A 57,671-nucleotide genomic window follows, 5' to 3' on the forward strand; every position below is an offset into this window, starting at 1 on the left:
GGCGTTCCTGCGCGGGCGCCGGCACACCGAGCCGCCGGACATCACCTCCCGCGTGTGCGGCATCTGCCCGGTCGCGTACCAGACGAGCGCCTGCCACGCGATCGAGGACGTCTGCGGCGTCACCGTCGACGAACGGCCGGCCGCCCTGCGGCGGCTCCTGTACTGCGGGGAGTGGATCGAGAGCCACACCCTGCACATCTACCTGCTGCACGCGCCGGACTTCCTCGGCCGCGACAGCGCGATCGACCTCTCCCGCACCCACCGGGCCGACGTGGAACGGGGGTTGCGGCTCAAGCAAGCCGGCAACTCCATCATGGAGTTCCTCGGCGGCCGTTCCATCCACCCGGTCAACGTGCGCGTCGGCGGCTTCCACCACGCGCCCGCGCGGGCCGACTTCCGCCCGCTGGCCGAGCGGCTGCGACGGGCCCGCGACGACGCGCTGGAGACCGTCGCCTGGGTGGCGGGCTTCGACTTCCCGGACGCCGAGTGCGAGGCCGACCTGCTCGCGCTGTCCGTGCCGGGGACGTACGCCATCGAGACGGGCGTGCCGACCGTCCTGCCGTACGGCGCCGGCCAGGCCCGCCGGACGTTCCCCCTCGCGGACTTCACCACGCACGTCGTCGAGGAACAGGTCCCGTACTCCACCGCGCTCCAGGCCCGGCTGGACGGCAGGCGCCACCTGACCGGCGCCCTGGCCCGGTACGCCGTCAGCGGTCATCTGCTCCCGCCCGCCGTCCGGGACGCGGCCCGGGCCGCCGGACTGGCGGACCCCGCCTCCGGCGAGGTCTGCCGCAACCCCTTCCGCAGCGTCGTCGTCCGAGCCGTCGAGGTCCTGTACGCGGTGGAGGAGGCACTGCGCCTGATCGACGCGTACGAGCGCCCGTCGCGCCCGGCCGTGGACGTCCCGCCCCGGGCCGGGACGGGCCACGGCGCCTCCGAGGCGCCGCGCGGCACCCTCTACCACCGCTACGTCCTCGACGCCGAAGGACTGGTGACCGACGCCCGCCTGATCCCGCCCACCTCCCAGAACCAGGGCGCCATCGAGGAGGACCTGCGCCGGATCGTGCAGGACCGGCTGCGGCGGGGCGACGCCACCGACGCGGAGCTGACGCGGCTGTGCGAACGGGCCATCCGCAACCACGACCCGTGCATCTCCTGTTCGGCCCACTTCCTGGACCTGACCGTCGAACGAGCGTGAGGACAGCCGTGTGAAGTACCTCGACGAATACCGCGACCCGGAGCTCGCCCGCCGGCTCCTGGACGAGCTCCACCGCACCGCCACCCGCCCCTGGCGGCTGATGGAGGTCTGCGGCGGCCAGACCCACACGCTGGTCCGCCAGGGCATCGACGAGCTTCTCCCCGCGGGCATGCGCATGATCCACGGGCCCGGCTGCCCGGTCTGTGTCACCCCGCTGGAGACCCTCGACAGAGCCATGGCCATCGCCGCCCGCCCCGGGGTGATCCTCACCAGCTTCGGCGACATGCTGCGCGTCCCCGGCTCCGACACCGACCTGCTCGCCCTACGGGCGCGCGGCGCGGACGTCCGCGTCGTCTACACGCCCATGGACGCCGTCCGGCTCGCCGAGGAGCACCCGGGCCGGGACGTCGTCTTCCTCGCCGTCGGTTTCGAGACCACGGCCCCCGCCAACGCCATGGCCGTGCTGCACGCCTCCCGCCTGGGACTGCGGAACTTCAGCGTGCTGGTCAGCCACGTGCTCGTGCCGCCCGCCATGACGGCGCTGCTGGACTCCCCCGAGTGCGGGGTCGAGGCGTTCCTGGCGGCCGGGCATGTCTGCGCGGTCATGGGGTGGACGGAGTACGAGCCGATCGTGGCCCGCCACCGGGTGCCCGTGGTCGTCACCGGCTTCGAACCGCTCGACCTGCTGGAGGGGATCCTGATGGCCACGCGGCAGCTGGAGGAGGGCCGGGCCGAGGTCGAGAACCAGTACGCGCGGGCCGTCCGCCGCGGCGGCAACGGCGCGGCGCGGGCGGCCGTCGCCCGCGTCTTCCAGGTCACCGACCGCTCCTGGCGCGGCATCGGCGACCTCCCGCGCAGCGGCCTGGAACTCCGCCCGGAGTTCGCCGCCTTCGACGCCGCGCGGCGGTTCGACGTCGACCGGCTGCGCCCGGCGGAGCACCCGGAGTGCGTCGCCGGCGGCATCCTCACCGGCGCGCTGCTGCCCACCGACTGCACGGCCTACGGAACGCGGTGCACGCCCCGCCATCCGCTGGGGGCGCCCATGGTGTCGGCCGAGGGCACCTGCGCGGCGTTCCACGCGGCCGGGCGCGTGGCGGCCGGCGTCACCGGTGTCGTCGGCGTCGGGGAAGGGAACGGTTCATGATCACGGAATGCCCGGTGACCCGCCCGGAGGGCGAGCGCGTCCTGCTCGGTCACGGTGCCGGCGGCCGGCTCACCGCCGAACTCCTGGAGGGCACGGTCCTGCCCGCCTTCGGGGGGCGGGCAGGTCCGCTGGAGGACGCCGCGCTGCTGCCGGGATCCGGCGACCTGGTGATGACGACGGACGGGTTCGTCGTCAGCCCGCTGTTCTTCCCCGGTGGCGACATCGGCTCCCTCGCCATCCACGGCACCGTCAACGACCTGGCCATGCGGGGCGCCGAACCGCTCGCCCTGTCGGTGGCCCTGATCGTCGAGGAGGGCCTGGAACTGGGGCTGTTGGAGGCCGTCCTGCGGTCGCTGGGCGAAGCGGCCCGGGGCGTCGGCGTCCCCGTGATCACGGGGGACACCAAGGTCGTGGGCCGGGGCGCGGCCGACCGGCTGTTCATCACCACGACCGGGATCGGCCGACGCCTCCCCGGGCTCTCCCCGTCCGCCGCCGGCGCCCGCCCGGGCGACGCCGTCCTGCTGTCGGGCCCGATCGGGCTGCACGGCACGGCGGTGCTCAGCACGCGGGAGGGCCTGGGCTTCGAGGCCGACATCGCCTCCGACACCCGTCCCCTGCACCGCCTGGTGGCCGCGCTCGCCCCGCTCGGCGACCGGCTGCGCGTCCTGCGCGACCCCACCCGCGGCGGACTGGCCGCCGCCCTCAACGAAGTCGCGCGCGACTCCGGGGTGGTGATCGACGTCGACGAGCGCGCCGTGCCGGTGCCGCCACCGGTGGCGGCGGCCTGCGACCTGCTCGGGCTGGACCCGCTGCACGTGGCCAACGAGGGCTGCATGACCGTCTTCGTCGCCCCCGACGCCGCCGACGCGGCCCTGGCCGCGCTGCGTTCCCTGCCGGAGGGCACCGGAGCCGTCCGCGTCGGGGACGTCCTCCCCGCCGACGGGCACCCGGGCCGCGTCGTCCTGCGCACCGCCGTGGGAGCCCGGCGCGTGATCGACATGCCGCTCGGCGAACAGCTGCCCCGCATCTGCTGACGCCGCGCCGCGAGGGACCATGGAGGTGGGCCCCGGGGGCGGACGCCCGGACCCTGGAACCGACTGGGGAAGTGAAGCGCGATGTTCTGGTACGGCCATGGCGTCGGGGGCTGGGGCGTCTTCGCGATGACGGTGGGGATGGTCCTGTTCCGGGCGCTGGTCATCGCCGTCGTGGTGCTGCTCTTCCGGGCGCTCGCCCGGCCGCCGCACGGCGGCCGGGGAGCCGACCGCCGGGAGGGCCCGGTATCCGGTCACGCCGAGCGGATCCTCGCGGAGCGGTACGCGCGCGGGGAGATCGACGAGGAGTACGCGCGGCGCCTGGCCACCTTGCGGGGCGCGCACCCGGGCCGTCCGGAGCGGTGACGCTCCGGCGCTGATCGCGCTGCCCCGCCTTCCCCGCCCGCACACCGGGCGCTGGCAGTACGCCTCCGGGAGTGGTGTCCTGGAGGTGCCGGGCATGCGTCGCCTGCGGGGTCGGGGTGTCCGACGGGTTCGCCACCACCGCCGACGGACCGAAGGGACCGGAAGATCATGTTGGAGCACCGCACGGTCGACGAGCTCATGACCCGGAACGTGGTGCGGGTCCGCCCGGACACCCCTTTCAAGGAGATCGTCAAGGAACTCGCCGAGAACGACGTGACGGCCGTGCCGGTCGTCGATCAGGGTGGCCGGGTGGTGGGCGTGGTCTCGGAGGCCGACCTGATGCGCAAGTCGGCCGACCAGCCCGACCCCTTCGGCCGCGTCCCGGTACCGAACCCCGAGGCGTGGGAGCGGGCCAAGGCCGAGGGCGCCCGGGCCGAGGAGCTGATGTCCGCTCCCCCGGTGTGCGCCCGGCCCGAGTGGAACGTGGTGGAGACCGCACGGCTGATGTCGGCGCAGAACGTCAAACGCCTGCCCGTCGTCGACGAGACGGACCGGCTCGTCGGCATCATCAGCCGGGCCGACGTCCTGCGCGTCTTCCTCCGAGAGGACTCCGCCATCCGGGAGGAGATCGAGCGGGACCTGCTCCAGCGGACGATGGGTGTGAGCCCCTCGGCCGTCCGCGTCGAGGTGTCCGAAGGGCAGGTCCGGCTGACCGGTGACGTCGAAGCCCGGAGCATGATCCCGGTCATCGAGCGGCTGTGCCGCTCCGTCGACGGCGTCGTCTCCGTCCACCAGCGCCTCGCCTACGCCTCCGACGACACCGGAGGCGGCTTCCCCCGGGGAGCCGGCGGTGCCTGACACGCCGCGTACCGTCGGCGACGTCATGACCCGGACGGTCGTGGCCGTCAGCGCGGAGACGCCCTACAAGGAGATCGCCGGGGCCCTCGCGCGGTGGAAGGTCAGCGCGCTGCCCGTACTGGCCGGCGAGGGCCGGGTCATCGGCGTCGTCTCGGAGGCGGACCTGCTGGTGAAAGAGGAGTACAAGGGCCGCGAGCCATCCGCCGTGGACCGGCCGGAGCGACTCGGCGACCCGGCCAAGGCGGCGGGCCGGACGGCGCAGGACCTGATGAGCGCACCCGCGATCACCGTGCACGCCGATGCGCCCGTCGCCGAGGCCGCCCGGGCGATGGCGCTGCGGGGCGTCAAACGCCTTCCGGTGGTCGACGCCGAGGGGAAGCTGGTGGGCGTCGTCAGCAGGGCCGACATCCTCAAGGTCTACCTCCGCGCCGACGAGGACATCGCCGCCGAGGTGCGCGACGAGGTCGTCGCCCGCCTCTTCCCCCACGAGCACCCGACGGTGGAGGTGCGCGTGGACGAGGGCGTCGTCACCCTGTCCGGACAACTGCCCGACGCCGGGATGGTGCCGCTCCTGGTCCGTCTGGTCCGGGCTGTGGAGGGCGTGGTCAACGTCGACCTCCGCCTCGTCGGGGTCGGGGGCTGAAGCGGCCGGCGTCTTCCGCCCACTGTTTCCGGGCGCGAACGGCGGCGCGGCGCCGGCACGGGCCGGTGGTCTCCGGTGCTCCGGACGGCGGGGCACCGCTCGGCGGCCCCGGGTGGAGCGGACCTGGTCACCGGAACGGCCGAACACGTCACCGACACGCACACGATCGAAGACCTGGTCACCCGGCCCGGCGCACGCCCCTGGACCGGAGGCCGACGCGACCTGTGGGTCCGGCTCCGGCCCGGCGAGGTGACCGGACGCACCATCCGCACAGGGTGAATGGCCGGGGGCCGACGCCTCAGAACCTCAGTGTCCTGGTCTCACCGGGTGCGACGGTAAGTGAGCGGCCCGGGAGGACGACCCTGATCGGCAGTTGCTCGGAGTCCGGCACGCCGATCGTCAGTTCTCCGCTCCGGACGCGCAGCCGGACCCCCCAGTGGCCCCGGTAGCGGAGGGTGAAGGAGAACTCCGACAGCTCCGGCAGTTCCACGGGGTCGAGCCACAGGGCGTCCTCGCGGGTCTCCAGCCCGGTCAGGCCGCGCTGGACCAGGTCGAGGGTGCCGCCCATCGCTCCGAGGTGGACGCCTTCCGACGTGGTGCCGCCCTGGAGGTCGGCGATGTCGCCCTCCAGCGCCTCGCGGACGTACCGCCAGGCGTCGGCGCGCCGGGCGCGGGCCAGGACCCAGCCGTGCACGACCTCGCTGAGGGTGGAGCCGTGGCTGGTGCGCCGCAGGTAGTAGTCGACGGTGCGCCGCCACAGCTCGTCGTCGAGCGGGTGGCCCAGGCGGTGGAAGAGGGCGGCGAGTTCGGCCGGGGAGAAGAGGTAGCCGAGCATCAGCACGTCCGCCTGCTTCGAGACCTGGTACCGGTTGACCGTGTCCCCCTCGGCCTCCAGGACGCGGTCCAGTCGGCGGATGTCGCCGTACCGCCGCCGGTAGCGCTCCCAGTCCAGTTCGGCCAGGTCGCCGTAGCCGTGGAACTGGCTGACGACGTCCCGGTGGGACGGGTCCTGGTGGAAGGGCACGTACAGGCGTCGGGAGACGTCCTCCCACAGCGGCGGCTCGCCGAGGTCGAGAACGCCGCGTTCGACGAGCTCCTGCCGGCGGCGGGCGGGCAGGCCGCGGACGAGGTCGAGGGCGCGGGCCAGGACCCAGGCGGCCGTGACGTTGGTGTACGCGTTGTCGTCGATGCCGGGCCGGTCCACGCCCGGGTAGGCGTCGTGGTACTCGTCCGGACCCATCACCCCGCGGACGCGGTAGCGGCCGGTCCCGGGGTCGGGGACGGCGGCGCTCGCCCAGAAGCGGGCGATGCCCAGCAGCATCTCCGCGCCCTTGCCGTACAGGTACTCCAGGTCGCCGGTGGCCTGGGCGTATTGCCAGACGTTGTAGGCGATCGCCGAGCCGACGTGGCGCTGGAGGCGGGTGTGGTCGGGCAGCCAGCGGCCGGAGCGCGGGTTCAGGTGCAGCCGCTGGCTCTCCTCGCGCCCGTCGCTCCCGCTCTGCCACGGGTACACGGCCCCCGCCAGCCCCTCGTCCCGAGCCGCCCGGACGGCCCGCGGCAGGCGCCGGTGACGGTAGTCCAGCAGTGCCCGGGAGACCTCGGGGAAATGGAGGTTCAGGTACGGCAGCACGAACAGCTCGTCCCAGAAGACGTGCCCCCGGTACGCCTCCCCGTGCAGCCCGCGCGCGGGAACGCCGACGTCCAGATCGGCCGTGTGCGGGGAGAGGGTCTGCAGCACATGGAAGAGGTGCAGGCGCAGCACCCGGCCCGCCTCGCCGGGCACATCGAACTCGGCCCGGCGCCACAGCTGCTCCCAGGCGGCGGTGTGCGAGCGCAGCAGCTCGGGGAAGTCCGGCGCGGCGGCGACCCGTTCCACGGCGGCGCCGAGGGGGTCGGCGATCGCCCGGTCCCGGGAGGTGTGCAGGGCGACGGTCTTGGTCAGCGCCACCGGCACGTCCGCCGGCAGCAGGAGGACGAAGCGGTGCCCGGCGTAGTGCCCGACCGCCGTGCGTTCGGCCGGCGCCGGCTCCGGCCCGTCGGCATCGGCCCGCTGGGCCATGCCGACACCGATGTCGGAGGTCTTGGTGCGGCAGTGCAGCCACACGATCCCCGGATCCGCCGTCCCTGTGCGCACGCCGGCCAGGTGACGGCGCTCCAGGGCCCGGTAGCGGTGGACATTGGCGTTGGTCACGTTCCCGTCCAGCCCGGCCTCCACCTCGGCCCGCCCGGGACGCCCCTCGGCCGTGAAGACCGTCCGCAGCGCGGCCAGATGCGGATCCCCCATGTGCACCAGCCGGCACTGTTCCACCCGCAGCGTCCCTCCGTCGTCCGTCCGGAGGCGGAAGGAGCGGGTGAGGGTGCCCCGCCGGATGTCGAGGGTCTGCCGGTAGTCCTCGGTGTGGCAGCGGTCGGGTGTGAACCAGGGCCCGGGCGCGTTGTCGGTGGGCAGCGGCCGGAAGCGCAGGGGCAGCCAGTCGGGCAGGTTCACCAGGTCCTCGTTCTCGACCTGCCGGCCCGCGACCGTCGAGACGAGGCGGTCGTAGCACCCGGCCACGTAGGTGCCCGGGCAGTGGACCAGCCCGCCCCGGCACTCGGGGGCCGCGCCGCGCGTCGCGAAGTAGCCGTTGCCGAGGGTGTGCAGCGCCTCGCGCAGGCGCTCCGCCGCCGGATCGTACCCCTCGTACTCCCAGGCCCACTCCCGCATCACCGGCCTCGCTTCCGTCGTGTCCCAGGGGGCGGCCTCTGCCTCGGTGGCCGGCTGCTCACCCGGAGCCGCACGCGCAGTCGGACACCTTCACTGCCGGCCTTCGGGCGCGTGACGCCACGGTGACCGGCGTCTGCCCCACGATGGTCACCTCTCCGCCGCTCTCTCGTACCGCCGGATCGTCGCGCGGCTCCTCGCCTCCAGCCTGGGTCCACCCGAGCGCCCCGGCCACCCGGACCTTCCTCGCCGTGCGCCGTAGGCCGACGCGGAGCGGTAGTAGCGCGGCATCATGCCACCTTGCGAGTGACCGACGATGTCGACCTGCCGGGTGTGCGTCGTCGCGAGGACCCCGTCGACGAACGTGGCGAGTTCACGGGCCGACCGGGCGTCCGGCCCGGTGTTCGCCGGTGCCGTGGGCGCCGTCGCCGTGGCGGTGACCGTCGTCGGCACCGGCCGGGAGGGCCGGACCGAGCACGGCGGTCGAGGCGACGATCAAACCGAGGGCAGGCGTGGTGATGCGCTGGAACACGGTTCTCCTGGTTCTCCACTTGGGCGGTGCCGGCTGAAGCGCAAGCCCAGACGGCAGCGTTCATACGCTTAACCCTTGAGAGGGATTCCGGTCTGCCGGAGTCGAGGTAAACCCACCGCCGGAACGCAGCGGCTGCCGGCCCGTTGACGGGAGGGCGTGAGGGTCCGCCCGGGTTCGCGCGGAGTGTCCGGACAACGGCGGTGGCGGGTATCCGGGCGAGGGGCGGCGGCCCACGGCCGCGCCTTCACCGCTACTTCGCCGTGGGCGCGATCGTGTGGCCCCCGCAGCGAGGGTCTCGCTCGCGTGCGAACAGGGCGCGCCCGAATGCCCCCGTTCCCCGGAACTGATCGGGCGGCATCCTCCATGATGGGGACCGCCCGGCGCAACGGATCAAGGAACGCGGGAGGTGCGCGCATGGTGGTGGAAGCCGGTACGCGGCAGGAGGAGCACGTCGTAGGGCGGGTGTGGACGGTGCGGCTGGACCCCTACGGCCGCCCTTCCGCCGGTGCGGTGAGAGTCTCCTGCTCGCGCCCGGCCTGCGCCGATCAGTGCTTCCCCGGCGGCACCGCTGACGGGCGCAAGGCCGCGGTCGGCCACGTCAACGCGCATCTCGCCCGCATCCGCGCGGGTGGAGGGCCGCGCGGTGAAGCGCGGTGTGCCTGCCGCGCGGCCGACTGCGCGTGGCACACCCCCGATCCCGCCGCCGGACGGTCCGGCGGTACGCGATCGGGGCCGGGGCCGACGCGGTGCGGCGGCCCGGTGGTGTTGACGGTGTACGCCGACCGTGCCGGACGGCTGTGGCGCATCGCGGAGATGTGCGCGCGCTGCGCGGCCGCCACCCCCGACTGCCGTGTCCTGGACACCGCCCCGCCCCCGGCCCGTACCGCCCCCGCCGGGGGGGAACAGGCGGCAGGGCAACCGGCGGAGCAGGGGAGAGCGGGCGGCACGCCACGGGAGGGTGTGGCAGCGGTCTTCTCCGACCAGGGCCCTGTCCCCGCCGGTGCGTCGCCGTCCGCGGCCTCCTCGCCGGCGCCGGTCCCTCGTGCCCGCCGGGGCGCCTCATCGGGTGGGGCGCCCCGGCGGGCGAAGCGGTGGGGGAAGATCGCCCAGCGGATCGTGCCCCCGGATCTCGAGCCCGACGTGCTGCGCCTGGAGCTCGTCGAGCTCGGGGACGCGTTCCGCGCCTACCAGCAGCGCGCCGAGCCCGACCTCGCCCTCCTCGCCGAACTCCATGAGCGCAAGGCCCGCGCCTTCGCCCTGTGGGCCGACGTGAGCGGCGACGACTCGCTGCGCCACGAGGCGCAACGCGCCGAGGCGGCCGTGCAGGCCACCCTCGAGATGCACGCCAACCGTTGCGGTCTGCCCGTCGACGGCGCGGGCGGCGACGGGCCGGCGGTGGAACGGCTGCTGACCCGCCCCCAGGCCGAGCACGCCCGCACGGTGCTGGACTACGTCGCCGCCCACGCCCCGCACCCGGGGGCCGAGGTGCGCCTGGCGGTGCTCATGCTCATCCTGCGGGCCGCGAAAGCCGGCACCGGGAACGTCACCGGCCAGGACCTCACCGGCTGGCTCGGGGACGATGCCGAGCGGGTGGTCCGGCAACTGGTCGAGGCCGACTGGCTGCGCCTGCCCGGCACCGTCGCCGAGCTGCTGGCCTCCCGCCCCGAAGACCCCACCGCCGTCACCGTCCCCGCGCTGCTGCCCGACCGGCCCCGCCCGTTCGACTTCGGCAAGACCACCCGCGCCAGGATCTCCGGCTGGGCCCAGAAGGTGGTGGGCGACCGGAAGCTCCGCAAGAAGAAGGCCACCGCCGTCACCCGGCTCCTTGCGCTGTACACCGTCGCCCACACCCGCCCCGACGGACGGCTCGGACGCGCCGAGGACGACGGGCTCGCCCTGGACCAGGTCGCCGCGTTCTGCTCCCTGCCCCCCGACCGGATCGGCGAACACACCGAACGACTCCTCGCCGCCGACTGGCTCACCGAGGCCGACACCACCGGAGACCGGCTGCGCGGACAGCTCGCCGAGCGAGCCCTGCCGCTGTCGGGGATGCTGTGAACCCGCGGCAGGAAGGGCTGAGTTGACGCCGCTCTCGGGCGGGAGAGTTCCCGCATCGCGGCGCTCTGCCGCTCCGCCGCCTTCGCGACGGCCGGGTCCGCCCGGCGCGGCGGCGCCTTCCGGTGCGCGGTGAGCACGTGGTGGTACCCGGCCAAGGCGTTCTCCCGGGTACGCACCGGGCCCTGTCGGGCACGGCCGCGGGCATCGGATCGGAGTCGCCCGGCTCGGGCACCGGCACTGCGCCGGGTGGCAGGATCCGCGGGGCGCGGACGCCTGTGCGAGCGGCCGACGTGTCGGCGGCGGCAGAGGCGCCTCGCCCTCGTGACGGCCGCGCGGCGACGCCCTGCGTCCCGGCCGGCCGAGCGACCCGCTCGGCTGCCGGACGCCGGACGCGGGCGAGGAACCGGCGGCGGCACGGCGACTCCCCGGTGAGTTCACTCGCTGGCCGCTGTCGGTCGGCCGCTCGACGGCGGCCAGGCCGCCCCGGCGGACCCGACACGGCGCAAGGCCCGCCTGGCGCCCGGCCCGGGCCGGAACCGGCGGACGTGTTGCGCGCCGTCGGCGAGCTCGCGTCCGCCGTCGGAGGGGCCGGCTCACGGCCCGTCGTCCGTCGGCGCCGGGGCGGGAGTGATGCGCAGGGCCGCCACCAGGTCGCGGTAGAGCGCGTCCCGGCCGAGCAGTTGGGTGTGGGTGCCCAGGGCCCGGAGGCGGCCCCGGTCCAGGACGAGGATCCGGTCGGCGTCGCTGACGGTGGAGAGGCGGTGGGCGATGGTGACGACGGCGCGCCGGGCGGCCGTGTGGCGGACGACGTCGCGTACGGCGACCTCGGTGAGGCCGTCCAGTTGGGCGGTGGCCTCGTCGAGGAGCAGCAGGTCGGGGTCGCCGACCAGGGCGCGGGCCAGGGCGATGCGCTGGCGTTCGCCGCCGGACAGGGCCGTGTCCGTCAGGACGGTGTCGAGTCCGTCGCGCAGGGCGCGTGTCCGGTCCTCCAGCCGTACGGCTCGGAGGACGGTCCAGAGTGTGTCGTCGTCGACTTCCCGGTGCCGGCAGAGCAGGTTCTCCCGGAGGGTGCCCGGGAGCAGCGGGGCGTCCTGTTCGACGTAGGCCATGCGGGCGCGGATCGCGTCCAGCGGCCATTGGGCGAACGGCCTTCCGTCGAGGGCGAGTTCTCCGTGCTGCGGCTGGAGGAAGCCCAGCAGCAGGGAGAAAAGGGTGGTCTTGCCCGCGCCGGAGGGGCCGACGACGGCGGTGTGGCCGCGGCGGGGGATGCCGAAGGTGATGTCGCTGAGGGTCGGGGGGCCGTCCGGGCGGTGGCGCGCCGTGACGTTCCGGAAGGTCACGATGTGGTGGCCGATGGCGCCGCGAGGCGCCGGTGCCCGGGGTGTGGACAGTGGCTCCGCTTCCATCGTCTGCACTTCGCCGATGCGGGCGGCGGCCGCCGTTCCGGCCTGGAACTGGCTGACGGTACGGGTGAGGCTGGTCACCGGGTCCAGGATCTGGAAGGCGTAGAGCAGGAAGGCGACGAGGCTGGAGACCGGCAGTACGCCCTCCGTCACGCGCCAGGCGCCCAGGGCGAGGACGGCCAGGATGGCGATGTGGATACCGCCGGTGGCCACGGTCCAGGCGACGGCCTCGAAGCGGACGGCCCGGATGCTCTGGCGGGTCGATTCCCGCGCTTCGGCCAGGATCTTGGCGCACTGCCGGTCCTCCGCCCGCCCGGCCTTGACCGTGCGGATGGCCCGCAGCGTCCCTTCGAGCACGCCGCCCAGGCGGCCCACGGCCGCCTGGGCCTCGCGCTGGGCGACCGCCATGGGGGGCATCAGGACGGCGACCACGGCGCCGATGACCGCGATGGCGCCGAGGGTGGTGGCCAGCAGGACCCAGTCGAGCGTGCCCATCAGGACGAGGGCGCCGACGAGCAGCACCGCCGCGTTGACGAGGTCGACGGCGGACGTCGCGGCGGCTTCGCGCAGCAGCAGGGTGTCGGAGGTGACGCGGGTGACGATCTCACCGCTGGAGCGGCCGGACAGTGCCGTCACCCGGGCCCCCAGCAGCCGCCGGACCATGGCGCTGCGGGCGTCGAGCACGATGCGTTCGGCCAGACCGCCCAGCAGGATCCACTCGGCGAGGGCGCAGCCCGTGCCGACGAGCAGCAGGGCCACGAGCAGGGCGATGGCCGGGCCGACCGGCGCTTGCGCATCCAGGCCGTCGAGGACGCCCTTGGTGACCAGCGGGGTGGCGAGCTGGGCCATGGTGGTGCCGAGTCCGAGTACCAGGCCCAGCAGGAGCGCGCGGCGGTGCGGGCGGACGAAGCGCCACAGGACGCGGGCGTTCCGCCACCGCTCGTCGGGACGGGACGGCGCTTCCTCCTCCGGCGCGTCCTCCCCCGGCGCGGGCGGGTGCGTCACAGCAGGGGGAAGGCGTAGGAGAAGCGGTTGAGGTGCATCATCATGCACGACAGCAGCGCCCCGCCCTTGTGGTACTCGGACAGGTTGAAATACGTCACTTCGAAGGCCGCCCGGGAGGCGATGTCCTCCAGCGCGCGGTTCTTCCGCACTTCGGAGTCGTACTCCTCCGTACCGGACTTGAGGTCGTGGATGTGGGAGGAATTGAGGAGCACGTTGTTGAGCCGCACGGAGTTGCAGATGCCCGTGTAGGTCTCGTCCTCGCCGACGTCGATGATCTCGGTGTGCTTCTCCAGTTCGCGGATTTCCGCCCGGTCGTAGAGCGAGGTGCAGACCAGCGTCTGCTGGGGGGTGAGGGGGAAGACCGTGCAGTCGAGGTGGTACATACGGGGATCGGTCATACGGAGCTTGACGACCTCCATTCCGAAGGCGCGCTCCATCCAGTCGTAGGTCTCCCGGTCGGAACGCTGGCCGTAGCCGCCCGCGTAGACGTTTCCGTGCAGGTGTTTGAGTTCCGCCTCCCCCTCGAAGTGCGTCTCGGGGACGTGGGTTTCGTAGCCCATCGCCTCGAAGAACCGCTCGCCGACGGGGGTTTCCGCCTGCCGGGGTGGTGAGGTGTAACGGGATATGACGACGGTGTTCCGGTCGGGGAGGTGCTCAAGCACGATGCCGAGGTTGGCCGTGAAGACGAGGTCCTGGAGGCCGGTGGTACGCGGGGTGGGCAGGAGGGCGACGAGGGCCTCGGCGGCCACATAGTTGTAGAGGTCCAGGAATTGGGCGAACGCGCGGGACGGGTCGGGGACCCGTTCCTCGTCGGTCAGGTCCTCCATCCAGACATTGTTGGCGACGTCACAGGAGTAGGAGAAGGGCGCGTTCATCAGGAAGGCCGGCCGGCCGAGCTGGCCCGGGTTGGCCGGGCGGGCGGTCAGGTGCTCCCCGGGCTCGTCGGACGTCTGGGCGGCCAAGACCGGATCGGACATGAGTGCGTCTCCTTGATCGGGGCGGGGGCGCTCGGTCAGACAGGAGCGGACACGGTCAGCTCATGGCCTTCCGGGAGCGTGATCACGAATTCGGACCGTCCCCAGGGCCGCCGCGCCGGCGGCCCGTCGACCCGCGCCCCCGCGTCGACGGCCCTGCGGTGGAGGGAGTCCGCGGTGCCGGCGGCGTCGAGGTGGAGACGGACGGGCTCCACCGGCCCCGGGCCGGGCACGGCCGCGAGCCGGAACCGGGGGCCGGCGCTCCACGGCGTCAGGGCGGCTTCGGCGAACTCCGGCGGGTCACCGATGGCGAAGGCGGTACGGGCGCCCAGCGCGGCCTCGACCAGCCGCAGGGTGGCGGCCACGTCCCGTACCGGCAGTTCCGTGATCACGGCGAGGGTCGTCAGGGGTTCCTCGGCGCGGGCCTTTCCCAGGACGACCATCTCGTGCGGCCCGGGGCGGTGGGGGTAGTGCTGGGCGAGCCGGGCGCGTTCGGTCAGCCCGACGCGGGCCGCCACGGCGAGGGAGCGGCGGTTGCCGGCCTCGATCCACGCCTCGACGCGGTCGAGGCCGCCGTCCTCCAGGGCGTGGCCGACGACGGCTGCGGCGGCCTCGGTGGCGTAGCCGTGGCCCCAGCTGTCCCTGCGGAGCAGCCAGGTCAGTCCGGGCACGTCGGTCCCGCCCAGGAGCCCGGCCATGCCCGGCACGGTGCCGTCAGGGGCCCTGATGGTCCAGAGCCGGGCGCCGGGCGCGGCGGCGCAGGAGGTGAGGTAGCGCTCGGTCTCGGCCGGGTCGGCGCACGCCGGCCGCGTCCACCAGCGCATCACCTCCTCGTCGCCGTAGGCGTGGTGCAGGTGCCGGGCGTCGGCGGCCGGGTCCAGCGGGGTCAGTTCGAGCCGGGCCGTGCGGAGGTGTGCCGTGTGCGCCCGCGGGTGTTCGGTCACCGGCCCGGCTCCTCCGCCGTCCACCCGTCCTCGGTGAGTTCGGCCCGGCTCCCGCCGGTGTCGGTCACGGTCGCGTACAGGGTGCCACCGCCGGCCGGTGGGCCGTCCGGCAGCATGATCTTGCACCGGCGGGCCCAGCCCGGCCCCGAGGGATCGCGTCGGCTCAGGTACAGGAACCGCCCGCCGCGTGTCCCATGCACGTACGGCCCGGAGAAGTCCGAGCCGCCGGCCGTGGTGCGCAGCGGGACGTCGAGTTCGTAGCGTGTCGTCCGGCCGGGTGCCGTCCGGCCGGGGAGGAGGGCTCCGGACTTGTCCTGGAGTCCGGTCTCTCCCGTGTCGCCGGGCAGGTCGGGGGCGGTGAGGACGAGGTGGACGGTCGTGCCGCCGGCCGCCGTCACGGCACCAGGTCGAAGTCGTCGGGGACGGTGAACCCGAGGTCCTCGCGGCAGAACCGTTCCCACCGCGGGGTCACCGCGTCGAAGACCACGTCCTCGCCGTGCCAGATGGAGCGGGTGACGGTGAGGTCGTGATGGAGGTAGAGCAGCGCGTCCTCGCCCGTCCCGCCGTCCCCACCCGTTCGGTCGTCCCCGGCGGGCCAGTCGGGGGAGGCGGCGAGATCCGCGGCCGGGTAGGCGCGGCAGTACGGCTCCCAGGTGCGGCGCGGCGCCGGGCCGTCGCCGCGGGCGGCGTCCTCGGCGGCGCGCAGTTCCCGTGCCGCGTCGAGGTGGCCCGCCGCCAGGGCGATCTCGTATGGGGTCCGTGCCTCGCGGCCCGTCGCGCCGGGCGGTGCTCCGGCCGCCAGCAGGATCCGTACGGCCTCGGCGTCGCCCCGGCCGGCCGCCCAGTCGAGGGCGCTCCAGTCGTCGGCGTCCCGGGCCCTCACGTCGGCGCCCTCCGCGAGCGCCGCGCGCAGGGCGCGGACGTCGCCGTTCCTGGCCGCCTCGACGAGCGCCGGCGCTTCCGTGCTCTGTGCCATGGCTGTTCCTCTCCGCTGTCGTCCGGCGGGTGCGTGGGGGCGCGAGGGGAAGGGGTGTCACTCCCCCGCGGTGAAGTGGACGCAGTTCCCCGCGGGGTCCCGGACGGCGAACTCCCGTCCCGCGGGCGACTCCCCCACGGGCGTCATGGCCGGGCCCGAGGTGTCCGCGTAATCGGTGGAGACCGCCCGGGCCCATTCCTCGTGGAGCGCGTCGGGGTCGGTGACCTCGATCCAGGCGGAGGTGTTGTCGGCGACGATCTGGTGCTCCGTCCGGCTGATGTGGAGCCGGACGTCACCGCGGCGGACCCCCGCGAAATCCCGGTCCCCGAAATCCTTCTCGAAGCCGAGGGTGTCCACCCAGAAGGAGACGTTCGCCGGAACGTCCACGGCGGTCAGCACGGGGACGGCACCCAAGAATTTCACCACGGCGTATCCCTTTCGGAATTTCAATGACAAACAATCGGCAAACGGATTCCGAGGCGCGAGGAATTCGCTAATCGTAGCATAGGCGACCTTCCCTCAACTCCACTGCCGTGGCGCCGACTTCACGCAAATGACGGTGGATCAGGCTGGCGGTGTTCGGGTCCGCGAAGAGCCGGACCGCGTCGTCGGCCAATTCCACCCGGCTGATACCCTGCCTGTTCATAAATCCCGTCACGCGGTCCGCGAAAGACGTCCGCTCGGCGAGGATCGCGTCGCGCAGGGACGCGTCGAGGTCCGGGTGGACGACGTCCATCAGGAGCACCACGCGGGGGGCGTCGCCCTCGTGCCACACCTCGTGCTCGAAGGAGTCGTCGAAGACGAGGCACCTGCCCTCGTGCCAGTGCAGGCGCTCCTCCCCCACCCGCATGACGGGCCCCTCGGGCACCTTGAGGCCCAGGTGCACCCGGAGCCGGGCGTTGGTGCCGCCGCAGTGCGGGACGATGTGCGTCCCCGGGTGGAGCCAGGAGAGGGTGACGACGCCCGATCCGGCGTACGACGCCTCCGGAATCCCCTCGATGACGGCGGCGGTCACCGGGAAGCGGGCGCAGGCGTCGTCGAAGCGCTGGCCGGCCTCGTAGAAGGTGACCTGTTCCCACCGGCCCTTCCCGAGCAGCGGTTCCTCGACGGGCAGGAAGCCGTGGCCCACCGGATCGGTGACCCGGTCCAGTTCGGCGCGCATCGCGGGGAAGTTCTCCTCCAGGTGCGCGGTGAACCAGAACGCCGAGGGGTCGTACACCGGCCGCGGCGGGAGCGAGGGGACGTAGTGCACGGGGCGCTGCGCGGGGTGGCGCCATACCCCCTGCTCGACGGCGAGCCGGGCGCAGCGGTGGGCCGCTTCGGGGTCGCCCTCGGCGCGCAGGGCGTCGATCAACTCGGCGTAGCGGGTGCGGACTTCCCCCGATCTGCGGGGGGCGGTCGGTGTCATGGGCGGCTCCTCTCGGCCGGGCGCCTCAGGCGCGTTCGGGGGCCAGGCCATGGGCCATGGTGTAGGCGAGGTGGGTGATGTAGGCGCGGTGGATGGTGGACGGCTCCAGGCGGAGGCTGTACGGCGTCTCGACGAAGCGGCCGCCGCAGCGCTCCAGGAGATCGAACCACTGGCGGAAGTACGGTGTGGCGCGGACGTCCGCGAAGTCCAGGCCGGTCAGTCTGCGGAAGCGGGCGAAGACCACGCCTTCACGGGTCATCAGCGCGCCGCCGACGGGGGCGGTCAGGCGGTCGGGTTCGGCGGTGGTGAACCGGTGGGCGGCGGAGAACTCGCGGGGGGCGAGCAGGTAGCGGGCGTAGGCGCTGTTCTCGTTCCAGAGCAGGTGGTGACCGATGATCGATTCGGCGCCGCTGCCGAAGCCGATCTTGTCGCCGGCCAGGTCGTACTTGTAGTTGCCGTCCTGGTCCTCGTGGCGCGCGTCGCGCACCCAGTAGCCGTGGCAGTACTCGTGATAGCCGGCGGCGCCGAGCGCGGCCATGGCCCGTTCATAGGCGTCGATCATGCCGTCCCGGTTCCGGGCCTCGACGAACTCGCGGTCGAGCTGCATGGCCATGACCGTCTTGGGGGTGGCGCGGTAGGGGTAGACGGAGACGTGCGGCGGGTCGAGCGCGAGGACGGTGCGCAGGGTCTCCTCGAAGGACTCGACGGCTTCGCCGGGGAAGCCGGCGATCAGGTCGACGTTGAACTCGTCGATGCCGGCGCGGCGCAGCAGGGGGACGGCGGCCAGGGCCTGTTCGCGCGAGTGGGCCCGGCCTGCCTTGCGCAGCTGGTACGGGTTGAGCGACTGGACGCCGACGCTGACGCGGGTGACGCCGAGGCCCCGCAGGGTGTCGAGGGTGGCGGGGTCGAGGTCGTTCGGGGTGCTCTCCACCGACCACTGGCGGAGTCCCGTCAGGTCGAAGGCGTCGTCGAGGGCCTGGTGGACGGCCGTCATCTCGTCGCCGGTGAGCCGGGTGGGGGTGCCGCCGCCCCAGTACATGACCTCGGGGCGGTAGCCGAGCCGGGTGAGCTGGGGGCCGTAGAAGCGGATCTGGTCGCAGAGGGCGGTGACGTAGGGCGAGCGTTCCCGGCTGTCGCCGCGCAGGCGTGCGACGGGGATGTCGGTGACCCAGTCGCAGAAGTGGCACTTGGAGGAGCAGAAGGGGACGTGGACGTAGAGGGCGAGCCGGGGGTCCTTCTCGTCCCCGAGCGCTTCGCGGATGGCGGGGATCAGCCGGCTCGGTCCGATGGCGTGGCTCATGGGGTGTCTCCCTCGCCGGTCCTGGACAGGGCGTGGATGCGCCGGATGATGTCGGTGGTGGAGGTGTCGGCGACGCTGGGGAGCAGGTGGACGACGCCGCCGAGCCGTTGGACGAGGGGTGCTTCGGGCAGGGTCGCGAGGGTGTAGTCCCCGCCCTTGGCGTAGACCTCGGGGCGGAGGGCCTCGATGAGGGCGGCGGGGCTGTCGTCGTCGAAGGGCACGACGAGGTCCACGCAGCTCAGGGCGGCGAGGACGCGCATGCGTTCGGCGAGGGGGATCACCGGGCGACGGGGGCCCTTGAGGCGTCGGACGCTCGCGTCGGAGTTGACGCCGACGACGAGCAGGTCGCCCAGTTCCTTGGCCCGGCTCAGGCAGGAGACGTGGCCGCCGTGCAGGAGGTCGAAGCAGCCGTTGGTGAAGACGACCCGGCGGTCGCGGGCGGCCGGGTCGAGCAGCCGGGCGGGCAGGGTGCCGGTCCGGCAGACCTTGCCGGTGCCGCCGAGCAGTCGGCGCAGTTCGTCGGCGTCGCAGGTGCTGGTGCCGGGGGTGGCGACGGCCGTGCCGGCGGCGGCGGAGGCCAGTTCGGCGGCGACCGCGGAGTCGGCGCCGGCGGCGAGGGCGAGGGTGAGGGCCGCGGTGAAGGCGTCGCCGGCGCCGACGGCGGCCGTGACCGGTGCCCGGCTGCCCCGGGCGAACGTGCGGACCGGGGGCCGGTCGCGTTCGAAGAGCAGTGATCCGTCGGCGTCCAGGGTGAGGGCGACCCGTTCGGCTCCCGTCAGGCGCAGGAGCCGGTCGCCGAGGGCGGCCGACCAGTCCGCCCTGGCCGGGCCGGGCGGGGGTTCGCCGGCGTCGAGCAGGCGCAGCGCCTCCGCGTGGTTGGGTTTGACGGCGCTGGCCCGCAGCGCGGTGAAGCGCGCGGGCCGGCGGGAGTCGACGACCAGGGTGGACGGGCCGAGTTCGCGGTGTGCGGCGAGCCGGGCGACGGTGTCGGGCTCCCACACGCCGTACCCGTAGTCGGAGACGATCACGGCGTCGACGGCGGGCAGGAGGCCGGCGGCCCGTTCGAGCAGGCGGCTTCCGGTGTCCGTCGCCACGGGCAACGGGTGTTCGCCGCCCTCGTCGAGGCGGAGCAGCATCTGTCCGTCGGCCATGACGCGGCGTTTGGTGACCGTGGTCCGGCCGGGCTGTACGAGGAGTCCGCCGGTGTCGACGTCCCGCGCGCGGAGGGCTCCGCGCAGCCGGCGGCCGGCGCGGTCGTCACCCGTCGCGGAGAGCAGCACCGGTTCGGCGCCGAGCGCCCGGAGGTTCACGGCGACGTTGGCGGCGCCGCCGCACTGGTGGGCGACGGAGGTCAGGGTGACGGCGGGGACGGGGGATTCGCGGCACAGGCCCGAGGTGGCTCCCCAGACGTAGGTGTCGAGGATGACGTCGCCGATGACGAGGACGCGCAGGCCGGCGATCCGGTCGAGCAGCCGGGGCAGGTCGGTGTTCACCGGTCCCGCTCCCCCGTGAGCGTGGCGTGGACGTGGTCCGTCATGCCGGCCACGGTGCGCGTCTCGAGCAGGACGCGGATGGACAGCTCGGCGTCGACGAGTTCCTCCACCCGGTTGGTGATCTTGATGGCGTGGATGGAGTTGCCGCCCAGCGCGGCGAAGTCCTCGTGCGGGCCGACGCTGTCCCTGCCGAGGGTCTCGGCCCAGATCGCGGCGATGTCGCGTTCGAGCGCGCGGCGCCGGGTCCGCTCGCCCCGCGGGGCGCTCATGAGCGGGCCGCCGTCCGGCCGCTGACGATGAGGCCCGGGAGCACCAGGTGGTCGAGCCGGGAGCCGAGCAGGGTGCGCAGGGCGTCCTCGGGTGTCTCCGCGATCGGCTCGCCCTTGGTGTTGAGGCTGGTGTTGAGCACCATGGGGATCCCCGTACGGTCCTTGAAGGCGTGGATGAGGTCGTGGAAGGCGGGGGTGTCCTGGCGGGTGACCGACTGGATCCTCGACGTCCCGTCGACGTGGGTGATGGCGGGCACGCCGGGCTTGAGGACGGGGGTGGCCCGCAGCATGAAGGGGCTGTCGGAGAGGCCGAACCACTCCGCGGCGTGCTCCTTGAGCACGGACGGCGCGAAGGGCCGGAAGTGTTCGCGGAACTTGACCTGGGAGTTGAGCCGGTCCCGCATGGCGGGGTCGCGCGGGTCGGCGACGATGCTGCGGTGGCCCAGGGCCCGCGGCCCGACCTCGCCGGCGCCGTCGTACCAGCCGATGACCGCGCCGCCGGCGACCAGTTCGGCGGCCCTGGCGATGTAGTCGCCGGTCTCCTCGACGACCAGGTCGGCCGCGTGGTCCCGCACGGCCCGCCGGACGGTGTGCTCGGGGTACTCACGGACGGAGTACATGAGGTCGGCGTTGGTGTGGTGGAGCCGGGGGTGGCCCAGGACGTGGTGCCAGTGCCAGAGCGCCGCGCCGATCGCGGTGCCGTCGTCGCCGCAGGCGGGGTGGAGGTGCATGCGCTCGAAGCCGGTCGACTCGAAGGCGAGTTGGGTGGCGATGGCGTTGAGGGCGGTACCGCCGGAGAGGCAGATGTCCGGTGCGATGCCGTTGCGGGCGCACAGCGGGGCGAGCTCGGCGAAGACGGCGGTCAGCTGGCGTTCCAGGCCCAGCTGGATGTAGTGGGCGAGGGTGGCGTTGAGCTTCCTGCCGTCGACGTCGACGAGGCGCGGGTGCCGGTCGGCCAGGGCCACCAGGGCGGCGAAGTCGCGCACGGTCTCGGGCGGTTCCTCGTCGGGGCCGGCGCCGTCGGCGGGTCTGCCGTAGGGGGCGAGGCCCATGACCTTGCCGGCGCCGACGATGCTGGAGCCGAACATCAGGTCGGCTACGTAGCAGTAGCCGATGTTGGCGTTGAACCAGGCGTCGAGGTCGCGGCGCAGGGGGTAGAGGCGGCTGCCCTTGCCGGCGAAGGCGCGGCAGCCGGTGGGGTCGATGGCCACGGCCATCGCCGAGTCGTAGCCGGAAGTGTAGTAGGCGGTGGCGGCGTGGATGAGGTGGTGGTCCGGGTTGACGGTGCAGGGGATGCGGCGGCCGCGCAGGCTCACCTCGTCGTTGCGCTGGTTGACCCAGAACGCGAGCCAGGTCTCCTTGAGGTCGGAGCCGTGCAGCCGGGGTATGTCGGGTGTGTCCATGGTGTGCAGGTTGCAGAGCATGACGTGGTCGATGTCGGAGAGGTCGGCCCCGGCCTGGTCCAGCAGTTCGTCGAGGTCCTCCTCGCGCAGGCCCGGGTGCTTCTTGAGGCGGGAGCGGCGCTCGGTGGTGACGTAGCCGGCGATCCTGCCCTCCCGCAACAGCACGCCGGAGCCGTCGTGGTTGAAGTTGACGGAGAGGATCGTCCGCACCCGGGACGGGTCGGCGCTCATGGGGTACTCCTGATCGTCACGGGGTGGGGGCTCGCCCATCGGGCGGTCACCGCCGGCCAGACCCTGTCCACCGGCAGGTCGGCCAGACAGCGCGGATACGGGCCGGCCGGGCCCTGGTAGGGCAGGACGCAGCCGTGCGCGCACCGCCGGCCGGCGAGTTCGCCTGCGGCGTGCCGCAGCCGCTGGCACGGCCACCGCAGGGAGACCCCGCGGTGGTACGGGTAGATCCTGGTCCACAGGTACTCGGTGCCGGTCGGGCCGTAGAGGACGACGGACGGGGTGCGGACGGCGGCGGCGACGTGGGCGAGCGAGGAGTCGTTGCCGACGAGCAGGTCGGCGTCGGCGAGGACGTTCGCGGTCCGGTCGAGGTCCGCGCCCGCCTCGAGGTGGACGACGGCTCGCGGGGACCGCGTCAGGACGGCGTGCCGGAGCAGTTCCAGCTCGGGGCGTTCGGCTTCGTCGCCCAGCAGGCAGAGGGAGGCCGAGAGTTCGGCCGCGAGGCGGGCGCAGAGCCGGGCGTAGTGCTCGAGCGGCCATCTCCTGTTCCAGTGCGGTGCCCCGCCGGGGTGGACGGCGACGAGCGGACGGGGCAGACCGGCCGTCGGCGGGCGGACGCCGCGGGTGCGGGGCAGCTCCGGCAGGACGTCGCCGGGGCGCGGCGGTGCGGGCAGGCCCAGCGCGGCGGCGAGGGCAGTGGCGTACTCGTACAGGTCCGGGGTCCCCCACAGGGGGCGTGGGAGGCGGATGGGGTGGGTGATGTGTTCGTCTCCGGGCCGGTCCTGCGGCAGGCCGATCCGCTCGGGCACGCCGGCGGCCCGGGCGTGGCCGGCGTGCAGACCCTGGCTGTCCGGGTCGACGACGGCGAGGGCGAAGCGGCGGTCGGCCAGGGTGCGCAGGAAGGCGGGCCACCGGGGGTCGGCCTCGCCCCGCTGGGGGCAGTGCAGCACGTCGGTGGCGTACGTGTGGCGGGTGAGCACCGGGCCGAAGCGGGCCGCCAGGTCCTCGCCGACGACCAGGGTGACCGCCGTCGCCGGGCGGGCGCGGCGGACGAGGGCGAGGCCGATGTTGCGCTGGAGGAGGTCGCCGAGGCCGGGGGCGCGGAGGTGGGCGAAGACGGCGGTGCGGGTGGTGGTGCGGGTGGTCGTGGGGGTGGTCATGGGGGTGGTCATGGGGTCCCTCCCTTCGGTGGGTCGGCGGCCCGGTCCCGAGCCGCGCCTCACGGCCGGGTGGCCGGCGGGGGTCAGGTGCCGGACACGCGCTCCAGGCGGCCCTCGCCCGTGAAGGTGGTCACGTCGACGCGGGCGTGGCAGCGGACCGGTTCGAAGTCGAGGGTGAGGGTGCCGGTCAGGCGCAGCTCGGTGCCGTCCATGGTGGTCGCCGCGGGGTCGACGGCGACGCCGAGTTCGGTGCCGCCGCGGGTGGCGGTGAAGCGGACGAAGACGTAGCCGCGGTCGACGGCCTCCCGAAGGGCGGCGGCCGTGCGCTCCGGGCGGAGGACCGCCTCCACCGGCTGGTCGCCCGCGCAGAGCCGGTCGACGAGGCTCGGCTCCTCCTCGGCCGGGGCCGGGGCGGGAGCGGGCTCCGCGTGCTCCGCCGCGGCCATGGCCTCGCGCAGGCTGCGGGGGCGCATGTCGGTCCACACCTCGTCGATGTGGCGCAGGCACTCCTCCTGGGTGCCGGAGGTTCCGGTGGCCCGCCAGCCGGCCGGGATCTCCTGTTCGGCGAGCCAGATCGAGTACTGCTCCTCGTCGTTGACCACCACGTGGTAGGTGGGCTCGGCGGCGGTCCGCGGGGTCGTGGTCATCGGTGGCTCCTCGTGGTGTGCGCGGGGGCGGGCAAGGGGGGCAGGGGGGCGTCCGGGTCGGCGACGGCCGCCAGGAGCGCTTCGTCCATCCGGTGGAGCAGCCGGTCGGCGGTTCCGTGGTGCGGGTGGTCGCGGTCGGCGTCGAGGACCAGCACGGTGTCGTCGCCGAGTTCGCCTAGGGAGAGGGCGAGCACCGTGCCGTCCCACCGGTGCGCGGGACCGGTGCCGGCCGCGCCGAGCAGGTCGGCCTCGCGGAACAGCTCGATGGACAGGCCGCGTTCGGCGAGGGTGCGTTCGCCGCGGGTGGCGGCGCTGGTGGGCGGGTTGCGGCAGAAGTTCAGCGCCACGTCCCAGTGCGCGGCGGTGCGGGGCGCGGTGACGCGGCCCAGTTCCCTGCCGAGTTCCACGACGTCGCCGTAGGGGAGGTAGTGCACGACGGCGTCCAGGAACCCGGACTGGGCGCGCAGCGTGACGTCCCGGAAGGAGGGGCGCGGCGCTTCGCCGAGGTCGGCGCCGAAGACGAGGCGGTCGGTGAACGGGCCGACGGCGGGCCCGAGTCCGAGGTGGTCGCGCAGGTCGACGACGGTGGTGAAGCGGGCCGGTCCCCGGTGGTCCGGGGCGCGCAGGCACCAGGCGGCCAGGGCCATGACGGCGAGCGAGCCGTTGCCGCCGAGGGGGCCGCCCAGGGCGGTCAGGGCGGTCAGGGCTTTCCAGCGCGCTGCGGGGATGCGCAGCCGGTGGGTTTCGGTCACCCGGTCGCGGGGCGGGCCGGCGGGGGCCGGGGCCGGGCCGGGCAGGGCGGCCAGGCGCCGGTGCCACCAGCGCCGGCGGGAGGCCCGGGCCCGACCGGAGAGGGGGGCGTGGGGCGCGTCGGGCAGGGTGGTGGCGTCGCGGTAGTGCTCGGGGCGGAAGCGGCCGGCGTACGCCTGGCAGACCGCGCCGAGCACGGCGTAGAGGGACGGTGTGTCGAGGAGGAGGGTGTGGGCCGTGAGCGCGAGCACCGTCTCGTCGTCGTGGAGCCGCACCAGGTGGAAGCGGGCCCGGTGGCGTCCGGCGCGAGGGTGGTCCCGGTCGGCGCGCAGCAGCGCCACGCAGACGGCGTCGCGTCCGGCGGACGGGGCTCCGCGCAGGTCGACCGGGGTGACCTCGGGGGCGTCCGGCCGGAGGGTCAGGCGGGGTTCCTCGTCGCCGGAGAGTTCGGCGGTGAGGGCGGGGAGGGCGGCGGTGACCCGCCGGACGGCCTCGGTGAGCCGCGCCGTGTCGGTGTCCCCGGTCAGGCGCAGGGCGCGGACGTGGGTGACCTCCGCCGGGCGGGCGTGGCGAGTGGACGGCCACAGGCCGCGCTGGACGAAGGTCGCGGGCAGCGGTGTGCCGGGGGCGGTCACGCGCTCACCTCGTCCCAGTCCAGCGGCTGTGCCATGCCGACGACGACGCGGCGTTCGCCGGTGAAGGGTTCCCTGCCGTGCGCGGTGAGGAGGTTGTCGACGAGGAGGACGTCGCCGGCCCGCCAGGCGGGCGCCACCAGTTCGGCGGCGTAGGCGTGGTGCAGTTCCTCCATGACGGCGGGTTCGATGGGCCGGCCGTCGCCGTAGCAGGAGTGGCTCGGCAGGTCGCGTTCGTCGAACTGGGCCAGCAGGGCGTCCCGCAGCGCGGGCGGCCGGGCGGAGACGTGGAAGAACGCGGCGTGGTTGAACCACACCCGCTCCCCCGTCGCCGGGTGGACGGCGAGGGCGGGGCGGACCTGGGTGGTCCGCAGCCCGCCGTCGGGTTTCCATTCGACGTCGACGCGGCGGGCGGCGCAGTAGGCGGTGACGGCCGCCTTGTCGCGGGTCTGGAAGGCGTCCTGCCAGGACATGCCGATCCCGTCGCCGTAGTTGCGCTGGTAGAGCACCCCGCGGCGGGCGAAGGCGGCGACGAGGGCGGGGTCGAGGCGGCCCAGGACGCGCCGGGTGTCGGCGAGCGGGGTCGCGCCGCCGGTCCGGGCCGGGGTGAGGCAGCCGAAGACCAGCCGTCCGGGGAAGCGGAGTTGGTAGGAGTTCTCGTTGTGCGGGGGGATGGGCTGGTCGGCGGGGTGGTCGGTGGCGGTGTAGAGGTGATGCCCGAGGGCGGTGCGCGGCGACGACCGTTCGACGTACGCCTCGGGGGATCCGGCCAGGGCGTGGACGACGTCGCCGAAGCCGTCGAGGCCGACGCCGAAGCCGCGGAACAGGACGGCTCCGTGACGGTGCAGCCAGCCGGTGACGGTGTCGAGGTGGGTGCGGGCCCATTCGGCCGGGTCGACGCCGTCCCGGGTGGCGGCCACCTCCAGCGGCAGCCCCGGGGTGCCCGTCGGCGCCACCCACGCGGCGCTGCGGGTGTCGACGCTCTGCCGCCGGCCCGCCAGGGGGCCGTGCCGGTTCACGGGGCCTCCGTGCGGGGCCGCCCGCCGAGGAGGGCGTGGACGAAGCGGTGCCGGTCGGTGAGGGCGAACGCGCGGCGCAGCGGCGCGGGGTCCATCGTGCCGACGGGGCACAGGCCGATGCCGGTGCCGACGGCGGTCCGCATCAGCAACTGGGTCATGGCACCGGCCTCGAAGACGGTGAAGTCCCAGGAGAGATCGCCGTAGAGCGGTGTGATCGCGTCGATCGCGGCGATGAGGTAGAGGGAGAAGGCCGCCTCCCCGTAGGCGGCGCGGTTGATCTCGGCGTGCGCGTCGGCGGGCAGGGTCGCGGTGGGGTCGATGCTCACCAGGCGGTTGCGCGCGGGGTGGACGTAGTGGCTGCCGCCGGGCAGTCCGGTCACCTTCCCCGGGTGGACGAGCAGGTAGGTCTGGACGGGGTAGGAGGAACCGGCCGACGGATAGGCGTATTTGGGTTCGCCTCCCGGGCCGCGGACCCGGCGGAGGGCCCCGAGGAGGGCGGCCAGGTCCGGCAGCGTCACGGGGCCGGGGTCGAAGCGGTGGTGGCTGCGACGGGCGGTGAGGTGGTGGTCGTCCGGGCCGCTGAGGGCGACGCCGTCGGTGGCGTCGAACTCGTGCCGGATGCCGTGGTGGGCGTCCTTGAACGCCTGGCGGGCGCCGATGCCGGTGAGCAGGGGCGGTTGGGGGCGGGGCGCGGGGGGCACGGAGGGCGCGGGGATGGGTGGTACGGGTCCGGGTGCGGGCGGCGCGGGCGGTACGTGCGGCGCGGCCCCGGACGCGGGCGGGACGGAGGCGGGCGGTACGGGCGTGGGTGGCACGGGCCCGGGTGCGGGCGGCGTGAGCGGTGAGGACTCGGACGCGGGCGGTACGGAGGCGGGTGCGGGCGGCACGGACGCGGGCGGCACGGGTCCGGGCGCGGGCGGCGCGGGCGGTACGGACCCGGGTGCGAACGCTACGGACGCGGGCGGCAGGGGGTCCCGGGCCGGTGGTGCCGTCCGGCGGCCGAGGTGGCGGCCGACGATCACGGCGACCGACGGGAAGGCCAGCAGTTCCTCGATGTCGGTGTCGAGGCCGAGTTCCTCCTCCAGAGCGGTCGCCAGGCGGACGAGTTCGACGGAGGTGGCACCGGCGTCGAGCAGGTTCATATCGGGTTCGACGGCGCCGATTCCCAGCACCCGGCAGGTCACCCGGGCCACTTGGGCGAGGAGTTCGGCCTCGTCCCGCGCGGGTGCCGACGCCGCCGGCGCGGCGGCGGGCACGGCAGCGGGGGCGGGGGCCTCGGCGGTGACGCGCGCGCGGTCCACGCGCCCGTCCCGGGTGAGCGGCAGCGGACCGCCCACCTCGATGTGGCCGGGCAGCAGGTAGGGGGAGACCTTGCGGCGCAGATGGGCGAGGAGTTCGTCGGGGCCGGCCGTGGCGCCGGGGTGGAGCCGTACCCGCGCGAGCGACTCGTCTCCCCGCCCGACGGGGACGACCACGGCGGAGTGCACGTCCTCGTGGGCGGCGAGGGCGGTCTCGGTGTCCTGGAGGTTCAGGGGCCGGTCGCGGACGCTGATCCGGGCGGTCTCGTCGCCGACGACGTCGATCAGGCCCTCGGGCAGCAGGCGGGCGAACAGCCCGGTGCGCAGCAGCGGTTCGCCGGTCTCCGGGTGCGGGACGGTCGCGGGTGCGTGCTCCTCTCCGGTGGGGGGCTCGGCGGCGACGCCGCCGTAGTGGAGGCGGCCGGTGACCCAGACCGGGCAGGGCCGCAGGGTCTCGGACAGGATGTGCGCCCGCTGGTTGGGCAGGGGCGCGCCGACGGGGACCGAGCGCCATTCCGGGGCGAGGTCGCCGGTCTCCAGGCAGGTGGTCCAGGGGCCGGACGGGGTGGCCGAGGAGAGGTGGGCGACGGCCGGCTGGTGCGGGGCGCTCTCGCGGACGCGGCGGACGAGGGCGGGGTCGAGGCGTTCGCCGCCGAGCAGCACCAGCCGGAGCGACTCGGGCAGTTTGCCGCCCCGGTCGGCGAGGTGGTCGAGGAGGAGGCCGAGGAGGGCGGGCGGCGAGTGCCAGAGGGTGACGCCGTGGGTGCGCAGCGCCTCGTGCAGGGCTCCGGGATCGCGCAGGTCGATGTCCCGGGTGAGGACGAGGGCCGCACCGGCCAGGAGGGGCCCGAACAGTTCGTAGAGAGCGAGCGGCGAGTCGGCGGGGGCCAGGGCCAGGAGCCGGTCGCCGGGTCCGACGCGGAAGGCGCGGTCGATCTCCAGGGCGGCGGTGGTGATCGCGCGGTGGCTGACGGGGGCGTCCAGCCGGTAGGCGGCGTCGGTCGCGGACCGTCCGTCGGCCGGGGCGGTGTCGGGTGGTGCGGCCGGTCCGGGTTCGTCCACGGACAGGACGGGCAGTTCCTGCGGCCAGTCGATGCGCTGGGTGAGCCAGGACTGGGTGAGGACGGCCGTCGCCCCGGCCCGGGTGGCGTGCTGCCAGCGGGCGGGCCGGGGCAGCCCGGGGGCGACGGGCAGGCAGACGGCTCCGGCGCGGAGCGCGGCCAGGGCGCCCACGACCTGCTCCCAGCCGTACTCGACGGCGAGGGCGACCCGGTCCCCGGGGATGACGCCCGCGGCGGTGAGCCGGGCGGCCACCGCGGCCGCCCGGGCGTCCAGTTCGGCGTGGCTCAGTGTCAGACCCGGTGCCACCAGTGCCAGAGCCCGGTCGTGCGTGCGCGCGGCGTCGGCCAGTTGGGCGGTGAGGGTGTGCGCGGGCACGGGTGCGGTGCGGTCGTTCATCATCCGCAGCAGCTCCCGCTGGTCGGCGGGGAGCAGTGTCGGCGTGGGCCGGGCGCTCGTCACTCCGGTCCACCTCCCTCTCTGTCGTTTCGGGCGGCGCTGTCGTCGTGCGTGGCACTGTGGCCGTGATCGGCACTGTCGTCGCGGCCGGGGCCGTCGTCGTGGCCGGGGCCGTCGTCGTGGCCGGCGTCGTCGTCGTGACCGGCGAGCGAGGCGAGGAGCGCCTCGAAGGCCCCGAACATGGCCTCGATCAGCCCGGGCGGGTAGGCGTCCGCGACGTAGTCCCAGGTGCAGACCAGTCGGCCGTCGCTCTCGCTCACCTGATGGTCGAGCAGGACCTGCGGGGTCTGGCTGATCGCGTAGCCGGGCCGTACCCGCCAGGCGGGCGGGGCCGTCCGGGGGGCGGGGCCGGCGGCCCGCAGGGTGCTGGTGAAGACGACCGGCATCCGGACGGCGTCGTGGGTGCCCCGCTCGCGGCGCAGCATCCGCAGGACCTCGACGCCGCTGACGACGCGGTGTTCGAGGTCCTCCCAGATGCGGTCCTGGAGTCGGCGGGCCCGGTCCCGGAAGGTGTCCCCCTCGCCGTCGACCCCGAGCAGGGTCGTGGTGGTGAAGTCGCCGACGAGGTCGTCCACGCCGGGGAGCAGGGCGGGGCGGTGGAAGGTGGTGAGGTTGAGGGTGAAGCGGGGGGTGTCGCTCCACTGGGCGAGGACGTCGCAGAAGGCGGCGCAGATCAGTGCGGCCGGGGTGAGTTCGGCGGCCGCTGCGGCGCGCCGCAGCCGTGCCCAGGCGTCGGGGCCGAGTCCGGTGGTGAGGCGGGCGAACCGCGGCGCGGTCAGCTCCTCGGGCCGGCACCGCAGCGGCAGGCCGGGCGGGCCCGGCAGGTCGGCCAGCCGGGCCCGCCAGTGGTCGAGGGCGCGGCGGCGCGGCTCGCCCTCGGCGTGGGCGCGGACGGCCAGGACGTAGTCGCGGAAGGAGCAGCCGAGGGGCGGCAGGGCCGCGTCGGGGTCGGCGTAGAAGGTGAGCAGGTCGCCGGTGAGTACGTGGACGCTGTGGGCGTCGGCGATGAGCAGGTCCAGGCTCAGGTGCAGCCGGGTGCGGACGTCGTCCAGGCGGTGGGTCCGTACGTCGAACAGCGGCCAGCGGGAGGCGTCGCGCACCTCGTGCGACATGTGCTCGCGGACGCGGGCCAGTTCGGCCTCGGCGTCCGCCCTGCCCCGCAGGTCGGTGTGGGCGAGGACGTACGGCGGTACGTCGCCGAGGATCTGTTGCCGGCCGTCGGGGCGGACCACGAGCCGGAGGGCGTCGTGGCGGTCGATCAGCCGGCGCAGGGCCGTCTGGAGCCGGCCGGGGTCGAGGTCCTCGACGTCGAGTTCGAGGTAGGTGTGCGTGGCGACGCCCCCGAGGGAGAGGGAGCGGTGCCGGCCGAGCCAGTAGGCGCGCTGGATGTCGGTGAGCGGGAACGGCTCGTGGCGGGTGGCGGGGTCGGGGGCGTACACGGGCTCGGCGGGCGCCGGCTCCTCCTCGGCGGCGGCCGACAGTTCGGCGATCGTCTCGGCGAGACCGCCCAGGGTGCGGGCGTCGAAGAGGCGGGCGAGGGGCACCCGGACGGCGAGTCGGGCCTCGATCCGGGTGACCAGGGTGATCGCGACCCGGGAGGTGCCGCCGAGGGCGAAGAAGTTCGCGTCGGGGTCGGCCTCCGGCACGTCGAGGAGTTCGCACCACAGGTCGGCGAGCCAGCCGGGCACGGGGACGGCGCGGGAACGGGCAGGTGGGGCGGTGGCGGGTTCCGCCGGGGCCGGTGCGCGGCCGGGGACGAGGCGTTGGAGTGCGGCCCGGTCGACCTTGCCGTTGGCGGTCAGCGGCAGCCGGTCCAGGGGCAGCAGGGTCGTGGGGACCATGTAGGCGGGCAGCCGCCGGGCGAGTTGCCGTCGGAGCCCGGCCGCGTCGAAGCCGCCCTCCCGGGCCGGTACGGCGAAGCCGACGAGGCGGCGGTCGCCCCGCGGGTCACCGGTGGCGATCACCGCGCCGGCGGCGACGTCGGGCAGTCGGCCGAGGGCCGCCTCGACCTCGCCCAGTTCGACCCGGAATCCGCCGATCTTCACCTGGTCGTCCTGCCGGCCCAGGAATTCCAGCGTGCCGTCGGGGAGGTGGCGGGCGAAGTCCCCGGTGCGGTACAGGCGTTGCCCGCTGCCCGGGTGGACGGGGAAGCGCAGGGAGGTCTGTTCCGGGTCGCGCCAGTAGCCCTTGGCGACGCCGGTGCCGCCGATGTACAGCTCGCCGGGCACCCAGTCGGGCCGGGGCCGCAGCTGCTCGTCGAGGACCTCCAGCCGCTGGTTGGCCATGGGGGTGCCGTAGGGGATGCTGCTCCACGCCTCGTGCACCTTCCCGATCTCGTACCAGACCGACCAGATGGAGGCTTCGGTCGCGCCGCCGAGGCTCATCACGGTGGCGCCGGGGGCGGACAGGGCGCGGATCCGGTCGGGCAGTCCGAGGGGGATCCAGTCGCCGCTGAGGAGCACCGCCCGCAGGGTGCGCAGGGCGTCGGGGGCGAGGGCCTCGGCGTACTCGGTGAGCAGGGTGCCCAGCGCGGGGACGGAGTTCCACAGGGTGACCCGCTCGCGCCGGATCAGCTCGGCCCAGTGCCCGGGGTCGCGCCGGCGGTCGTGGGCGGGGACGACCACGGTGCCGCCGGCGGCCAGCACGCCGAACAGGTCGTAGACGGCGAGGTCGAAGCTCGGGGAGGAGACGGCGAGGACCGCGTCGCCGGGGCCGGTGCCGAAGCGGCGGTTGACGCATTCCAGGGTGTTGGCCGCGCCGAGGTGGTCGATCATGACGCCCTTGGGCTCGCCGGTGGAGCCCGAGGTGAAGATGGTGTACGCCAGGTCGGTGAGGTTCTGCACGCTCTCCAGCGGGCCGCCGTCGGAGTCGAGGGCCGCGTCGTCGTCCACCGCGAGCACGGTGACGCCGACGGGGACGGCGAGCGTGTCCAGCAGGGCGCGTTCGGTGAGGAGGAGGGCGGCTTCGGCGCGCCGTACGAGGTGGACGAGCCGTTCGGCGGGCAGTTCGGGGTCCAGGGGCAGGTACGCCGCCCCCGACTCCAGGACGCCCAGCGCGGCGACGGCCTGCCGCCACCCCTTGCGGGCGACCACCGGGACCAGGCGGCCGGGGCGGGCGCCGAGGCGGCGCAGCGTGCGGCCGACGCGCCGGGCGTGCTCGGTCAGTCGCCGGTAGGTCATCCGGGTGTCGCCGTCGACCAGGGCGGTCAGGTCGGCGTGGCGCCGGGCCGCGTCGCCGACGGCCTCGTGCAGCAGGCGGGCGGGCAGGGGCGCCTCGGTCGCGGCGGTGCGCCGGCGCACGGCCGCCTGGGCGGTGGGCAGCGGCGGCGTGCCGGGCCGCCGCCAGGCTTCGGGGCTCCGGGCCAGGCGGGTCAGCGAGGCGGTGTAGGCGGCGAACATGGCGTCCAGGGCGCCCGGGGCGAACAGGTCTTCCACGGCGTCCCAGTTGAATACCAACTCCCCTCGTTCTTCGGCGACTTGATGGTCGAGATGGACCTGCGGGGTCTGGCTGACGCCGTAGACGGGCTCTCCGAGCGCCCATCCCTCTCCCCCGTCCGCGTCCTCGGCCGCGGTCTCGCCGACAGGCAGGTCGGAGGTGAAGACGACGGGTGTGAGCAGACCGGGTCGGGCGTCGTGGCGCAGCGCCCGTTCCCGTGTCACCGTCACGCCGCCGACGGCCAGGTGGTCGAGGTCCTGCCACAGGCGGCGCTGGAGGGCGCGGGCCCGGTCGGTGAAGTCGCCGGGCCGGCTGTGGTCGACCTCCAGCAGGCTGAGCGAGGTGAAGTCGCCGACGATCCGCCCGAGGTCCGGGTGGAGCGGCGGGCGGTCGAAGACCGTCAGCATCAGCGAGTAGCGCGGCCGGCCGCTCCACGCGGTGATCACCTCGGCGAACGCCGCCAGCAGTACGCCGGAGGGGCTGAGCCCGGCGCGGCGGGCCCGGTCCTTGACCGCCGTCCAGGAGGCCGCGTCCAGCCGGCCGGAGCGGCGGGTGAAGCGCGGGGTGCCGAGGGTCTCGGGCGCGACGGCCAGGGGCAGCTCGGGGCCGGGCGGCAGCTCGGGCAGGCGTTCGCGCCAGTACCGCTCCGCCGCCGCGTACTCGGCGGTTCCGCGGAGCGCCTCCTGATGGAGGACGTGGTCCCGGAAGTCCGCCGTCAGGGGCGGGAAGCGGCGTGCGGGGTCGGCGTAACGGGCCGCGAGTTCGGCCAGGACGAGGCCGAAGCTGTGGGCGTCGCAGATCAGCGCGTCCACCCCCACGTGGACGAGGGCGTCCGTGGGGCCGAGGGAGACGCGGACGTCGAACAGGGGCCAGCGGTCGGCGGGCACCACCTGGTGGGACATCTCCTCGCGCAGCGCGGCGCGTCGGCGCTGCCGCGCGGGCTCGTCCAGGTCGCGCAGGTCGTGCACGGCCACGTCGTACGGGGGGACGTCGGTGAGCACCTGCTGGAGCCCGTCGGGACGGATCACGGCGCGCAGCATGGGGTGCCGGGCGATCACCCCGCGCAGCGCGCCGGTGAACCGTGCGACGTCGATCCGCGGGGCCTCGATCTCCAGGTAGGCGTGGGTGGAGACGCCGCCGAGGGCGAACCCGCCCTCGCGTCCCACGTAGTAGGCCCGCTGGACGTCGGTGAGCGGGAACGGCTCGTGCCGGGCGCCGGGGTCGGTGACGAACGGGGTGTGCTCGGGGGCGGTGCCGGGCCGGGCGGCGTCGGTCCGGGCGGCGAGCGCGGCGACGGTGGGGGCCGCGAAGACGTCGCTCAGCCCGATCCGGACGCCGCGGCGGGCGCGGAGTTCCGCCGCGACGCGGGCGGCGAGGAGGGAGTGCCCGCCGAGGAGGAAGAAGTCGTCGTGCGCGCCGACCGGCCCCTCCAGGCCGAGCACCCCGGCGAAGACGTCGGCGACCGTGCGCTCGGTGGGGGTGCGGGGGGCGGTCGGGGCGGGGCGCCCGGCCCGGGGGTCGGGGGCGGGCAGCCGCGCGTGGTCGGTCTTGCCGTGCGCGGTCACCGGCAGCTCGTCCAGGACGGTGACGGCGGTGGGCACGAGGTGGGCAGGGAGCGTGCGGCGCAGGAAGGCGGTCAGCTCGGTCTGGGGGGAGCCGGCGGCGAACGGGCCGGGAGCGAGCCGCACGTACGCCCACAGGCCGGTGGCGTCGGGGTTCGCCGTGACGGCGGCGGCCCGTACGGCCGGGTGGGCCAGCAGGGCGTGTTCGACCTCGCCGGGCTCGGCGCGCTGGCCGCGGATCTGCACCTGCCGGTCCACGCGCCCCAGGAGTTCCAGCCGGCCGTCGGCCCGCAGCCGGGCCCTGTCACCGGTACGGAACATCCGGGCGCCGGGCCCGCCGTCGGGATCCGGCGGGAACGCCGCGGCGGTCTCGGCCGGACGGGCGTGGTAGCCGCGGGCCACGCACGCGCCCCCGGCGTACAGCTCGCCGGGCATCAGCGCGGGCAGCGGGCGCAGGTCCGGGCCGCGGACGAGGGCGCTGACGCCGGTGATGGGCGTGCCGATCGGGGACCGCTCCGGGAGCGCGGTCCCGGGCGCCGGGTCGATGCGGGCCGCGGTGGCGTCGGCGGCGGTCTCGGAGGAGCCGTACAGGTTCAGCAGGGTGCGGCCGGGCAGGCGGTCGTGGAACCGCCGGGCGAGCGCGGGCGGCAGGGGCTCGCCGCTGGTGATCCAGGTGCGGAGGCAGGCCAGGCGGGTGCCGAGGTCCGTCGCGCGGGCGGACTCGTCCAGGAGCATGGTCAGCAGCGACGGGACCGTCACCATCCGGCTCACCCGGTGCCGTTCCAGCGCCACCGTCAGCAGGGCCGGGTCGCGCGCCTCGTCGGTCGGCAGGAGGACGAGGGGGACGCCGGCGGCCAGGGGGCCGAAGAGTTCCCAGACCGCGTCGACGAAGCCGGGCGCGGTGCGGGCGACGGCCACGTCGCCGGTCCGGAACGGGTACGCGGTGCTCATCCAGTCGACGCGGTTGACCGCGCCCCGGTGGGTGCCGAGGACGCCCTTGGGGGTGCCGGTGGATCCGGAGGTGTGGAGGAGGTAGGCGAGGTTGTCGGGGTGGACGGGGAGGTTGAGGTCATGGCCGGCGTGGGCGGTGATCTCGGCGGACCGGTCGTGCAGATACGCGGGGGTGAGGACCACGGCGGGGCGGGCGTCGGCGAGGACGCGGGCCAGCCGTTCCTCGGGGAGGGCGGGGTCGAGGGGTACGTACGCGGCGCCGGCCTTGAGGACGGCGAGGGTGGCGGTCACCGCGTCGGTGCCGCGGGGCAGGCGCAGCGCCACCCGGTCCTCGGTACGCACGCCGACCGCGCGCAGGTGGCGGGCGAGCCGGTTGGCGCGGGTGTTGAGGGTCCGGTAGGTGACGCGGTGGCCGCCGTCGACGAGGGCGACCGCGTCGGGGCTCTTCGCGGCGCGGGACTCGAACAGGGCGTGCAGCGTCGTGGCGCCGGCCGTGCGGGCCGGGGCCGCGGGGGCCGGCGGGGCGGGCAGCTCGGCACAGGGCAGGGTGGGGTCGGCGGCGGCCTGGTCGAGGACGGCGTGCACGTGGTCGGCGAGGAGCCGGACCGTGGCCGCGTCGAACAGGTCCCGGTCGTACTGGAAGGCGATCTGCACGCCTTCCGGCCGTTCGCGCACCTCGACGACGAGGTCGAACTGGGCGGTGCCCAGGTCGACGTCCTCGACGCTCGCGTCGAGTCCGGGCAGGGTGATCGCGGGGGCGGGCTGCTGGGCGACGCAGACCACGCCGACCGGCGGGTCGGCGGGGGCGGTGCCGTCGGCGCGCAGCAGCTCCAGGGCCTTCTCCAGCGGCAGTTCCTGGTGGGCGTACGCCTCCACCAGCCGGCCGCGGACCCGCCGCCACAGCTCGGCGAAGGAGGTCCGGCCGCCGGTCTCGAAGGGCAGCAGCAGGACGTTGACGAAGTAGCCGATGAGCGGCTCGAGTTCGGGGCGGGTGCGGCCGGCGACGAGGGTGCCGACGGCGAGCCGGTCCCGGCCGCCGGTGCCACGCAGGACGACCAGGAGCGCGGAGAGCACGAGCATGAACAGCGACCCGCCCTCGCGGCGGCGCAGGTCGGCGAGCCGGCCGGTCAGCTCCGGCGAGAGCAGCAGGGCGTGGTTGGCGCCCTCGCCGCGCCGGGCGGCGGGGCGGGGGCGGTCGGTGGGCAGGTCCGTCCTGGGCAGGTCGCGTACGGCGGTGCGCCAGTAGTCCTCCAGGGCCCGCAGTTCGGGCCCGGTCAGCCGCTCGCGCTGCCAGTGCGCGTAGTCGCCGTACTGGACCGGCGGGGCGGGCCGCCGGTCGGGGCGTCCGGCGCGCAGTTCCCGGTAGCCGGTGGCGAGTTCGGTCACGAGGACGCCGTTGGACCAGCCGTCGGTGACGGCGTGGTGGACGGCCAGCAGGGCGAGGTGGTCGCGGGGGCCGAGCCGGAAGAGGGTCAGCCGCAGCAGCGGCCCGTGCTCCAGGTCGAAGGGGCGGCGGGCCTCCTCGCGCATCAGCCGCCCGGTGTCGGCGGAGCGTCCGGTGAGGTCGGCCAGGCGCACGGGGACGTCCGCCGTGGGGTGGACGACCTGGATGAGGTCGTCGCCGTCCAGCCGGAAGGTGGTGCGCAGCACCTCGTGGCGGCGGACGATGCCGCGCAGGGCGCCGCGCAGCGCGGGGACGGACAGGTCGCCGCGCAGCCGCAGGGCGGTGGCGTAGTTGTAGGCGGTGGGCAGCAGCCCGGTGAGCAGCCACAGGCGTTCCTGGCCGTAGGAGGCCGGTGCCGCGGTGGCGCCGCGGCGCGGGATGCCGGGGCGGGGGTGCGCGGCGCCGTGCAGCATCTTCTCGAACGCCGCCCGGCGTTCGGGGGACAGGGCGGCGATCCGGGCGGTCAGCTCGGCCTCGGAGAGCGTGCCGGGATCGAGGTCAGCCACCGTTGCCGCCTTTCTGCCCGCTGGGGGCGGTGGTGAGGCCGAACTCGTCGGCCAGTTCGGCGGTGCTCGCGACGAGTTGGAGGAGTTTCTCGCCGCCGGACCGCTGCCCCGGGGGTGCGGCGGCCAGCCGGTCCAGCAGGGCGCGGACGGCGTGCGGGTCGAAGAAGGGGTCGTCGCCCGCGCCCGGTCCGGCGAGGCGTTCGCGCAGGGCGTCGAGGAGGGTGTCGTCGTCGGCCATCGGAGGTGCGAGGAAGCCCTGTTTGCGGCCCTCGGTCACCTCGCGCGGCAGCCGGTGGCGCATGGCGGCCCGCAGCGGGTACTTGCCGGTGCCGTCCTTGTCGTACCAGGCCGGCGGGGTGTGCCGGACGAGGTCGAAGAGGTGGTGGTCGAAGAGGGGCAGCCGCACCTCGACGGCCTGGGCCGCGTCGAGGCGTTCGGCGGCGAGCAGGTAGCCGGGCAGCCAGGTCTTGGCGAAGAGGTAGGTGGCCTGGTGCGCCGGGGCGCGCCCGGCGAGCAGGCCGGCGCCGGCGGCGAGCAGGGGCGCGGCGGCGTCGGCGCGGGCCAGTTCGGCGGCGAAGTCGGGGCGGAGCAGGGCGGCGACGGGCTGGGTGACGGCCAGGTGGCGGTCGACGATCCAGGAGGGCAGGAAGCCGAGGGTGCCGAGGAGGGTGCGCAGGTACGGCGGCAGGAGCCCGGCCGCGACCAGCCGGGCGTAGCCGCGGTCGGCCTTGTCGCGGGCGTCGGCGGACAGGCTGAGCGTCAGGTCCTTGCGGAACTGGGGGTAGCCGAGGAACAGTTCGTCCCCGCCCTCCCCGGCGAGGACGGCGGTGAATCCCGCCTTCTTGATGTGCGCGCTGTGCAGGTACCGGGCGATGCCGTGCGAGTTCTCCTGCACCATCTCGCCGGCGCGGACGACGTCCCGCAGGTGGTCCGCGAAGTGGGCGCGTTCTGAGGCGACTTCGCGGTGGTCGATGGCCAGGTGGGCGGCGGTGCGCCGGGCGACGGCGCTCTCGTCGAAGGCGGGGTCGTCGAAGCGGACGGTGAAGGCGGTGAGCCGGGTGTGGCGGGCGGCGGAGGCGGCGACGGCGGAGGAGTCCAGGCCGCCGCTGAGGTGGCAGGCGAGGGGCACGTCGGCGACGGTACGCAGCCGTACGGCCTCGTCGGTCCGTTCGCGTACCGCGTCCAGGTGGTCGTCCAGGCTTCCCCGGGCGGCGAGTTCGCCGGCGGGCGGGTATTCGAGGTCCCAGTAGGGGGTGACGCGGGTGCCGTGGGCGTCGGCGGTGAGGTGGCAGCCGGGCGGGAGCTGCCGGATGCCGGCGAAGAGGGTGCGGTCGGGGGGCAGGCCGAGCTGCAGGTGCGCGGCGAAGGCGGCGGTGTCCCAGCGGGCGGGGGCGCCGCAGGAGAGCAGGGCCCTGATCGTCGAGGCGACGTAGAGCCGCCCGTCGCGCTCGGTGTAGTAGAGGGGTTTGACGCCGAACCGGTCGCGGGCGGCGAAGAGGGTGGCGCGGCGTTCGTCCCAGAGGACGAAGGCGAACTCGCCGCGCAGCCGCTCCAGTGCCCGCCGGCCGTCCCGCAGGTACAGGTGGAGGGCGATCTCGCTGTCGCTGCCGGTGCGGAACCGGCAGCCGGCGGCGCGCAGTTCCGCGCGGATCTCCCGGTAGCCGTAGAACTCGCCGTTGACGACGAGCCGGACGGTGCCGTCCGGGCCGGCGACCGGCTGGCGTCCGGCGGCGGGGGCGATCACGGCGAGCCGGGTGTGGCCGAGGGCGGCCCGGCCGGTGGGCGAGACCCAGGTGCCTTCGCCGTCGGGGCCGCGCGGGCGCAGGTCGGCCATCGGCGCGGTGAGTTCACCGCCGTCGAGTCCGCCGTCGGCGGAGCGGATCGCCACGATGCCGCACACGGGCCTCACTCCCCCGGTGCCGGGCGCGGCACCACGAAGGTGAGGGCGGCCAGGGGTTCGGTGCCGTCGTTGCGCAGGGTGCTCGGTGCGGCGGTGTCGTGGACCAGGCACTGTCCCGTGCCCCAGGGCACCGGGCCGTCGCCGACGCGGAGTTGCGCGGCGTCCGGCACGCGCAGTCCGAACAGGACGCGGAGGCCGGCGTCGGAGCCGGATGCGGGGTCGGCGGTGGCGGCGGGGTGGTGGTGGGACGCGCCGGGCGGGACGACGAGGAGGTCGGCGCGGCCGGAGTCGAGGGTGGCCTCGGGGATCGAGGCGAGCAGGGCGGTGGCCAGCGGGTGGGTGCGGTAGGCGGCGGCGGTCCAGGAGCCGTCGGCGAAGAGCACGGCTCCGGCGGCCGGGCCCGGCGCGTCGTCGAGTTCCGCGAGCAGCTTGGCGTGGGACTCGCGCAGGAGGCCGGTGAACCAGAAGGTCTCCGCGTCGTGAACGGCGTGGTCGGCATGGTCGGCGTGGTCGGCGTCCGGGGTGTTCCCTGCCCGGGCGATGACGGCCCGCAGCCTGTCCGTCTCCGCCTCGCGGTCCGGCTCGGTGCGCAGGAACAGGGCGTGGTCGGCGAAGGACTTCTCCCGTGTCATCCGGTGCCGCTGGTAGGTGGCGTCGAAGGGTGCCTTGTAGTCCTGGTAGTGCCGGTGTTCGACGAGGACGCCGGGGACGGGGTAGAGCCGGTGCAGCCGGTCGGCGATGTCGAAGACCCACTTCTCGACCTCCCACTGCTGGAAGATCGTCGGGGTGAAGTAGCCGAGGGTGCCGTACCAGGGCCGTGTCACCATCGGGAAGTCGCAGCCGCCCTCGGGGTACTGGCCGTCGTCGAAGTACAGGCACAGGACGCCGTCGGGGTGCAGGGCGCTCAGTTCGGTGACGCGGGCGTCGAGGGCGGTGTCCCAGCCGTAGTCGATGTAGAGCTGGTCGTCGTTGGCCATCATCAGCACGTCGCCGGCCGCGTTCCGGGCCAGGTGGTTCCAGGCATGGGGTACGCCGACGGGGGCGCCGACGTGCAGGGCGCACCGGCCGATCCGTCCGTAGCGCCACCGGGCGTGCTCGAACAGCTCGTGGTAGGCAGGGAGTTGGGGGTCGTCGTCGTCGACGTAGAAGAGGGCCTCGATCCGGCCGGGCGCGGCGGCGGTGCGGGCGACGCTGTCGAGGAAGCGTTCGACGTTGCCGACGCGTTCGCGGGTCGGGCACAGCAGCGACAGGGTCCGGGGCGGGGTGGCCGTGTGGTGGGCGGCGGAGAACGGGTAGCGCAGCCGGGAGAGCCCGCGGCGGGGGGCGAGCCGCAGCGCGTGGTCCACGGCCTGGCGGGCGCGGAGGCTGGTGTTGACGACGGACACCACCCAGGCGTTCTCCCCGCCGGAGGCCCGCAGCGCCCGGGTGGCGACGTCCTGCAGCTCGCGGCCCCGGAAGCGCGCGGCGTGCCCGAGCAGCAGCCGGCCGAGGTCCTTCACCGGTGTGCGGTGCTCAGGCATCGGCCCTCCCGGCCTCGGCGAGGACCTGGCGCTCGATCCACGGGTAGGTGCGCTCCAGGCCGGCCGCGAGGGACGTCTCCGGTGCCCAGCCGAGCAGTTCGCGGCAGCGGGTGTTGTCCGAGACGCGCCCGCGGGGCCCGACCGGGCGGTCGGGGGCGAAGGCGCAGCGCACCTTCTTCCCGGCGACCCCGGCGATCCGCTCGACGAGCGACGCGATGTCGACGCGCTCCTCGGAGCCGATGTTGACCGGTTCCGCCACGTCGGAGCGGGCGAGCCGGATCAGCCCTTCGACACAGTCGTCGACGTAACAGTAGGAGCGGGTCTGCGTCCCGTCCCCCCAGACCTCTATCTCCCCCTCGTCGCCGGGTATCCGGGCGACCTTGTCGCAGAGCATCGACAGGGACTTCGCGCGGGGCCCGGTGTACGTGCCGAGGGGGCCGTAGATGGCGTGCAGCCGGGCTGCCTTGATGTCCATGCCGTGGCTGCGGCGGTAGGCGCCGCACAGGATTTCCGTGGTCAGCTTCTCCCAGCCGTACTCCATGTCGGGTTCCGCGGGGAAGACCGGGTCCTCGGCCAGCGGCGCGGCGTCGGGCTCGCGCTGCAGGGACGCGGGGTAGACGCAGGCCGAGGAGGTGTAGACGGTGGTGCGCACGCCGGCGGCCCGGCATGCCTCGATGGTGTGGGTGGAGATCAGCAGGTTGTCGTGGAGGATCTCGGCGGGCGCGGTGTGGGTCCAGCCGATGCCTCCCATGTTGGCCGCGAGCGCGAAGACGGTGTCCGCGCCGGTGACGGCCCGCGCGGCCTGCGCCGCGTCGCGCAGATCGGCGATGACGAACTCCTGGGCCTCGCCGGGGCCGTAGCGCGGCGGCACCAGGTCCACGCCGCGGACCCGGTGCCCGTCCCGGACGAGGCGGCGTACGAGGTGGGAGCCGATGAAGCCGCCGGCTCCGGTCACCACGGTCCATGTCACGGTGTCTCTCCCTCGGTCGTCGTCGCCGGGCGGCGGCGGGCCAGCGTCAGACGGGTGCGGTCCGCGGCGCGGCGCCGCCCGCGTGCCGCGCCGTCCCGGCGCGCGTGGTCGCGGGCCAGGACCGCGCGGAGGTCCGGCAGCGGGCGGGCCGGGTCGGCGGTCACCGCCCGGAGGTAGTCGTCGAAGGCGGCGAGCAGCGCCTGGACCCGCCCGCCGGCGAGGCGGTGGGGGTCGTAGCGGGCGTGCAGCACCGGCCGGTCCCCGGTGGTGGCCTCCAGTACGAGGGGGTAGCCCTCGTCGACGAGTGCCCGGGGCTCCGTCACCCGCAGCCCGCCCGCCTCGTGGCCGTCGGCGACGGCGGCGGGGAAGTTCTCGACGACCATGATGCTGTCGAACAGCCCGCCGCCCCGGCCCAGTCCGAGACCGCGCTCGACGCGGCTGAGCGGGACGTGCGCGTGGTCCCGCAGGGCGGCCAGGTCGCTTTGGACGCCGTGGAGCCAGTCGACGACGTCCGTGTCCTCCCCGCAACGGACCCGCAGGGGAAGCGTGTTGATGAAGAGGCCGACGCACTCGGTCACGCCGGGCAGGTCCTCGGGGCGGCCGGAGAGGGTGGTGCCGAAGACCACGTCGTCCTGGCCGCAGTGCAGCGACAGCAGCACCGCCCAGCCGCCGTGCAGCACGGCGGCCGGGGTCAGCCCGTGGCGGCGGCAGAAGCCGGTCAGCTCCCGGCCCGTCGCCGCGGAGACCCGGTGCCGGTGCTCGGCGCGCCGTACGGCGACCACCCGGCCGTCGCGGCAGCCGGGACCGGCGACGCGGGAGGGTGCGGGCAGGCCGCCGAGGTGGTCGCGCCAGAACTCCTCGTCGATCCCGTCCTGCCGCTCCAGCCGGCGCAGATGACCGGTGAAGGACGGCCGGGCGGGCGGCTCGGCGCCGCGTCCGGCGCGCAGGCGCATGTAGCAGTCGAGGACGTCGCGCAGGACGAGCTGCTGGGACCAGCCGTCGAGGACGAGGTGGTGGTGGGTCCACACGCAGCGGTACGCGTGCTCGCCCTCGCGGAAGAGCGTCAGCCGCATCAGCGGGGCGCGGGCGAGGTCGAAGCCCGCCGCGCGGTCGGTGTCCAGGAAGCGGGCGAAGGCATCGTCCCGCTCGGCCGGGGTGCGGTCCCGCCAGTCGGCCGTGTCGACGGTGACGCGCGCGTCGGGGTCCACCACCTGCTCGGGCGGGGAGCCGTCGGACCAGTGGAAGGAGACGGCCAGCGCCGGGTTGGCGGACAGCACGGCCTGCCAGGCGGTGCGGAAGGCGGCCACGTCGAGGTCCCCCGTCAGCCGGCAGCACACCTGCACCACGTAGGCGCCGGGCGTGCTGCCGCCGGCCGAGTGGTAGAGCATGCCCTGCTGCATAGGGGTCAGCGGGTACCGGACCGCGCCGCCGCCCGCGTCGGGGACGGGCTCGGCGGGGCCGGCCGGGGCGGCTCTCCGCGCCACGGCCGCGAGGGTCCTGGCCTCGAAGAGGTCATGGGCGGTCAGGGCGAGTCCGGCCTGCCGGGCCTTCGCCACGATGACGATGGCGTGGACGGAGTCTCCGCCGAGCGCGAAGTAGTCGTCGTCGGCGCCGATCCCGCCGGTCTCCAGCACCTCCTCCCAGACCCCGGCCAGGATCCGCTCGGCCTCGGTGCGGGGCGGGCGGCCGTCGGGGCGAAGCGGGCCGGCACCGCCGGCGGGGTCCTCGGCGAGCCAGCGGTCCAGCAGGGCGCGCTGGTTGTCCGACAGCCGCGCGAGGCGGTCGTCATACTCCGACATCGTCACCTCCTCGTGCGGGACGGGCGGGCCTCCGCCGGGGCCGACGGAACCGGCCGGGTCCCCGGCGGGCAGGCGGGTCGGCGGGACGCTCCAGTCCGCCGACAGCCGTCCGACGCGGTCGTCATGCCCGCGCATCGGCACCTCCGGGTGCGGGACGGGCGGGCCACCACCGGAACCGGCGGGGTCCCCAGAGAATCGGCGGGTCGGCGGGACGCTCCGGTCCGCCGGCAGCCGTCCGACGCGGTCGTCATGCCCGGGCACCGGCACGTGCGGGACGGGCGGGCTTCCGCCGGGGCCAGCGGAACCGGCGGGGCCCCGGCGGGCCGGCGGGTGGTCGTCATGCTCGGTCATCGCCACTCCCGGGTGCGGGCCGGCTGTCGCGCAGTGCCGAGGCCGCCTCGGCGTCGGACAGTGCCTCGATCCGGTCGAGCAGTTCCGCCAGTCGCCGGTCCCGTCCGGCCGCGGGCAGCCGGGTGTGGTCGACCTTGCCGTTGGGGGTGGTGGGCAGGGCGGGCAGGCGGACGAGTTCGGCGGGGACCGCGTACGGCGGCAGCCGGTCGGCGAGCAGCGCGGTGAGCGCGTCCGCGGACGGTGGCCGGGCCGGTTCGGCCGGTACCCAGTACGCGACCAGCCGGCGGCCGCCGCCGGGTGCCGGGTGGGCGACGACCGCCGCCTCCCGCACCCCGGGGTGGCCGCCGAGCACCTGCTCGACCTCCCCCGGTTCCACCCGGTGGCCGCGGATCTTCACCTGGCGGTCGGCGCGCCCCGCCAGGAGCAGGGTGCCGTCCGGCAGCCGGCGTGCCAGGTCGCCGGTGCGGTAGCGGCGGGCGCCGGGGGCGGCAGGGTCCGGCACGTAGGCGGCGGCGGTGGCCGCGGGCCGGCCCAGGTAGCCGCGGGTGACGCCCGTCCCGCCGATGTACAGCTCGCCCCGCACGCCGGGCGGTGCGGGCAGCGCGTCGTCGACGACGCACGCGCTGAGGCCCGCGATCGGGGTACCGACGGGGATGGGCGCCTCGCCGGGGTCCGGTGCGACGTCGTGGGCACAGCAGCCGACGGTGGTCTCGGTCGGCCCGTACTCGTTGACGAGCCGGGCGCCGGGCGCGAAGGCGCGGAGGGCGCGGACGTGGCCGGCGTGCAGGGGTTCGCCCCCGGCCACGACGGTGCGCAGTGCGGTCGGCGCGCCCAACTGGTGGGCGAGGGCGGCCAGATGGGCCGGGGTGATCTTGAGCAGGGTGTGGTGGCCGGCGGCCAGTGCCGCGCCGAGGGCACCCGGGTCGCCGGAGTCGGTCAGCCGCGCCTGCCCGCCGGCGGCCAGCGGTGCGAGCAGCGCGGTGACGGTCAGGTCGAAGCCCAGCGAGGAGTGCACCGGGGAGACGGTCTCCTCGTCGAGGCGGTAGTGGCCGATCGCCCAGCGGAGGTAGCCGGCCAGGGCGCGCTGCGGGACGCCGATCGTCTTGGGCGTCCCGGTGGAGCCGGACGTGGCCATGACCGCCGCCAGCTGCTCCGGGTGGACGGACACGGGGGCGATGGGCGCGCCGAGGTCGTCCGGGGCCACGACGGGCAGGCCGCAGGCCCGGAGCGGGGTGTCGAGGCCGGCGGGCAGGACGAGCAGGCGGGCGCCGGCCTCGGTGAGCACCTGCCGCTGCCGCCGGGGCGGGTGGACCGGGTCCAGGGGCAGGTAGGCGGCTCCGGCGTGGAGGGCGGCCAGCAGCGCCACGACGGCGTCGGCGCGGCGCGGCGCCCAGATCCCGACGACGGTGTCCGGCCCGGCGCCCGCGGCCCGCAGCGTTCCGGCGAGGCGGGCGGCGCGCCGGGCCAGGGCGCCGTGGCTGACCGGCCCGTCCTCGCCGTCGAGCGCGATCCGGTCCGGGTGGTTCCGGGCCTGGGCCGCGAACAGGGCGTGGACGGAGCGCTCCGCGCGGTGCGGCGCCGGGCCGGCCGGCCGGTCCGTCAACGGCGTGTCCCGGTACGGCCGGTGCGGGGCGTCGGCGGCGGCCCGCAGCGCGCGGCGGTAGTACGCGGCGAACTCCGCGACCTGCTCGTCGGGGAACTCCCGCGGGTCCGACTCCAGCAGCAGCCGCAGGCCGCCGCCGTCCGTGGCGTCGACGTTGAAGTGGGCGGTGAGCGGTACGTAGGTCTGGTCGGGGGCCCGCAGGTCGGAGACCGCCATGCCGTCCAGGTCGGCCAGCGCGCGGTAGAGGTGGAAGTGGGTGAACACGAAGAGGGTGTCGAAGAGCCCGGCCGCGCCGTGGTCGCGCTGTGCCTGGGCCAGCGGATAGCGGCGGTACTCCCCCGTCCGCGCCTCCGCGGCGTGCGCGGCGCGGGCCAGGTCGGCCCAGCTCCCGCCGTCCACCCGCTGCCGCAGCGGCAGGATGTTGTTGAACACCCCGAGAACGCGGTCGCCGTCGTGCCGTTCGGGGCGGCCGTGGGTCTCCACGGCCGTGATGACGTCGGGGTCGCCGGACAGGGCCCGGACGACCCGCAGGTGGACGCCGAGCAGAACGTGTTTGAGCCCGACACCCAGCTCGCCGGCGAGCGCCGACAGGCCCTTGGCGACGGTGTCCTCGACGGGGACGACGTGACGGTGCTGGCGGATCCCGTCCGGCCCGGGCGGTGGCACCGGGCGGCGGGGCAGCGGGTGCGGCCGGGCACCGGCGAGCTCCGTCCGCCAGAACTCCCGGTGCGCCGGATCGTGTTGGGCGGCGCGTTCGAGGGCGACGAACTCGCGGTAGGAGGCGGCGGGTGCCGGGAGGCTGAGAGGCGCGCCGCGCAGCGCGGACCAGTAGTCGCGGAGCAGTTCGGTGAGCACAGTGGCCACGCACCAGCCGTCGAGGGCGAAGCTGCTGACGGTCAGCCGGAATCCGGCGGCTCCCGCGTCGTGCGCGGTGAACCGGGCCAGCGGTCCGGTGCCGACGTCGAGGGGGCGCTTGCGTTCGGCGTGCAGCCACGCGTCGAAACCGGCGGGGTCGGACGACTCCACCACCTCGAGCGGGGTGGGCAGGTGGGTCCAGACGAGCTGGGTGGGCTCCGGGTGGGACACGAGGTCGAAGGAGGACCGCAGATAGGCGTGCCGGTCCAGCAGCCGGTCCACGGCCGCGGCGAGCCGTGTGCGGTCCAGGGGCGTGGAGACGGCGACGCTGGTGACGTAGACCTCGTAGCCGGGGTTGTGGTCACGGTGGAAGAGCACGGCCCGCTGGGCCATCGACATCGGGTAGGCGTCCTCCAGGCCGGGCACGCCGGCGGCTTCCGGGCAGAGGGCGAACGGCCCGGGGGGCGTCTCCTGTCGCGCCGGTCGGCGATCCGCCCGCTCGTCGGCGTGGCGGGCGAGGGCGGCCACGGTGGGCAGGCGCAGGAGGTCGGTGACCGTCACCGGGAGCCCGGCGGCGCGCAGGGCCGCCGTCACGCCGAGGGCCCGGACGGAGTCGCCGCCCAGGGAGAAGAAGTCCCGGTCCACGCCGACGACTTCCCGTCCGAGGCGTTCGGCCCACACCCGGGCGACGAGCCGTTCGGTCCCGGTCGTGGGCGGCCGTCCGCCGTCCGGGGGCGGGGCCGCCGCCGGGTGGGGCAGCGCCCGGCGGTCGAGCTTGCCCGCCGGGGTGAGGGGCAGCCGGTCCAGCAGGGTGAGGGCGGCGGGCACCAGGTGGCCGGGCAGCCGCCTGCGCAGCGCGTCCCGCAGGGCGTCCGCCGCCGGGGCCGGGCCGACCGGGTCGGCGACCGCGTACGCCGCCAGCCGCCCGTCGTGCGGGACGACCGCGGCGTCGGCGACGCCGGGCAGGGCCCGAAGCGCCTCCGCCACCTCGCCGGGCTCGACCCGGATGCCGCCGATCTTCACCTGGTCGTCCGTGCGTCCCCGGAACACCAGTGCCCCGTCGGCCCGTTGGCGGACGAGGTCCCCGGTGCGGTAGCGGCGCCCGCCGCCGGGGGCCGGAAGGAAGCGCGCGGCGGTCAGGGCCGGGTCGTGGTGGTAGCCATGGGCCAGGCAGGCGCCGCCCAGGTACAGCTCGCCGGGCACCGGGCGGGGCAGCGGGCGCAGCCGGCCGTCGAGGACCTCGGTGGTGGTGTTGGCGATGGGCAGGCCGATCGGCACCGGCCCCGGCTCGGGCGGGCGGCAGGGCCAGGCGGTGACGTCGACGGCGGCTTCGGTCGGGCCGTAGAGGTTGTACAGCCGGGCGTCGAGGAGTCCGGCGGCGCGGTTCACCGCGGCCGCGGGCAGCTCTTCCCCGCTGCACACCACGCGCCGCAGCGCGGGCAGCCGCGTCGTGCCGCGGGCGAGCTCGGTGAGGAACGGGGTGAGCATCGAGGGGACGAAGTGCACGGTGGTGACGGCCTCGCGGGCGATCCGCCGGACGAGTCGCGCGGGGTCGCGGTGGGTCCCGGGCCGGGCCATGACGACGGTCGCCCCGGCGGTCAGCGGCCACAGCAGCTCCCACATCGAGACGTCGAACGTCACCGGCGTCTTGTGCAGGACCCGCTCCCCCGGGCGCAGCCGGTAGGTCTCCTGCATCCACAGGAGGCGGTTGACGATGGCCCGGTGCGGGACGAGCACGCCCTTGGGGTCGCCCGTCGACCCGGAGGTGTACAGCAGGTACGCGGACTGCTCGGGGTGGACGTCCGCCGAGAACCGCTCGCCGCCGGTGGCACCCTCACGCACGGTCAGCGCGCGTACGCCGGGACCGGCCGCCTCGGCCGCGCGCGAGGCGGTCCCGGTCTCGGTGAGCAGCAGCCGCGCCCCCGAGTTCGCGATCGTCCGGGCGAGCCTGTGCGGGGGGTCCTCCGGGTCCAGGGGCAGCACGGTGGCCCCGGCGTGCAGGATGCCGAGGTAGGCGACGGGCAGCCAGGGGCCCCGCTCGACGAGCACGGCGACGGGCCGCTCCGGGCCGGCGCCCTCCCGGCGGAGCCGGGCGGCGAGGGTGGTGGCCGCGCGGTGCAGGGCTCCGTGGCTGATGTGGTGGGCGGTGCCGTCCGGGGCGGGTGCGACGACCGCCGTCCGTGCGGGATCGCGGCGCGCCGCCGCAGCCACGAGCCGGTGCAGCGGGAGGGCGGGCCGGGCCGCCGACGGGCCGCGGCGCGGCCCGGTCTCCCGGCCGCCGGTGAGCGGCAGCGTCTCCACGGGCGCGCCCGGGTCCTCGACGGCCGCCCGCAGCAGGTGGACGAACGCCTCGCTCAGCTCCGCGACCGTGGCCTCGGTGAACAGGTCGGTGCGGTACTCCCACACCCCCGTCAGCCCGTCCCCGAGCCGCGCCATGCTCAGCGAGAGGTCGAGCTGCGACCAGCGGCGCGGCAACGCGAGTGCCTCCAGGTCGAGTCCGCCGACGCGCAGCCGGCCGCCGACGCCCAGGGCGAGCGCGCGGTACCCGTCCGCCTCGTCGCCGTACTCGCGCTGGAGCACGAACAGGCTCTGCAGGAGCGGCGCGCGGCCGGGCGTGCGCGCGGGGGCGAGACGGGAGACGAGCGGCCCGAAGGGGTGGCGGCCGTGCGCGACCGCGTCCAGCACGGTCCGCCGGGTGCGGCGCAGCAGTTCCGTGAAGGTCTCTCCCGGCTCCCGTACGGAGCGCAGCGGCAGCGGGTTGACCAGGTAGCCGACGGCGCCGGCCGCTTCGGCGGTGTCGCGGCGGGCGAGGAGGGTGCCCACGACGAGGTCGTCCTGCCCGGTCAGGCGGTGGAGCAGTAGCTGGTGGGCGGCGAGGAGGGTGGTGAAGAGGGTGCAGTGCCGTTCCCGGGAGAGGGCGGTCAGCCGGGCGGTGAGGTCCGGGGGCAGTCGGAAGGCGTGGGTGGCGCCGGCGAAGCCGCGTTCGGCGGGGTGGGGGAGGTCGGTGGGCAGGTCGAGGGCGGGTGGCGCGTCGGCGAGCCGGTGCCGCCAGTACGTCCGGTCCGCGTCCGTCGCCTCGTCGCCGGGGTCCCCCTCCGGCGCGGGCGGCAGGTCCTCGCCCGCGTGGGCGCGGGCGAGGTCGCCCAGGAGGACGACGAGGGACCAGAAGTCGGCGACCAGGTGGTGGGCGACCAGCAGCAGGACGTGGCCGCCGTCCGTGCGGTAGAGCGTCAGCCGTACGGGCGGGTCGCCGGCGGCCAGGTCGAAGGGGCGGTCGCCCGCCGCGGCCAGGTGTTCGCGGAGCCGGTCCGCCGGCAGGCCGGTGGCGTCGCGTACGTCCAGCTCCGGTCCGTACGGCTCGGTCCGGCGCGCCGGTTCGCCGTCGCGGAGCGCGAAGCGGGTCCGCAGGGCGGGGTGGCGGCGGACGACGCGGCGGACCGCCTCGGCGAGGGCCTCCTCGTCGACGGGGCCGCGGAGGGCCAGCGCGCGGACGAGGTGGTAGGCGGCCGCGTGCGGGGCGAGCGCCTGTTCGTACCACAGGGCGCGCTGCCCGTGCGTCAACGGCCGCCAGACGCCGGTGACTTGACCCTCGGGCGCCCGGGTCGGGCGGGGGGCGGCGAGCGTCAGCTCCGCGAGCCGGCGGTAAGTGGTATCGCCGAGCAGGGCGGTGATGGGCAGGGTCACGCCGTAGGCGGACTGGACGTGGTGGTGGAGCCGCAGGGAGGCGAGCGAGTCCAGGCCGAGGGCGCTCACCGGCTCGTCGGTGCCGGGGAGGGGCCCGGCCAGGCCCGCGTGGGCGGCGGCCAGGTCGCGCAGCGCCGTGGCCAGTCGACCGGGGTCCGTGGTCAGGGGAAGGGCCTCGGTGCCCTCCTCCCCCGCCGGGAGGCGGACGGCCGTGTGAACGGGGAGCGTTCCGTCGAGGTAGGCCGTCCGGCAGTGGCCGCGCCGCACCTTTCCGCTGGTGGTCTTGGGGATGCCGCCGCGGCGCAGCACCAGCAGCGTGTGCGGGGCGACGCCGTGCCGCGCGGCGAGCGCGGCCCGGACGGCCTCGGCGACGGCGGCCGGGTCGGCGGCGCGGTAGGAGGTGAGTTCGCAGACGAGCACGAGCCGCTCCGCGCCGTCTCCGGGCACCGCGAACGCGGCGGCGCAGGTCGGGCGGAGCGCCGGGTGGGCCTGCTCGGCGGTCCGTTCGAGGTCGTGCGGGTGGTGGTTCTGGCCGCGGATGACGATGAGGTCCTTGTGGCGTCCGGTGAGGAAGAGTTCCCCGTCGTGCAGGGCGCCCAGGTCCCCGGTCCGCAGGTACGGTCCTTCGCCGCCGGGCAGGCGGGCGGCGAGCAGCGGCGCGGACTCGCGCGGGCGGCCGAAGTAGCCGCGTGCCACGCCCGGGCCGCGCACCCAGACCTCGCCGACCTCTCCGGGCGGGCACTCCCGCGCGGTCGCAGGGTCGACGATCCGGAGGGTGGTGTCGAGGCCGGCGGTGCCGTTGCCGACCAGTTCCAGGCCGTCCTCGCCGGGTCCGGCGGGCCGGAGCCGGCCGGCGCGCAGGGCGGCGCGGTCGGCGGTCAGGGTGCGGGGCGGCACTCCCTTGGGGCCGGTGGCGACGAGCAGGGTCGCCTCGGCGAGCCCGTAGGTCGGGAAGTGCGCGCCGGGGGTGAAGCCGTGGGGGGCGAAGCGGTCGGTGAACCGTCGCAGGGTGTCGGCCCGTACGGGTTCCGCGCCGTTGTAGGCGACCTTCCAGCCCGACAGGTCCAGTCCGGCCCGCTCGTCCTCGCCGACCCGGTCGACACACAGGTCGTAGGCGAAGTTGGGGCCGCCGCTGGTGTGCGCCCGGTAGCGGGAGACGGCCCGCAGCCAGCGGGCCGGGCGCTGGAGGAAGGCCATCGGCGGCATCAGCACCGACAGGGACCCGAGGTAGAGGGGCTGGAGGAGGTTGGCGACCAGGCCCATGTCGTGGAAGAACGGCGCCCATCCCACGAAGGTGGAGTCCCGGTCGTGGCCGCAGGCGGCGGCGATGCAGCGCTCGTTGGCCAGCAGATTGCCGTGGCCGACCATGACGCCGCGGGGGCGGCGGGTCGATCCGGAGGTGTACTGGAGGAAGGCCAGGGCGTCCGGTCCCGCGACGGGGTCGGTCCAGGTCCCGGCGGCGGAGTCGGGGACGCCGGCCACGTCCAGGGTGGCCAGGCCGGCGAGCCCGGCCTCGGGGGCGCCGGCGGTCAGGGCCAGGGCGGGGCGGGCGTCGGCGCGGATCCCGGCGAGCCGTTCCGCGCTCGGGCCGGAGCGCGGCTCGTCGCAGGGGACGGCGACCACGCCCGCGTACAGGCAGCCCAGGAACGCCTGGACGTACTCGGGCCCGGAGGGATAGGCGACCAGGACCCGCTCCCCGGCCAGGCCGCGGTCCTGGAGGACGGCGGCCACGGCGCGGGCCCGCCGGTCGATGTCGGCGAAGGAGAAGCGGACGCTCTCCGTCTCGCCGTCGGGCAGGAACGCGTACGCGGGACGGGCGGGGGTGCGCTCGGCGTGACGGCGCGCGATGTCGACGATGCCGGCCGGCCGGCTCATTCGGGACGCGGGCACGGCTGTCCTTCCTGCGGTGTGGTGCGGGGGCCCTGCGGTGTGGCGGCGGGTGGCCGGGGTTCGGTGGCGGGTTCCTGCGCTGCGGTGCCGGGCTCCCGTGCCTCAGCGCCGAGTTCATCCGCTGCGGTGCCGGGCTCCCGTGCCTCAGCGCCGAGTTCATCCGCTGCGGTGCCGGGCTCCCCCTTCGTAGCGGCGGACTCCTGTGCTGCGACGGCGGGCTCCACCGGGCCGGCGCCGGGCTCCCCCGCCGTACCGCCGGGTTCCATCGCCTCCGCCGCCGCGAGGGCGCGCAGTACCGCGGTGCGTTCGGCGCGGCGCCGGAAGTCGTCCACGGTCACGGCGAGCGTCGCGATGTCGAGGGCCTGGTAGACCCGGCGCACCGGGAGGTCCACGGCGAACTCCTCCACCACCCGGGAGTGGAACTGGGTGACCGTCAGGGAGTCGCCGCCCAGGTCGAAGAGGTTGTCGTGCGTCCCGATGGTCTCCGGTGGCGCCTTGAGGAGGGCGGCGAGCAGCCGGGTGAGGGTTCGTTCGGTCGCGGTGCGCGGGCGTTCGCGGGCGGGTGCGCGGTGGGCGGCCGGGTCGGGCAAGGCCGCCACGTCGAGCTTGCCGTTGCGGGTCAGCGGGATCCGCTCCAGGAAGACCACCGAGGCCGGCACCAGGTGGCGGGGCAGCCGCTCGGCCAGGTGGGCGCGGAGCCCGGGCCCGTCACAGGCACGGGTGTCGGCGACGACGTACGCCGCGAGATGACGCCGGTCGCCGTCGCCGCGTGGCACGACCACGCAGTGGCGCACGGCGGGATGGGTCAACGCGGCGGCTTCGGTCTCGGCGGGCTCGACGCGGTAGCCGCGGACCTTGACCTGTGCGTCGGAGCGGCCCGCGTAGTCCAGGCCGCCGTCAGGCAGCAGCCGGGCCAGGTCTCCGGAGCGGTAGCGGCGCGCGCCCGGCCGGCCGGGGGTGTCGTCCGGCAGGAAGCTCCGGGCGGTGAGGCCGGGCCGGCCGAGGTAGCCGCGGGCCAGTCCGACGCCGCCGACGAACAGTTCGCCCCGCCCGCCCGGCGCGACGGGCCGGCCGTGGGGGTCGAGAAGGTCGGCGCGCTGCCCCGGCAGCGGCCGGCCGACGGGACTGCCCGACCGGTCCGCCGCCGTCATCCGGCGGACGGTGACGTGGATGGTGTTCTCGGTGATGCCGTACATGTTGACCACGGCCGGGCGCCGGTCGCCCAGGGCGTCCCACCAAGGCGTCAGACGGGCGGGCTCGCACGCCTCGCCGCCCAGGACGACGAGTTCGAGCGCGGTGGCCTGGGCCGCCCGGCGCACGGCGGTGGGCAGGAGGTGGTGGAACGCGCTGGGGGTCTGGCTGAGGACTTCGACCTGTTCGTCGCGGAGGGTGTCCCACAGTTCGTCCGGGGCCCGGGCCACGTCCGGGGGCACGAGGACGAGGCGTCCGCCGGCGGTCAGCGGGCCCCAGACCTCCCAGACGGAGAAGTCGAAGGCCGGCGAGTGGGTCGCCGACCAGGTCCGGGGGGCGTCCAGGGCGGGCAGGGCCTCACGGCACGCGGCCAGGAGCCCGGTGACGTTGGCATGGGTGACGAGCACGCCCTTGGGGCCGCCGGTGGAGCCGGAGGTGTAGACGGCGTAGGCGAGGTTGCCGGGCAGGACGGCCCGGGCGGTGGGCTCGGGGGCGCCGTCCGGGAGGGTGGCCGTGACGTCGACGCGGTGGAGCGGGGGAAGCGCGGTGTCGGAGACGATCAGCGTCGCTCCCGCGTCGGCGGCGACGGAGGCGCGGCGCTCGGCCGGGTCGCCGGGGTCGAGCGGCAGGTAGGCGGCGCCGGACTTGAGGATGGCGAGGGCGCCGACGACCCATTCGGGGCCGGTGGGCAGGCACAGGGCCACCAGCCGCTCGGGGCCGGCGCCGTGGGCGCGCAGCACCGCGGCCAGCCGTTCGGCGCGGGTGTCGAGCGCCCCGTAGCTGAGCTGGGTGCCGCCGCAGCTGACGGCGACGGCGTCGGGGTGGCGTGCCGCCGCCCGCGCCACCGGCTCGTGGAGGCACTCGTGTCCTTCGCGCCCGGGCCGCCGGTCCACGGCGGCGGCCGGTACGGGCGCCGCCGGGGCCTCGGGGTCGGCGACCGCGCGGGCGAGGGCGGCGTGGAAGGACGTGAGGATCCCCCGCGCGACCGGCTCGGCGATCCGGTCCCGGTCGAACTCCAGCTCCAGGCCCATTCCGCCGTCGGCCCGCGCCGTCGCGGTGAGGGCCAGCGGGAACTTGGGGGCCACGGGCGGCGAGGGCAGCACCTCGGCGTCCAGGCCGGGGAGGCGCACGGCGGTCCGCGGGGTGTTCTGGAAGGCGAACGACGCCGAGAACAGGGGGTTCTCCGCGAGGTCCCGCTCCGGACGCAGCGCGTGCACGAGCCGCTCGAAGGGGACGTCGGGTCCGTCCAGCGCGTCCTGGACGTGCTGCTGGGCGCGGGCGGCGAGCCGGGTCAGCGGCTCGGTCCCGTCGCTCGTCAGCCGCATCGGCGCGATGGTCGCGAAGCAGCCGATGAGCGGCTCCAGTTCGGTGCGCGGCCGGCCGGCGACGGGGATGCCGACCATGACGTCGTACGGGCCGGGCGGGCCGGCCAGGGCGAGGCCGAAGGCGCTCAGCAGGAGCGGGAAGAGCGTGGTGCGGGCCCGGCCGCCCAGCTGCCGCAGGCCGGTGACGAGGGCGGCGGGAAGGTCCGTCCGTACGGTGCCGGCCGGCGCGTGGGAGGGTTCGGCGGGCGGGGGCCCGAGGACGTCGAGTGTCGCGGGGGCGCCCCTCAGGTGCCGTGCCCAGCGGGTCGACCGCTCGGCCGTCTCCGGCCGTTCGGCCTGTTCGCGCTGGTACGCGGCGAAGTCGGCGTACCGCAGCGGCAGGGCGTCGAGGCCGGCGGGTGTGCCGTCCCGCCCTGCCCGGTAGAACGTGCCCAGTTCGCGGAGCAGGATGTCGAGCGACCAGCCGTCGCTGGCGATGTGATGGCGGGTCAGCAGCAGCCGGTGCTCCTCGGGGGCCGTTCGGAGGAGCCGGGCCCGCAGCACCGGGCCCTGGGCGAGGTCGAAGGGCCGCCTGGCCTCCTGGGCGGCCAGCCGGGCGAGTTCGGCGTCCCGGTGGTGTGCGGGGAGCCCGGTCAGGTCGGTCAGGGGCAGCGGCGGCGTGTGGGCCGGTTCGACGACGGGCCGGGGCAGGCCGCGGCTGATGGCGTACCGGGTGCGCAGGACGTCGTGCCGCCGTACCACCTCGGCCAGGGCGGCGCGCAGGGCGGCCGGGTTCAGGGGCCCGCGCAGGGCGATGTGCAGGGGGATGTTGTAGGCGCTGTCGTGCGGGTGGAACTGGTGGAGGAGCCAGAGCCGTTCCTGGGCGAAGGACAGCGGCGCGGGCCCGTCGTGGCGCGGGATGCGGCGGTCGGCGCGCAGGTGGGCGAGGAGTTCGTCGCGGCGGGCGCGGATGGTGGCGAGGAGCTCGTCGGTGAGCGCGCCCCGGGGCGCGCGGCAGTGCAGCCGGTCCCCGTCGGCCGTGAGGGTCACCTGCCGGCCGCGGAGCTCGGTGAGCAGGTCGGTGATGCGGGGCGTGGTCACAGCACCACCTCTTCCTGGCCGGGCGTCTCTTCCGGCGGCGGGCCGGTGGCGGCGGCCAGCGCCGCCACCGTGGGCTCGTCGAACATGCGGGCGACGGAGATCTCCACCCCGTAGGCGTCCCGCAGCTGCGACAGCAGGCGCAGGGCGAGCAGCGAGTCCCCGCCGAGCGCGAAGAAGTCGTCGTCGAGGCCGACGTGTTCGACGCCGAGCAGGTCGCGGTACCAGCCGGCGATCCGCCGCTGGGCGGGCGTGTGGGGGGCCGCGTACGGCGCGGCGGGCGCGGAGCGGTCCCGGGCGGCGGCGATCCTCAGGTCGCCGAGGGCGGCGAGGTGGTCGTCGGTGGTGTACGCCGCGTGCCGCGCGAGGAGTTCGTCGAGGTCCTGGGCCGACACGATGACGTTCGGGCCGGTGTCGGCGGCGAGCAGCCGGGCGAAGACGTCGACGCCCTCCTCGGGGCTGATCGCGCCGAGCAGGTCGCCCCCGGGCGGTACGGGCAGGTCGGCGCCGGTGCCGTAGCGCTCGGTCAGACGGCGCTGGGCGGCGGCCCACATGCCCGACTCCCGCCAGTCGGTCCAGGCGATCGACAGGGTTCTGCCGGGGCGGCGGGCCGCGCGGTGGGCGGCGTAGGCGTCGAGGAACTCGTTGCCCGCCACGTAGCCGACCTCGCCGAACTTCAGCTTGTGCAGCACGGTGCCGATCGAGGAGCACAGGACGAGGAAGTCGAGGTCGCGGTGGGCGAACACCTCGTCCAGGACGAGGGTGCCGGTCAGTTTGGCGGCGAGGGCGGCGTCCGTGCCGGCTCGGTCGCGACGCTGGATCATGCCGGCGGTGTCGGGCACCCCGGCCGCGTGCACCACCCCCCGGACGGGGCCGTGGGCCTGTTCCACCTCGTCCGCGAGGGCGCGCATCGCGTCGTGGTCGGTGAGGTCGGCCCGGCGGACGACGACCGTGGCGCCGGTGGCGGCGAGGGAGCGCAGCCGCCGGACGACGGCCGCCTCCGGGTGTCCCGCGGGCAGCCCGTCCCACGCGCCGGGGGCGGGAAAGGGCCGCCGGTGGGTGAGGACGACGGTGGTGCGGGCGCGGCCCAGGTACTCGGCGAGGTGGAGGCCGATGCCGCCGAGGCCGCCGCAGACGAGGTAGACGCCGCCGGGCCGGACCGCCGGGCGTTCCGGTGCGGCGGGGAGGGGCTGCCGGACGGGGCAGGGGGTGAAGCGGCGTCGGCCGCGGCAGGCGGTGACGGTGGTCTCGCGCGCCGCGCCGAGTTCCCGGACGATCAGGTCCGCCAGCCGCTCGGCGTCCAGGCCCGGCTCCACGTCCAGGGCGGTGCAGGCGATCCACGGGTACTCCCGGGGGATCACCTTGGCCGCGGCCGGGACGGTGGCGTGCTCGGGGTGGGCGAGGTCGTCGCCGAGCACGTCGTGGGCACCGGTGGTCACGGTCACGACGCGGGCGGGGTGGCGCTCCTCCAGCGCGCCGAAGGCCCGGGCGAGGTGGAGCAGGTTGTGCAGCGCGGCGTCCTGGGCGGTCCGTACGCCGGCGGCGCCGGTGGCGCGGCCGCGGTGGGACGCGTCGCGCAGCGGCCACAGGTCGACGGCCAGGCGGGTGGCGGGGCCGACGAGTTCCCGGTACCGCTCGGGGCCCGGCGGTCGGCCGCCGCCGACGGTGGTGACGGGCACGCCGAGGGCCTCCAGCCGGCTCGCGACGGCCTTCGCCGTGTCCCCGTCGCCCAGCAGCAGGCAGCCGCCCGTCAGCGGGGCGGGGTCGGCGGGCGCGGCGTGCCGCCAGCCGCGGGCGTAGCACCACGTGCCGACGTCCCGCTTGCCGACGGACGGTGCGGCCGCCGCCGGCCGGGGGGTCTGCCGGGCGAGCAGCAGGGCCGCGTCCTGGGGGCCGTCGGGCGGCACGATCACATCGGCCGTGGCGAAGTCCTCGCCGGCCAGGAGGGCGCGCCAGCCGGCGGCGTCGAGCAGCGGGCCGTGGGTGCGCCGGTCGGTGTGGTGCCACCAGCCGTCCGTCAGGCCCCAGATCATCGTCAGCCAGGGGTCGTCGGCGGTGGTCTCGATCAGCGCGAGGGTGCCGTCCGGTGCCATCAGGGAGCGCAGATGGCCGAGCGTGGTGCGCAGGTCGGGGGTGGCGTGGACCACGTCGAGGCCGCAGACGACGTCGAACCGCTCGCCGGCGAAGCCCTGTTCGCCTGGGTCGCGGGCGATGTCGAGGACGCGTGCGCGGACGAAGTCCAGGCCGCGCCGGGCGGCCTCCCGGCCGAGTGCGGTCACGAAGTGCCGGGAGATGTCGGTGGCGTGGTAATCGAGCCGGCCGGGGGCCCGGGTGACCAGGGCCTGGGTGAGGCTGCCCGCGCCCGCTCCGGCCTCCAGGACGCGCAGCGGGCGGCCGGGTTCGCGGCCGGCCGCGAGCCGGTCGAGCAGGGAGCCGGCCAGCCGGGTGAGGCGGCCGGTGGCGCGGTGGTCGGCGGTGCCCTCGCCCAGGGTGCGGCGCAGGAGGTCGCCGCTGCCGGCCGGATAGAGGACGTCCAGTGCGGCTCCGGGGGTGGACAGGGCGCGCGGATAGCCCTGGGCGCAGTGCCGGAGCAGGTCGACGAGCCCGGAGAAGGACGGGTGGGCCGCGGTGATCTCCGCGGCGATCGTCC

32 protein-coding genes and 2 pseudogenes (2 of these 34 cut by a window edge) are annotated in these 57,671 nt (G+C 75.5%); 7 read left to right on the plus strand and 27 right to left on the minus strand.

What is annotated here, in order from left to right; all coding sequences use genetic code 11:
* The 6 genes from J7W19_RS00260 to J7W19_RS00285 all read left to right on the plus strand — a co-directional run.
* Window positions 1-1,198: the 3' portion of a Ni/Fe hydrogenase subunit alpha gene (locus J7W19_RS00260; RefSeq protein WP_106429649.1), read on the plus strand. The gene continues 74 nt to the left of window position 1, outside the view; only the last 1,198 of its 1,272 coding nucleotides appear in the window; its start codon lies off the left edge, out of view; the stop codon is at window positions 1,196-1,198.
* Between the two features lie 10 nt (window positions 1,199-1,208).
* Window positions 1,209-2,342: a hydrogenase formation protein HypD gene (gene hypD / locus J7W19_RS00265; protein ID WP_004946983.1), complete on the plus strand. Its 1,134-nt coding sequence runs from the start codon at window positions 1,209-1,211 to the stop codon at window positions 2,340-2,342.
* Window positions 2,339-3,376: a hydrogenase expression/formation protein HypE gene (gene hypE / locus J7W19_RS00270; RefSeq protein WP_004946986.1), complete on the plus strand. Its 1,038-nt coding sequence runs from the start codon at window positions 2,339-2,341 to the stop codon at window positions 3,374-3,376. Before hypD ends, hypE begins: the two co-directional genes overlap by 4 nt.
* 81 nt (window positions 3,377-3,457) lie before the next feature.
* Window positions 3,458-3,739: an SHOCT domain-containing protein gene (locus tag J7W19_RS00275; RefSeq protein WP_004946989.1), complete on the plus strand. Its 282-nt coding sequence runs from the start codon at window positions 3,458-3,460 to the stop codon at window positions 3,737-3,739.
* 171 nt (window positions 3,740-3,910) lie between these two features.
* Entirely contained in the window at window positions 3,911-4,597 is a 687-nt protein-coding gene (locus J7W19_RS00280; protein WP_040890408.1) for a CBS domain-containing protein, read from the plus strand.
* Window positions 4,590-5,240, plus strand: coding sequence for a CBS domain-containing protein (locus tag J7W19_RS00285; protein ID WP_004946994.1), 651 nt, complete (start codon window positions 4,590-4,592; stop codon window positions 5,238-5,240). Before J7W19_RS00280 ends, J7W19_RS00285 begins: the two co-directional genes overlap by 8 nt.
* A gap of 298 nt (window positions 5,241-5,538) precedes the next feature.
* Here J7W19_RS00285 and J7W19_RS00290 read toward each other — a convergent pair whose 3' ends face one another.
* The 3 genes and pseudogenes from J7W19_RS00290 to J7W19_RS32555 all read right to left on the minus strand — a co-directional run bounded on the left by J7W19_RS00290 (window position 5,539) and on the right by J7W19_RS32555 (window position 8,473).
* Window positions 5,539-7,944, minus strand: coding sequence for a glycoside hydrolase family 65 protein (locus tag J7W19_RS00290; protein WP_004947000.1), 2,406 nt, complete (start codon window positions 7,942-7,944; stop codon window positions 5,539-5,541).
* Window positions 7,945-8,217: 273 nt separating this feature from the next.
* A pseudogene (locus J7W19_RS32550) lies at window positions 8,218-8,340 on the minus strand (esterase/lipase family protein); the annotation flags it as partial.
* Entirely contained in the window at window positions 8,315-8,473 is a 159-nt protein-coding gene (locus J7W19_RS32555) for a hypothetical protein (RefSeq protein WP_233478324.1), read from the minus strand. The pseudogene J7W19_RS32550 and the gene J7W19_RS32555, both read right to left, overlap by 26 nt.
* 414 nt (window positions 8,474-8,887) lie before the next feature.
* Here J7W19_RS32555 and J7W19_RS00300 point away from each other — a divergent pair, with 414 nt between their 5' ends.
* Window positions 8,888-10,531 (plus strand): hypothetical protein, encoded by a 1,644-nt coding sequence (locus J7W19_RS00300; RefSeq protein ID WP_004947001.1) that lies wholly within the window; start codon window positions 8,888-8,890, stop codon window positions 10,529-10,531.
* Window positions 10,532-11,124: 593 nt separating this feature from the next.
* Here the strand turns inward: J7W19_RS00300 and J7W19_RS00305 are convergent.
* The 24 genes and pseudogenes from J7W19_RS00305 to J7W19_RS00420 all read right to left on the minus strand — a co-directional run.
* A complete protein-coding gene (locus J7W19_RS00305; RefSeq protein ID WP_004947004.1) occupies window positions 11,125-12,939 on the minus strand; it encodes an ABC transporter ATP-binding protein in 1,815 nt (604 codons plus the stop codon).
* Window positions 12,936-13,916 carry a dimethylarginine dimethylaminohydrolase family protein gene (locus J7W19_RS00310; RefSeq protein ID WP_004947007.1) on the minus strand — a complete coding sequence of 327 codons (981 nt, stop codon included), beginning with the start codon at window positions 13,914-13,916 and terminating at the stop codon, window positions 12,936-12,938. The genes J7W19_RS00305 and J7W19_RS00310 overlap by 4 nt, the downstream gene beginning before the upstream one ends.
* A gap of 35 nt (window positions 13,917-13,951) precedes the next feature.
* Window positions 13,952-14,857, minus strand: coding sequence for a bleomycin family antibiotic N-acetyltransferase BlmB (blmB, locus tag J7W19_RS00315; RefSeq protein ID WP_004947009.1), 906 nt, complete (start codon window positions 14,855-14,857; stop codon window positions 13,952-13,954).
* Complete coding sequence (locus tag J7W19_RS00320) at window positions 14,854-15,255, minus strand: DUF5990 family protein (protein WP_004947012.1); 402 nt, start codon at window positions 15,253-15,255, stop codon at window positions 14,854-14,856. The genes blmB and J7W19_RS00320 overlap by 4 nt, the downstream gene beginning before the upstream one ends.
* Complete coding sequence (locus J7W19_RS00325; protein ID WP_004947016.1) at window positions 15,252-15,833, minus strand: ankyrin repeat domain-containing protein; 582 nt, start codon at window positions 15,831-15,833, stop codon at window positions 15,252-15,254. The genes J7W19_RS00320 and J7W19_RS00325 overlap by 4 nt, the downstream gene beginning before the upstream one ends.
* A 57-nt stretch (window positions 15,834-15,890) precedes the next feature.
* Entirely contained in the window at window positions 15,891-16,259 is a 369-nt protein-coding gene (locus J7W19_RS00330) for a bleomycin binding protein BLMA (RefSeq protein ID WP_072081991.1), read from the minus strand.
* A gap of 67 nt (window positions 16,260-16,326) precedes the next feature.
* Window positions 16,327-17,241 (minus strand): aspartyl/asparaginyl beta-hydroxylase domain-containing protein, encoded by a 915-nt coding sequence (locus J7W19_RS00335; protein ID WP_004947020.1) that lies wholly within the window; start codon window positions 17,239-17,241, stop codon window positions 16,327-16,329.
* 25 nt (window positions 17,242-17,266) lie between these two features.
* Window positions 17,267-18,541 (minus strand): coproporphyrinogen-III oxidase family protein, encoded by a 1,275-nt coding sequence (locus tag J7W19_RS00340; RefSeq protein ID WP_004947023.1) that lies wholly within the window; start codon window positions 18,539-18,541, stop codon window positions 17,267-17,269.
* Entirely contained in the window at window positions 18,538-20,034 is a 1,497-nt protein-coding gene (rfaE2, locus tag J7W19_RS33340; RefSeq protein ID WP_004947026.1) for a D-glycero-beta-D-manno-heptose 1-phosphate adenylyltransferase, read from the minus strand. Before rfaE2 ends, J7W19_RS00340 begins: the two co-directional genes overlap by 4 nt.
* Entirely contained in the window at window positions 20,031-20,303 is a 273-nt protein-coding gene (locus J7W19_RS00350) for a phosphopantetheine-binding protein (protein ID WP_004947028.1), read from the minus strand. The genes rfaE2 and J7W19_RS00350 overlap by 4 nt, the downstream gene beginning before the upstream one ends.
* Complete coding sequence (locus tag J7W19_RS00355; protein WP_004947031.1) at window positions 20,300-21,937, minus strand: carbamoyltransferase C-terminal domain-containing protein; 1,638 nt, start codon at window positions 21,935-21,937, stop codon at window positions 20,300-20,302. The genes J7W19_RS00350 and J7W19_RS00355 overlap by 4 nt, the downstream gene beginning before the upstream one ends.
* A complete protein-coding gene (locus tag J7W19_RS00360; RefSeq protein ID WP_004947034.1) occupies window positions 21,934-23,106 on the minus strand; it encodes a glycosyltransferase family 9 protein in 1,173 nt (390 codons plus the stop codon). The genes J7W19_RS00355 and J7W19_RS00360 overlap by 4 nt, the downstream gene beginning before the upstream one ends.
* 431 nt (window positions 23,107-23,537) lie before the next feature.
* A pseudogene (locus tag J7W19_RS33910) lies at window positions 23,538-23,741 on the minus strand (MbtH family protein); the annotation flags it as partial.
* Entirely contained in the window at window positions 23,738-25,126 is a 1,389-nt protein-coding gene (locus tag J7W19_RS00370; RefSeq protein ID WP_004947040.1) for a condensation domain-containing protein, read from the minus strand. The gene J7W19_RS00370 and the pseudogene J7W19_RS33910, both read right to left, overlap by 4 nt.
* Window positions 25,123-26,142 carry a TauD/TfdA family dioxygenase gene (locus tag J7W19_RS00375; RefSeq protein WP_004947043.1) on the minus strand — a complete coding sequence of 340 codons (1,020 nt, stop codon included), beginning with the start codon at window positions 26,140-26,142 and terminating at the stop codon, window positions 25,123-25,125. Before J7W19_RS00375 ends, J7W19_RS00370 begins: the two co-directional genes overlap by 4 nt.
* On the minus strand, window positions 26,139-28,961 hold the full coding sequence (locus J7W19_RS00380; RefSeq protein ID WP_004947046.1) for an AMP-binding protein: 2,823 nt from the start codon (window positions 28,959-28,961) through the stop codon (window positions 26,139-26,141). The genes J7W19_RS00375 and J7W19_RS00380 overlap by 4 nt, the downstream gene beginning before the upstream one ends.
* The gene (locus J7W19_RS00385) at window positions 28,958-36,856 is read right to left on the minus strand and encodes a non-ribosomal peptide synthetase (protein WP_210455235.1); all 7,899 of its coding nucleotides are present in this window, start codon (window positions 36,854-36,856) and stop codon (window positions 28,958-28,960) included. Before J7W19_RS00385 ends, J7W19_RS00380 begins: the two co-directional genes overlap by 4 nt.
* Complete coding sequence (asnB, locus tag J7W19_RS00390) at window positions 36,849-38,756, minus strand: asparagine synthase (glutamine-hydrolyzing) (protein WP_004955512.1); 1,908 nt, start codon at window positions 38,754-38,756, stop codon at window positions 36,849-36,851. The genes J7W19_RS00385 and asnB overlap by 8 nt, the downstream gene beginning before the upstream one ends.
* 5 nt (window positions 38,757-38,761) lie before the next feature.
* Window positions 38,762-40,276: an aspartyl/asparaginyl beta-hydroxylase domain-containing protein gene (locus J7W19_RS00395; protein ID WP_004955515.1), complete on the minus strand. Its 1,515-nt coding sequence runs from the start codon at window positions 40,274-40,276 to the stop codon at window positions 38,762-38,764.
* Entirely contained in the window at window positions 40,269-41,246 is a 978-nt protein-coding gene (locus tag J7W19_RS00400; protein WP_004955516.1) for an NAD-dependent epimerase/dehydratase family protein, read from the minus strand. Before J7W19_RS00400 ends, J7W19_RS00395 begins: the two co-directional genes overlap by 8 nt.
* Window positions 41,243-43,180, minus strand: coding sequence for a condensation domain-containing protein (locus J7W19_RS00405; RefSeq protein WP_158688839.1), 1,938 nt, complete (start codon window positions 43,178-43,180; stop codon window positions 41,243-41,245). The genes J7W19_RS00400 and J7W19_RS00405 overlap by 4 nt, the downstream gene beginning before the upstream one ends.
* Before the next feature lie 202 nt (window positions 43,181-43,382).
* Window positions 43,383-51,428 (minus strand): non-ribosomal peptide synthetase, encoded by an 8,046-nt coding sequence (locus tag J7W19_RS33345; RefSeq protein ID WP_210455237.1) that lies wholly within the window; start codon window positions 51,426-51,428, stop codon window positions 43,383-43,385.
* The gene (locus J7W19_RS00415) at window positions 51,410-55,024 is read right to left on the minus strand and encodes a non-ribosomal peptide synthetase (RefSeq protein WP_004942671.1); all 3,615 of its coding nucleotides are present in this window, start codon (window positions 55,022-55,024) and stop codon (window positions 51,410-51,412) included. The genes J7W19_RS33345 and J7W19_RS00415 overlap by 19 nt, the downstream gene beginning before the upstream one ends.
* On the minus strand, window positions 55,021-57,671 hold the 3' portion of the coding sequence (locus tag J7W19_RS00420; RefSeq protein WP_004942673.1) for a type I polyketide synthase. It continues 2,875 nt past the right edge of the window; only the last 2,651 of its 5,526 coding nucleotides appear in the window; its start codon lies beyond the right edge, outside the window; the stop codon is at window positions 55,021-55,023. Before J7W19_RS00420 ends, J7W19_RS00415 begins: the two co-directional genes overlap by 4 nt.

Source organism: Streptomyces mobaraensis NBRC 13819 = DSM 40847 (assembly GCF_017916255.1).
GTDB classification, from domain to species: Bacteria; Actinomycetota; Actinomycetes; order Streptomycetales; family Streptomycetaceae; genus Streptomyces; species Streptomyces mobaraensis.

Coding starts and splice junctions, on each gene's coding strand:
- J7W19_RS00335 (WP_004947020.1), bottom strand. CDS start 17,241: ATGACACCGACCGCCCCCCGCAGATCGGGGGAAGTCCGCACCCGCTAC.
- hypE (WP_004946986.1), top strand. CDS start 2,339: ATGATCACGGAATGCCCGGTGACCCGCCCGGAGGGCGAGCGCGTCCTG.
- J7W19_RS00325 (WP_004947016.1), bottom strand. CDS start 15,833: ATGGCACAGAGCACGGAAGCGCCGGCGCTCGTCGAGGCGGCCAGGAAC.
- J7W19_RS00360 (WP_004947034.1), bottom strand. CDS start 23,106: ATGACCACCCCCATGACCACCCCCACGACCACCCGCACCACCACCCGC.
- J7W19_RS00395 (WP_004955515.1), bottom strand. CDS start 40,276: ATGCCTGAGCACCGCACACCGGTGAAGGACCTCGGCCGGCTGCTGCTC.
- J7W19_RS00355 (WP_004947031.1), bottom strand. CDS start 21,937: ATGAGCGCCGACCCGTCCCGGGTGCGGACGATCCTCTCCGTCAACTTC.
- J7W19_RS00350 (WP_004947028.1), bottom strand. CDS start 20,303: ATGAGCGCCCCGCGGGGCGAGCGGACCCGGCGCCGCGCGCTCGAACGC.
- J7W19_RS00290 (WP_004947000.1), bottom strand. CDS start 7,944: ATGCGGGAGTGGGCCTGGGAGTACGAGGGGTACGATCCGGCGGCGGAG.
- J7W19_RS00300 (WP_004947001.1), top strand. CDS start 8,888: ATGGTGGTGGAAGCCGGTACGCGGCAGGAGGAGCACGTCGTAGGGCGG.
- J7W19_RS00310 (WP_004947007.1), bottom strand. CDS start 13,916: ATGTCCGATCCGGTCTTGGCCGCCCAGACGTCCGACGAGCCCGGGGAG.
- J7W19_RS00340 (WP_004947023.1), bottom strand. CDS start 18,541: ATGAGCCACGCCATCGGACCGAGCCGGCTGATCCCCGCCATCCGCGAA.
- J7W19_RS00275 (WP_004946989.1), top strand. CDS start 3,458: ATGTTCTGGTACGGCCATGGCGTCGGGGGCTGGGGCGTCTTCGCGATG.
- J7W19_RS00405 (WP_158688839.1), bottom strand. CDS start 43,180: ATGCGCGGGCATGACGACCGCGTCGGACGGCTGTCGGCGGACTGGAGC.